Origin of the sequence: Fontibacter flavus (assembly GCF_042432905.1) — a bacterium.
Lineage (GTDB): Bacteria > Bacteroidota > Bacteroidia > Cytophagales > Cyclobacteriaceae > Fontibacter > Fontibacter flavus.
In genome coordinates this window covers 1-40,858 of sequence record NZ_JBHLWI010000049.1, presented here as the reverse complement: position 1 = coordinate 40,858, position 40,858 = coordinate 1, and the positions used below count along the sequence as shown (strand labels likewise).

Below are 40,858 nucleotides of genomic sequence, written 5' to 3'. Positions count from 1 at the left end.
CAATGGTTTCTTGTCGTTTCGTATCCATCACTTCAAAGAACTTTTACCATCTCTCCAGACAGTATCGCTGACCATAAGGCCATCATCTTTTTTTCCCGTTCCTTCCGAACAGGAGTGCAAAGGTAATAAGCTTTTTGCTTTTCGCAAGACTTAATTATCAGGAAAATTTGATTTATTTCTTTTTTGTAGCTAACAGACTGAAAACCTGTTGTTTTATTTTTTGTGCTACAATCTTTCTCTATTTTAAACGTTAAATTAGGGAGAAAAGATTAAGAATTTCAAATAAACTTATCATCTCTTCAGGTGATAAGTTGTGATAGCGCCAAGCTTCAAATACCTCAAATAGACACAATCTCTGCGACTATCTTGTACGTAATCAAAACCTGGTATTGGAAATCTTACCGATGCAAGATTAAGTAAGTGACCTCGTCAGGATTCAAACCTGAAACCTCCTGAGCCGTAATCAGGTGCTCTATTCAGTTGAGCTACGAGGCCAATTGGGTTTGCAAAAGTAGTGAGCTTTTTGAAATAAACAAAAATCAATTCCGGAGTTTTTGTCAATTTAATTGATGTATCTGAATTTCAATTAAGAATAATTAAGAGAAAAAGAACAGCAAATCACATTGGATTTTATAATTTAGCCGAAATTTTAAAATCAATATACTCTTTCATGAAAAGAATAACACTTGTCTTCTTCATTAACTTTATCGCCACCGCTTTACTATTTGCTCAAGAAAAGGAAAGAACTCCAATCGGAGGAAGACCCGATATCAAAGGCGATCTATTTATAGATTTTGGGTTCAACACACTCAATAATAGACCCAATGAGTTGAATACCCAATTTTTCTCTTCCAGAACTTTCAACATCTATTACCAGACTGAAATAAAAATCGGAGAAGCTTCTGGGCTAACCTTTAATCCTGGTATTGGGGTAGGTACTGACAAATATGCATTCACTGATGACAGAACCTTATTCAACAACCCAAATAGGGGAACTGAGTCAAGCGAATTACTTGAAATCAAAGATGTTTACGGTAACAATATCAGCATAGATAAAAACAATGTCTCCACAAACTACCTTGAGATACCTTTGGAATTCAGGTACCATTTCAACAGAAGAAATTACAGTAAAAGTATGAGGATTGCATTTGGTGGTAAAATCGGATACCTCATGAGCGCACATACCAAAATCCAATATACAGACGACAGCGGCCTTACTAGGAGGATAAAAGACAGACAATCTTACGGATTCAGTCCTCTTAGATATGGGGTATACACCAGAATGGGGTTCCCTGGATTCAATATTTGGGGCTACTATAGCTTAAACCAAGCTTTCCAAAAGGATATGGGTCCCTTTGCAACTGAAGCAAATCAGGTAAATTTTGGTGTATCTTTTGCCTTGTTTTAATTCACAAAACACCCCTCTTAAAGCCGGTTCATCCGGCTTTTTTTATGTCCAAAAATAAAATGCACCAAAACAAACACCGAAACCTAAAAAGAATCCCAGATAAACTTCAAGGGGATTATGTGAATTTAAATACAGTCTTGAAGAAGCTACCCCTCCTGCTACCAAGATGCTTAAAAGCAAGAATTCAATATATTCATTGGATGGGTTTTTGATCAATACAGCTGCAATGATTGCCAACAAGCCTGCAATTCCTGTCATATGCGCACTGATTTTCAGAAAAAAGGTAATGCTGGTCAGAAGAATCACACTTATCGTAATCACTGCCAAAGCCAGGACCAGAATCGGGTCAATTTTGAACTTGAGATAAAACAAATAGGTGGTCAACATATAGAACAGGCTAATCATAGAAAATGGAAAAACCCTTTCTTCCTTATCCGTCATATGAAACGAGGAGATGTTCTTGGTCAATCGCATCATGACCATACTCAAAACCGGAATGATAAAGGTGGTCAAAAAGACCATTAATAAAATAAAACCCTTATTATAAAGATTCATCGTCACTAACTCCGGAGTGCCGTAAATTAAAAAAGCAAATACCAGTGTAGGCATTAGCAAAGGTTGAAAAAAGTAAGAGACGAATAATGCTAATTTTCTGGTCACTTAAAGTTCCTTTCTTAATCTTGCTACTGGTATCTGCAATTGCTCACGGTATTTTGCCACAGTTCTTCTTGCGATATTATAGCCTTTATCGTTGAGCATCTTCACCAGTTTATCATCAGATAAGGGCTTGCGCTTATTTTCCCCATCTACTAAAGTCTGTAACACACTTTTCACCTCTTTGTTACTGACATCTTCACCTGAATCTGTAGCAATCCCTTCTGAGAAAAAGTATTTTAATGGGAAAATCCCAAACTCTGTCTGAATAGATTTACTATTTGCAACCCTGGAAACAGTTGAAATATCCATTTCTATTTTTTCAGCAATATCTTTAAGGATCATCGGCTTCAATTTGGTCTCATCACCTTCGATAAAAAATTCATCCTGATACTCCAATATCGCCTGCATGGTTTTCAGGAGTGTTTGCTGTCTTTGCTTGATGGCGTCAATGAACCACTTTGCAGCATCCAACTTTTGCTTGACAAAAGTGACGGTATCCTTAAGTTTCTTATCCTTTTTATCACTTTTTTCATAAGCGTCAAACATCTCAGAATATGACTTACTGACCCGCAATTCCGGTGCATTTTTGGAATTAAGCGAAATCTCAAGTTTCCCCTCAGTGTTGGTCAGAATAAAATCCGGAATTATGTATTGAGTCTTCACCAGACCATCTGAAATACCTCCCGGCTTAGGGTTAAGACGAGTAATCATATTGACTGCTTCTTTTAGGTCTTCATCTCCCATATCCAATTTTTTCTGAATTTTTGGATAATGCTTTTTTGTGAATTCATCAAAGCAATCATTGATTATTCGGATAGCATTCTGAACAGTAGGATCATCGTGATGCTCTTTCCTTTCCAATTGGATCAAAAGGCACTCCTGAAGGTTCCTGGCTGCTATACCCGCTGGATCAAAGCCTTGTATTTTTCTAAGTATTTCCTCCAACTCATCAATATCAGTCTCAATATTCTGACTAAATGCAAGGTCATTGATGATAGCTTCCAAATCTCTTCTGATATAGCCATCGCTCTCAATACTGCCAATTAGCTGTTTCCCTATTGTTCTTTGCCTTTCATCAAGTTTTAAAAATCCCAATTGGCTGATAAGCTGCTCATGTAGAGAAATACCGCTTGAAATAGGGATTTCTCTCTCTTCTTCATCAGGAGAGTAATTGCCATCACCCTGCATTTTATACCCCCCATAATCATCATTGAGATAGTCTTCAAGATTTACATCTTTATCATCATACCCCAAATCCTCTTCATAGTTATCCTCAAAATCATCTTCGGACTCCTTCTTTTCTTCCTCTTTACCTTCTTCCAATGCAGGATTAATTTCCAGCTCCTCTTCAACACGGGCTTCCAGCTCAGCTGTAGGGACCTGGAGCAGTTTGATAAACTGGATCTGCTGAGGAGAAAGCTTCTGAGATAAAACCTGACTTAAATGTAATTTTTGCATAGAGTTATGAAATTCGAATAAAGATACAGATTGGACAGTCCACTTACATCTTTCCTCGTGCCCAAATTTAGGAAATTAGAACAATTTTTTGATAAAAAGCTTATTATATCGTTTTTTTGCATTCCCTTTAAGAAGCCAATTAAGAAGAGGCTCTTTAACTTTCATCTATTCAACAAATCATATGGCTTTTAACAAACGTGTAAAAATAAAGGAACTTCTTGAAAAAGATTATATCGGTCAAGAAGTCACCTTGATGGGCTGGGTAAGGACAAAAAGGAGCAATAAAAATGTTTCTTTTATCGCTTTGAACGATGGCTCTTCAATCACCAATTTTCAGATAGTGGCCGATCCGAATATTATTAATGAAGAATTATTAAAGAGAGCAACGACTGGCGCTTGTTTGAAAATTAAGGGGAAAATTGTAGCCTCTCAGGGCGCTGGTCAGCAGGCAGAACTGAATGCTGAAACCATCGAAGTTCTTGGAGACGCAGACCCAGAGAAATATCCATTGCAGCCCAAAAAACATTCTTTAGAATTCTTAAGGGAGATAGCCCACCTCAGAATGAGAACAAACACCTTCGGTGCTGTTTTCAGGGTTAGGCATGCATTGGCCTTTGCCGTACACAAATACTTTAACGACAAAGGTTTCTTTTATATCCATACGCCGATCATTACCGCTTCTGATGCGGAGGGAGCAGGCGAAACATTTAAGGTCACAACGCTTGATTTGAAAAAGCCACCTTTGAATGAAGATGGAAGCATCAACTTCAAAGAAGATTTCTTCGAAAGAGAAACCAATTTAACTGTTTCCGGACAGCTTGAAGGTGAGTTGGCAGCTATGGGATTAGCTGACATCTATACTTTCGGGCCAACATTCAGGGCAGAAAACTCCAATACTGCCCGCCATTTGGCGGAATTTTGGATGATAGAACCTGAAATGGCTTTCTATGATGCTGAGGACAACCAAAACTTGGCAGAAGATTTCCTGAAGTATGTCATCAACTATGCTTTGGAAAACTGCAAAGATGATCTGGAGTTTTTGGATAAGAGAGCAGCAGAAGAAGAAAATGCGAAAAAAGCAGATCAAAGAAGCGAGCTAGGTCTTTTGGAAAGATTGCGTTTTGTGGTTGAAAATGAATTCCAGAGATTGACCTATACTGAAGCCATTGACATTCTTAAAAACTCCAACCATAACAAGAAGAAAAAATTCCAGTATTTGGTGGAAAACTGGGGGGTTGATCTTCAGTCAGAACACGAACGTTACCTAGTGGAAAAGCATTTTAAAAAGCCGGTCATCCTTACCGATTATCCTAAAGAGATCAAAGCTTTCTACATGCGTCAAAATGATGATGGCAAAACTGTAGCGGCTATGGACATCCTTTTCCCTGGCATTGGGGAAATCGTAGGTGGTTCCCAAAGAGAAGAGAGATTGGAAAAATTGACCCAAAGAATGGAAGAAATGCATATCCCTACAGAAGAAATGTGGTGGTATTTAGACACCAGGAGATTCGGAAGTACCCCGCATGCCGGTTTTGGATTGGGCTTTGAGAGATTGGTCCTTTTTGTAACAGGCATGGGCAATATCAGGGATGTGATTGCTTTCCCTAGAACGCCCGGTCATGCGGAATTTTAAAAAATAATTTTAATGTTTTGAAAGCCTGAGGCCTTAACTTCAGGCTTTTATTTTTTCTTCTAAACGCACATTTTCTGACACTACTTCCATTGAAGCTGTCCCTTCAATATCCACTACTTTGATCCTCCTGATCAGGGGAATACAAAGCAAACTAAACACAATGGCTATATAGCCCACTACATTGTAGTTAACCAATTCACCATTGAGGTTTTCTGCCAAAATCAAGCCCGCTACAAAGGATGCAAATCCGGCAGCCAACTGTTGAACAGCTGAGTTGAAACTCAAAAAGCTTCCTCTGTTTTCAGGCTTGGCAGTACCGGTAATCAAAGCGGAGGCTGGCACCATTCTACCATTAGAAGTAACAAAAAACATGGTTGAAATCAACAGCACATAGGGAATTGGGGTTACACCCAAGTGGGTGATCACTCCAATAGGAATAACATTCAAAGCCATGAAAATGGTGAAAATTTTTACTTTCCCATATTGGTCAGTCAGGCGGCCAACCCAAGGAGAAGTGAATATAGTGAAAGCACCACCCGCTATATAGATATAGGTCAGCTGCATTTCACTGAATCCAACATTAGCTACCATAAAGGGACTCAAAAATGGGATAATCATAAATTGCCCAAGCATCATCATGATTGTCAGGGTAATTGCCCTCATTTGGTTATTGTTACCAGTTACCCTTTTAACTACTTGAATCGGAGTAGGCTTGTGCTGCTTTGACACAATATGTCCGGTAATAGATGGCACAAATCTATAGATCATCCAAAAGATAAGCCCTGACATACCTGCCAAAAACAAAAAAGGCGCATGCCAATTGGATAAACTGGCGATAAACAGACCAAAAGGCACTCCAAATACAGATGCTACCGAAAATGCTGCCATCACCAAGCCCATGGCCCTTCCCCTTCTATTATCCGGAATTACATCGCCTATCACTGCTAAAATCAAAGCTGAGGTCAATCCTCCAAACAGTCCGGATACGATCCTGGCCACTAACAGTACAAAATAATTAGGAGAAAAAGCACAGGCCAATGTACCTAAGAAAAAACCGAAAAACACCCATAACATTATGGTGCGACGATCATACTTATCCAGGACAAAAGCCCCCATAAAACTACTAAAACCCGCTGCAAAGGTGTAAGATGAAACCAGAAGTCCAAATTCCCTTGGACTGATCTCAAAAATCCTCATCAATTGAGGTCCAAGCGGCATCAAAATCATAAAATCCACAATATGTGTGAAATTGATCGCCGCCAGAGTCCAAAGTAATATCTTTTCTTTATTCATCGATTAAATCCAATGTTGGTTAAACCGAGATGGGTTAGTTTAAGTTCTGAAATAGCTTGATAATTTCAGGCAATTCCCAATTTTAAAAAACTTGCAGGAATACTTTCAATAATATCACCGGCTATGGTTCCCCGTAACCTTGTTTCAGATGCTAATTCACCCGCCAAACCGTGATGATAAACAGCACATAGAGCAGCATTCAACGGCGGATAACCCTGTCCCAGAAAAGAAGTGACCATGCCAGTCAAAACATCGCCTGAGCCAGCGGTGGCCATATATTGGTTGCCCGAAGAATTGAAGAATTGTCTGCCATCCGGACAGGTAATGGAAGTAAACTGCCCTTTCAGGACAAGATAGACGTTGTGTTTTTCTGAAAAATCTCTTGCCTTCTGTAGCCTATCCAGGTGATGATCAACCTTCCCTGTCATCCTTTCAAATTCTTTTATATGCGGAGTCAAAATACTTCCATTTGGCACAAGCTCTATTAATCTCGGATGCGCAGACAAAAGATTAAGTCCATCAGCATCAATCACTAAGGGTTTGTGATAACGCTTCAATAAACTTTCATAAAAGGAAATATCGATTTCCTGCCCCCAACCTGGACCTACTCCAAGTGCATCAAAAATCTGTAAGCCTTTAATCTCATCCTGATTTGCCAATATCACTTCTGGTGCACCAATCTGCAAAATGAGTCTTTCATCTTCTGGAACTAATGCGAAAACAAGTCCACTTCCTGTTCTTAATGCTGCTTTAGAAGCAAGCAAAACAGCACCGACTTTCCCCTTACTCCCCCCTATCAATAAAACCTTACCGTAATCTCCTTTGTGACTGAACCTATTAAAGGTTAAATGTAGACTTTTCAAATCATCCCCTGTTAGGAAATATCGATTTTCACCAAACTGTTCTAGAAAATGATCTGGTATTCCTATGTCTGCCACCTCAATCACACCACTATATTCAGCATGTTCAGGAAATAATAGTGCCAATTTTGGAAACTGGAAAGTGAAAGTATAATCAGCCTTAAATGCAATACCTATAAGGAGGCTATCTGAAGGTATTCCTGAAGGAATATCAATTGCGATTTTAATCCCCTTAGCCTCATTCAGTTTCTCTATTACTTCCCTATATTTACCCTCAACAGGCCTATTGATCCCCACTCCGAATATCCCATCAATGATCAAGTCATGATCATTGAAAGCGAAACCGAATTCGTCCCATCTAAAAACCTGTACCTGAGAAGGCAATTTTTCAAAGTTAATCTGATAATCCTTACTACAGTTTTGATTCTGTTCAAAAACGATTAACGAAACCTTCTTTCCTCTTAAACTCAGCAACCTCGCAATGGCTAATCCATCTCCCCCGTTATTTCCGGGCCCAGAAAAAATAAAGACATCATCAGGAACCATTAACAATTTCTCAAAAAGCAAATTACAGAAAGCCGAAGCAGCCCTCTCCATCAAATCCCATGAGCTTATTCCTTCCTCTTTTATATAAGTAGAGTCAAGACTGGAAATTTTATTACCTGGAATAATGCTAAGCATGTTTGGTTTCTATTATTTGAATACTTTGCTTCGGTATTCTAACTAACAAAAGAAAAATCAAACCTACAAGAAAGAAAGACCCCAAAGCGAGAGAACTGTTTCGCATACTTCCGGAAATCTGTTCGATAAAACCATACGAAAACGTTCCAAAAACAATCGCCATTTTTTCCGTCACATCATAAAAACTGAAAAAGGAAGCATGGTCCTGCGTATTGACTGGAATAAGCTTTGAATATGTTGACCTAGATAAAGACTGAATGCCACCCATTACCATACCAACCACAAAAGCCAAAGAATAAAATTGGTATTCATTTTCCACATAATAGGCAGCCCCACAGATCAGAATCCAAACAAAAACCATGATTACCAGTGAGCTTTTATTCCCAAATAATTTTGAAAGGTAAGCGAATAGATAACTTCCTCCGATTGCAACCAACTGAATTATCAAAATTGTTATGATCAATTTATCACCAGGTAAACCCAACTCTTTATCACCAAAGGAAGCCGCAAGATACAGAACTGTCTGTACACCCATACTGTAAAATAAAAAGGCCAACAAAAACTTTGTCAAAATTTTGTCACTTTTGACATACTTAAAAATCTTAATGACTTCATTATACCCTCTTTTCAACAAATCTTTTTTAACTTTTTTGTTGTAAGGATTTTTTGGCAGAAACTTAAAGGGGATTTGAGCAAATCCAGCCCACCACAACCCAGTGATTAAAAAAGACCAACGTGCCGCCTGTCCACCGTCTGATATTCCGAAAAAACCCGGCATTTCTATCATGATTAAATTTAGTACCAACAAAATAACACTTCCTATATATCCCAAAGAAAATCCCCTTGCACTCAAAAAATCAAATTCCTCTTCTGTGGCTATTTCTGGAAGAAAAGCGTTATAGAAAACTATGCTACCCGCAAATCCAATACTTGCCAAAACAGCACAAATAATTCCATATTCAAGATTATCGCCATTAAAAAAAAACAATCCAATACAGGCGGCCGAACCCAAATAAGCAAAGATTTTCATAAACGTAAGTTTCTTTCCACTGTAATCAGCAATACCGGAAAGTAAAGGGGATAAAAAGACAATAATCAAAAAAGAAAAAGAAATAGAATAGGAATACAGAACAGTATTCACAACATCAATCCCAAAAAAAGACACTACATCACCCTTATTCTCAGAGGAAGTAACACTGTTAAAATATATGGGGAAAATCGTGGATGTAATCACCAAGCTATAAACAGAATTAGCCCAATCATACATTGCCCAAGCATTTTGGACCTTTTTCTTATTTTCAAGTTTCTTCAGGATCATATTTCTTCGAAACAAAAAAAGCTATTCCTTACGGAATAGCTTTAATACATGTATTAATTTAAAGATTAATTTTGAACCTTTCCAACAGCAGAATAAAGTAGTTTTCTGGCGTCTGCCTCCCTCAATTCAAACTGAATATCAGAGATTGGACCCATTTTAACATCTCTATCACCCTTCATGGAAATAGTAATCTGATCTCTTTCCGCTTCAGACAACTTATCTTTCTCTTGGTTAACCCACAAAATGATGTCTTTCGTGTTGATCAAAACATCATTGGCCTGTACTCTTGGTTCTGTACCATACAAACTTGTGTTTTTTGGTTTACCTACATAGAGATAAGAAATCAAAGTTTTCTTTTCCAATTTCTGCAATTGCGTTGCTTGAGGGATTTTTTGTTCAACTAAGATGTCACTTTCTCTTAACACAGTCGTAACCATGAAGAAGAAAAGGAGCATGAAGATAATATCCGGCAATGCAGAAGTAGGGATATTTTCTGAGGTTTTGGTTTTTTTCTTAAACTTACCCATATCAATTTCCTCCTATTTTATCTGGTTCCGCAATTGAGATCGCCATTGGAATTCCTTCCTTACCTCTATCAAGTAGCTCTTTTTCAGCCGGTGTTTTACCGGTAAGTTGTCTATACTGATCGGAAGTTAATCCTACCCTTTCAGCATAAATTTCAAAATAAGCTCTTTTTACTTGGTCAAGAACCTCCAAATATCGCTCATAACTAGTTCCTCTGTTTGTCTTAATAGACACTACAGCACCACCAGTCATTGGATGATCAGAAGATCCAGGATCTCTCTTGGCTCTTGCTCTTAGAGAAGCTGGCAAACTATTGAATAGTGCGATTGATTCTTCATCAGGTGACCCAAAGTTCAAAATGAAATCTTTAATATCCTCAGATAATCGATCGGTGTTATCCAAATATTCACCCTCTACAAGAAGTTGATCATTGGCATTTACCAGAATATTGAAAATATTCCTTTCATTCAATTTGATTTCTGGCGGTGGCTGATTTGGATCTTGCTTCGGAGGCAATACGTTAAGTATACCTTTGTCTGAAGCAATCGTCGTGGTCACCAGGAAGAAAATAAGCAACAGGAAAGCGATATCCGCCATGGAACCTGCGTTTACCTCCTGACTGACTCTGCCTTTTTTCCTTGCCATTATTTTATTGCTTTATTAAGTTCTGTAACAACAATTCCTACTATAGCAATGATGAACAATGCGTATGTAGTAAGAAGTGAACCTCCCACGAACTTAGAAAGTCCTGGAGTCAAATTAAACGGCTCAGCAGCATATTTAGGCAATACTTCACTATCTGAAATAGAATAGGCAATGAAGAATACTACTGCAAGTGCTAAGACCGAAAGTCCTGTTTTGACCAAACTGGAAGGATCTCCAAGCGATTTGATTAATGGCATCACAACCGCAAGAACTGAACCACCAATGATCAATCCATATGACAAGAACATGAAGATATCTATAGTATCCATTTCTGTTTATTTTCGATTAAAAGATAATTTGAGCTGAGCAATACTCAACCAAGAATTACTTGGTCAATTTATGCTTCACTAGGATATCCACCAAAGTAATGGAAGCATCCTCCATGTCGTTAACCAAAGAATCGATTTTGGCTACGCAATAGTTGTAGAACAACTGAAGAATAATCGCAACGATCAAACCTGCAACAGTTGTCAAAAGGGCGATTTTAATACCACCTGCTACCAGAGAAGGAGAGATATCACCAGCTGCTTCGATTGCATCGAATGCACCGATCATACCGATTACCGTACCCATGAAACCCAACATCGGAGCTAGGGAGATGAATAGGGAAATCCAAACCAATCCTTTTTCCAAACGGCCCATTTCAACAGAACCATAAGCGATGATCGATTTTTCCACCATTTCGATACCTTCAGAGTATCTCATCAACCCTTGTGTAAAGATGGAAGCAACTGGACCTTTAGTGTTTTTGGTCACATCTTTTGCTGCTTCGATACCACCTTGTTCAAGTGCTTCTTCAACTTTAGCTAAAAGTTTTTTGGTGTTTGTAGTAGAAAGGTTCAAAGTGATGATTCTTTCCAAAGCTACAGCAAGACCTAAGATCAAACAGATCAATACTGGAGACATGAAAGTTGGATCACCTTCGATAAACTTTTCTTTGATGACTTGATGGAAGCCTTTTTCCTCTTCGATGATTTCATCATCTACGACTGTAGGAGTTGCTTGCACAACTTCTTCAACGACTTCTGTAGTTTCTTCTGCAGCAACTTGTTCTTCTGCATCCTGAGCTTTCGTAATTACCGGGAACATCAAGATTCCGGAAAGCATGAACAAAGCGATTAACTTTTTCATAATGTAGATTTTAAATAGACTTTAAATAAAGGTTAAACGGTTTCTAACGTAATTAATGAGATTTTAAAGTTATCATTTTTTCGCTTCAAATTGCAAAGGAAATAATCATAATTTTTTTATAAAGTTTATTTCTCACCTATTAAATTGAATTTTCTGCAAGCTAAAAGAAGGAATATGAAGCCATTAGGTAATTTATACGAAAGGGAAAACAAACAACTTAAGTGGAATGATTTTGGGTTTAAAAAGTAGTCTGCCAACAAATCGGCAACAAACTAATCTGTTTAAATTAAAATCAATGTCCAAAAATCCATTATTATAATTCACGTTAATATTTTCAAAACCACATGACAATATAGAATACAGCATGTCCTATATCCTATTTATTTTTATCAGAAGCCAATAGCAACGTTTTTGATGGAGGCGGATATGAAAAAAAATACAGTGTATATAAGTGCAATTTTAACTGATTCTGCTATTAGTATGTACATTTTTAATAAAAAATTCCCCAAGGCAGAACCTCGGGGAATTGAGCAATTTTTCGTTATTTGACAATCTCCACATTCACGATCTCTATTTTCATAGGACCATTTTCAAACGGCCAGTCCAATACATCTCCTACCCTTCTTCCCATTAATGCCAATGCAATATCGGACAATATGGAATACCTTCCTTTACTTACCTTTCTATGGTCATCAGCAACGAAGTGATAGTTTTTCTGGCTGCCATCTTCATTATTCTTTACGGTAACAATCCTATCGACTGTAACTACATCCACAGGCAATTCGCGTCTTAAGACTTGCTTTGCATTTTTCAACTCTTCCAAAAGCAGCGATTCTTGTTCCTTGGAAACCCGTTTTCTATGAATTTGATTTTTGATCAGGTCATACATACCTGTTGTTACTATAATTGGTTCAGACATGATAATAATTTTTCGGATCACTTTAACTGATACCATTAACCCACACAGGAACACAGGCATCACCCTGAATTCACTGCATGGAATCAGTTAATACTAACCTTGTTGGATTTGAGTAAGAATAAACCGGAAACTTCCCCTGCCCTGGGTCTGGACAGGGATTACTTAATAAATTCCTTGGAGGATTTTAAAAATATATCATCAAGCAGATAGCGCAAAGGCACCATATCGAATGCCGAAAGTGGATTTATATGTAAATAGAAAAACACCATTTTGCTTGATTTTCAATCACAAATTTACCCCTTATTCCACTCATCTCCAAAATACTGAAAGGAATAAACTTGATTAGCAAACAAATTGCTCTGTGGGCATACAATGTAAGGTGTCATGATTGATATAAATGAAAAATAAAAAAGCCAACTCTACTCCTAAAGTTGGCTTTGGCAGAGAGGAAGGGATTCGAACCCTCGATACCCTTTAGGGGTATACACGCTTTCCAGGCGTGCTCCTTCAACCACTCGGACACCTCTCTGTATGGCTGATTTCTCAATCGGAGTGCAAAGAAATGAATTATTCAATGCGTATCCAACATCTTTTAGAAAAAATTACGCAATTCCAGTCAAGGACATTTCTCCCGACATTGGCGTCACCAGTTTTCTCCTGATCTCTGCATCTGAAGTCTCATTGCCCAACAGAAACATCATCTTGGTGATTGCTGCTTCTGTGGTAATATCTCCTCCACTCAATACCCCTATTCTCAGCAAATCCTTGCTCGTCTGATACCTGCCCTGTATCACCCTGCCTCCATTACATTGTGATACATTCAAAACGATAATACCCTTTTTCACAGCCCTCTCAAGGGAATCCAAAAACCAAGATTCACTTGGACTGTTACCGGAGCCATAGGTCTCCAGCACCACTCCCCTCAACCCTTTGATATTGAAACAGGAATCCAAAACTTTGGCAGTAATCCCAGGAAAAAGTTTGAGGACCATCACATTGTTGTCCAAACGATTGAAATATTTCAACCGGCTTCCTTCCTCATACGGTTTGATGGCAGCATAATTGTAATCTATGATAATGCCCGACTCTGCCAAAGCGGGGTAATTCTCGGATTCGAAGGCGTCAAAATGAACACTCTGCACCTTTTTGGAACGGTTCCCCCTCAACAGCATATGGTTGAAAAATATACACACTTCCGGCACTATGGGCTTACCATTTGCTTTAGCCGCTGCTATCTCCAACGATGTCATGAGGTTTTCCCTGGCATCCGAACGCATGGCAGAAATGGGCAATTGAGCTCCTGTAAAGATCACCGGTTTACTCAACCCCTGAAGCATATAACTCAGCATGGAAGCAGAATAGGCCATGGTGTCAGTACCATGCAATACCACAAAGCCATCATAGCTATCGTAATTTTCATAGATGATGTAAGCCATATCCACCCAATGATGCATATTCACATTAGAAGAATCTATCGGCTCTGGAAATGAAATCACGGTGATGGCCACATTCATATTGGTCAGATTGGGGATTTTCTCCAAAATCTGACCAAAATTAAAAGGAACCAGAGCCCCGGATTCATCATAGGCCATACCAAGTGTACCTCCGGTATATATGATCAGGACAGAAGAGGTAATTTCGCTCTTTGCCGCCGTATTGAGTCTTACAATCTTATAGTTCATGACTGAAAATGATGAAAAACTTGATTTGAATTTTCCGTGGTCACCTTTGACACCTGATCCACTGTAGAGGCTGTCAAATCTCCTACCCGCTCCGCAATAATCGGAATATACTCCGGAGAATTCCTCTTGCCCCTGTGGGGTACTGGAGCCAAATAGGGCCCATCCGTCTCCAAAACCAGGTGATCAAGACCTATTTCAGGAAGTACCTTATCCAGCCCCCCGTTTTTGTAGGTGGATACACCCCCTATCCCTAAAAGAAATCCCAATTCTATAATTTCTTTTGCCTGATCAAGACTTCCGGAAAAACAATGGAAAATCCCTTTCAAATCTTCTGTTTTTTCTTCCTTGATGATGGCAATGGTCTCATCCATAGATTCCCTGCAATGCAGAATAATCGGCCATTTTTTCTCCTTGGCCCATCGGATCTGAATCCTTAGCGCTTCCTTTTGCTGTTCAAAAAAAGTTTTATCCCAATAAAGATCCAGGCCTGTTTCCCCAATCCCCGCAAACTCTCTTTTACCAATCCAGTCCTCCATCACATAAAGTTCCTTTTCAAAATCCTTTTTAACGTCACAGGGATGTAGTCCCATCATGGGTATACAAACCCCTGGATATCTCAGCTCGGCTTCCAACATAGCGTCGATTGACGCTACATCAATATTGGGCATATATAACTTATTCACCCCGTTTTCCAAGGTCCTTCTGATCACCTCATCCCTGTCTTCGTTATATTTTGGGGAATAAATATGAACATGTGTATCTATGTAATTCACCGATCTAATAGATTTGATTAAAATATTATTCTTCTTTTCCGCAATCTGACTTCAACCTTTCGATATCAATACTTCCTTCCTTTCCAGTCTGTTTTGGACGGCCAAAAATAATAAACTATTGTAGACCAACTGGTAATCAAATAATATATTTCGTAGAGAATCAAATCCCAACTTTTCAATCTTTCTCCTGATTTTAACGCAAAACTGTAAATAAAAACACTTTGTGTTACCACTTTAAACAGCCAAATCAACAATCCTTCAAAAGGATATAAAAAACAGAAATATAGCATGGCAGGAAAAAACACAACCTGAAGTCCAAGTACAATCCTCCAAATACCCGGCAATGCCATGGCTCCGGCCATCCAACGCTTCCTTTGCATCAATAAATCCGAAAAATTCTTCTGCCCTTTTGTCTCGATCAAATTTTCGGAACTTACTACATGTACCCCTTTGAATCCTTTTTTCTGAATTTGCCTACCTATCTCAAAATCCTCGGTCAGAGAAAATGGAATCCCCTCATATCCCCCCACTGCATGATATGCCTCTTTTGAGATCAACATATTATTGCCCATTGAAGTCAGTGAAATATCCAAGTCATCCATCACTTTGACCATTCCCAAGGTCAGCCACCAGTCAATCGACTGCATTTTTTCAAAAAAAGTCAATCCTTTGACATTGGTGATTCCGGTAACTATTCCAGCTTCAGAGCGCTTCCATACCGCAACCATTTTTTTCACCCAAGTAGCAGGCACCATACAGTCAGCATCTGTAAACAACAAAGCTTCTCCATTGGCTTTTTGAGCCATCTGACTTAAGGCATTTGCTTTTCCGTTCATGGAATGCAATTTGTCAGCTGAAATATTCACGATAAATACCCAAGGTTTGCCCTTTGCCCAATGCTCAAGAATACTTGCTGTCTGATCAGTGCTTTGATCATTTCCCAAGATCACCTGTATCTTCTCCTTCGGATAATCCAACGATTCAAGGGCCCTCAAGCATGCCGGCAAATTTGCCTCTTCATTTCTGGATGGAATCAAAATGCTGATATTCGGCCATTCTTCTTCCATTTTGCCCTTATAGGCCCTGAAATTACTCCTCAGCAGGATCCATAAAAAAAAATCCTGGAGAATTAAAAAGCCGATCAGATATAGTGCCAGTGCTGGAATCATAATAGAGCAGTTTCAAACCCCTTCACTGTCAAATAATCCAAATATGACGGTAAGACCGCTTGGACTATTTGTGAGGTTTTTTGCTGGTCATGAAACACAATAATCGAACCGCTTTGGGTATGCTTTTTGGTTTTTTCCAAACAGACCTCAGCAGATTGCTTTTTATCAAAATCCCCTGAAAGCACATCCCACATCACCACCTGAAATTCGGGCAGTATAGATTTCAGCTGCTTATTGGTCAATTGTCCATAAGGAGGCCGAAACAAACGGGGTTTTATCCCTAAAGTCATGTCAAACTGAGATTGGCACAAACTGACTTCCTTTAGATATTCCTCACAGGAAAGACCAAAGCCTTTCACATGATGCTGTGTATGGTTACCTAAGCCATTTCCTGATTCCAAAACTCTTTGGGCAAGTTCAGGATGCTTCCGGATGTTGTCCCCTACCATAAAAAAAGTAGCCCTCATCCCCCTTTTCCCCAGTTCCTCCACTACAAAGTCTGTAATACCGGGCACTGGACCATCATCAAAGGTTAGGTAAACTTTGGGTGAGTCACGCTCTTTGTGCCAAAGCATATTTGGGAAAATCTTGGGGATAATGGCCGGTATATGATGAAGCCACACCATGATTATTGGAATCTTAAGCTCAATAAGGTGATATCATCCCTTTGATCACCTCCATTGGAAAAATCTTTCAGTTCTTTGAAGAATTGATCATGGAATTTAGATGGGGCAATGCAAAGTCTCTTTCTGACAAATTTCACAAAGCGTTCATCACCATACTCTTCTTCCTCATCATTTAGACTTTCTGTCAAGCCATCTGTATACAGGTGAATGGTGAAACCCTTTAGATGATTCCTTTGTCCAATTTCCAGAAAGGGCAGTTCTTCAAAAGCCCCTAAGATGGTCGTGCCAGCTCCCAATAGTTCACTTCTGTTTTCTGCTTCCCAGCATAACACAGGGGGATTATGGCCGGCATTCACAAAATTTAGCTCTCTGTTTTTATAATTATAGGAGGCAAGAAAAAACGTGATGAATCTTTCTCCCTTGGTATTATCGAAAATGGTATAGTTCAATTGTTCCACCACCATTTTCAAATCAGAGGTGCTTCTTAGCAATGTCCTCAGGGCCGCCTGAAAGTTGGACATCAACAAAGCCGCCGGCATACCTTTACCGGAAACATCCGCAATGCAAAAAAACACTTCGTCCTCAGATTTGATGATCAGATCATAATAATCCCCTCCTACAGTCGAATGCGGGATATAGGTGACTTTGGCTGCAAGTTTTGGGGTATTGGGCAATTCGGCAGGAAACAGCATCCTCTGAACATTGGATGCAATTTCAACTTCCTTTTTGAGCCTTTCCTGCTCCAACTGCCGCTTGGCAAATTTCTTATTTTCTAAGGCCACAACCAATATATTGGCCAAGGCTTGCGTAAAATCAAGGTCAAGCTCATCCAAATCATCTTTCTTTTTCAGAAAAAGTATGGCAAGCATTTTGTCTTTATGATATACCGGCAAATAACTCTCCAGCTCAGAAAATGAGTAAAGCTGGTCCACTTCAATGTTCAGCTCCCCTGTTTTCCTTTCATATTTTACTTTCTCCGCCAAAATCAACTCCGGAACTTTGTTTTTCACGCCATGTGTGATCTTTCGGTCATAATGATCCCCTTCGATCATATAGAGTAATAAAGAGCGGATATTGAGGTGTACCAGGCACGTAAACTTGAAAATATCCAAAAGTACATGGGATGGCTTATTTTCATTAATAGCCTGCGTGATTTCAAGAAGGGCCTTGAGCTCCAATTCTTTTTTTTGATATTTCGCTATTTGTGTTTCCTGTCTCAACTATAGTGCATTATGTTCCATCAAGCCCTTTTTGGTTGCCAGGTAAAAAAGATCTGTTCCGGATTGTGTTAAATCTAATTTTTCGAAAATTTCATCATCAGGACCTTTCAGACACTTAATGAAAGACTTTTCATAGAGTGCCTGTAATGTGGTCAAAAGTCTAGTCTCCCCCCACCCTAAGGTCTCTTTTAAATAGCTAAAATGCTGGACAAAATAAAGCTCGTCCAACAAATCAAATTCATCGTCAGTCATACTTTTTATTTTCGAATCTAAAATTAAGCCATATTGGATGATTTCCTTCCTTTCCATTCAAAATTTCCGAAAATCCCTCCAATTGCACTGACCAAAACATAGAAGGGGTGGACTATTCCTGTCAGGACATAACTCCAAATAGAAAACTTTATTCCATAGGTTTCCAGTACTTTTCCTAAAACTTTTCTCTCTGCAAGAATTTTTGTAGTCCATAAAATCAGAAATAAGATCATCCCTATATGACCTTTCCAAAGCAAGCAAACACTACTGATAAAAATCAACTGAATCAGCACTGGTAAAATGGAGGCTGCCATATGGATAAGAGATAAATGTGATCTCCATTTGGAAGACCAACGGATACGTTGGGAAAATAAAGATCGCCAAGTAGCATGAGGCATGGTCATCACCAGGTTATCTGTTACAAAACGAACTGAACCTACACCAAATCTCTTACTGATTTTCTTCAAAAGAAACTCATCATCACCTGACAATTGATCCAAATTCCCATTGTATCCACCTACTTCCTCAAAAGCTTTCTTTCTATACGCCATGTTAGCCGCACTGCACATCAAAGGAGCCTGCAATTCAAATCCAACTTTGGTGATCAAGATGATACTTGACCATTCAATTTGTTGAAAGACAGAAAAAAAACCTTTTGACTTTTGACTGATCACAGGGCCAGCCACCATCATGACCATGGGATCTGAAAAACCCTTCAACTTATTTTCTACCCAATCATTCGGTAGAAAACAATCTGCATCTGTGGTCAGGATGATATCACCAAATGCTCTTTCTACCCCTGTCCGCACTGCCATTTTTTTTCCAATCCCCTTACTTTTGAGGATTTCAATTTCAATATCTTCACAACCAGGTTTATCGATCAACGCAGTCAAGTACTTTCGACCTTCATCCTCGCTATGGTCATCTATAAATAAAACCTGTAATGGACGGTACTGAAGCGAAAAGATACCATTAAAAATTGCAGGTAGATTTTGGGCTTCATTTCTGAAAGGCACCAAAATACTGACCTGGGGATTTTCCTTCTGGATGAAGTTTCGACCCAGATTCTTTCTACCCTCCCAAAGTTTCCTTAACCTGGAAAACATCCCCCAATAAAGTATCCCAAACAAAAGGTAAAATGTTAGCATGAATTCGTTAAACTTGCAATAATGAGTAAAGAAGTCAAAAAACCTTCAAAGGAAAAAATCATTTTAGGCATTGACCCCGGCACAAATGTAATGGGATACGGGCTTATTTTAGTGGAAGGCAACAAATACAGTCTGATCCAGTTTGGCGTCATCCATCTGAAGAAATACACTGGCCATGAACTAAAGCTAAAAAAAATCTTTGAAAGGATTACAGGCCTCATTGATGAATTCCATCCTGATGCAGTGGCCTTGGAAGCACCTTTTTATGGTGAAAATGTCCAGTCTATGCTCAAACTTGGCCGAGCTCAGGGAGTAGCCATGGCAGCTGCTCTTGCCAGAGAAATCCCCATCGCGGAGTACTCACCCAAAAAGGTCAAACAATCGGTCACTGGTAATGGCAATGCATCCAAAGAACAAGTGGCTGAAATGCTAAAAACCTTACTGAATATCAAAGAATTACCAAAATTATTGGATGCTACCGATGCACTTGGGGTAGCATTATGTCATCATTTTCATGATGGAAGATTACAGACGAGGGGAAGAACCGCCGGCTGGAAGGCATTTTTGGAAGAAAACCCGGGTAGGGTAAAAGGTTAGAACCTTTTACCCACTGAAACTTTGAATACCCTGTTTTTCACATTCACATCGAAATAATTCAGGCTGGTCAGACCAAGATCATAACTTGCCTGTACATTCCAGTCTTCGAAGATTTCATATCCGACGCCAAAAACCGCTGCAATATCATAACCCCTTACGATTTCTGTGGTTTGGGAGATGGTACCGTTGTTATCATATTTCCTATTAACCAGGACTGAACCTTGGGGTCCAGCAAAAATATTCAGGTCACGGGTTGCCCAATACCGTACTAAAACCGGAATATCAATGTAATTCAGGTTTTCTTTGATATTATCGGAAGAGGATTTGTATCCCTTTTGAGAGAAAAACAAGCCAGGTTCAACCGAGAAAAGATCGTTGTAATCCCATTGATAATATGCTCCCAAGTGCAACCCAATCCTAGAATTAAAATCATAACCATCAAAATTGGCTACATTTGCTCCGGCTCTTACGCCAATTTGGGCAAACACCTCCGTCGAAGCCATCATGATGAGCAATAAGGGAATCAAGATTATTTTTTTCATTGGTCGGTTTTATTAAAGGTTTAACTTTCTCTTAATTCTAACTTTTATTGAATTCCTCAATCATCAAAAGAAAGGCCAAAGTAAAAGAATCATTGACAAACTTGGATCAAATAAATCAAATTTCTTTTGATTTTTACCGACGAAAATAAAGAAAACCAGCATATTGTATTCTTTGGAGGAATTGGTTTATTCTCCTGTCTGCCCTTTTATTTTGACAATCTTTATCCAAGAAAAATTAGCTCCGCTCTCATGAGACTGAAATACGAAACTGAAAACAAGAAGAAAAAGGATATAGCATAATATAATATCCAGTCAAAGTCAATCCTTAATCTTGTTTTTAACAACCACATAGTTGTCTTCCATTAACTTCTCTTTATTGTTATTGAAAAAATAATGGATGCTTTTTGGATCATTAATGAAAGATGCGTCTATTGATTTACCCCCAAAATTTTTCAGATATTCATTGTAGAAGTTCCTGGAAGCCTTTACTTGAATCAAATTACCGTTATTCTGTATTACTGGCGAAAAATCACCTTGGAAACCGTCCAAATCATTGATCATTTCGTCGATGACTTCTACCATACTGCTTCTTTTATCCATCATAACTGTTTTAGCCGCTTTACCCATTTGACTAACAATCATTAGATAATGACTTTTAAGTGGAATAAAAGAAAAAATCATTTCAACCATTTCGTTTTCCATCAGATAGGCATATCGCTCGTATCCCATAAAAAACTCTTTCCTCTTTTCATCCGGAAAATTGTACCTGCCAAAATCAAACTTAAGCTCCCTTTCTCTATTAAGTTGCTCATCAAAAATCACAACTTCATAAGACGTGTCAAGTTTCAAAAGTACATTTTTGTCATAGTTATCATATTGAAATCCATAGACTGAGGCATAATTTAAACCCTCAAAATCTTTTCTGACTTCTTTCAAACCATTTATCGAGCCATTTTTTACGGATACAATGGATTGAAATTCATAAGTTGGTCTATTTCCAAAATAATACAAAAATCCTGACTCATTAATAGAGAAATTATAAGGATGAAAGTCAATTTTCATTTCTTCTACTACCTGTCCGGAGAAATCAAACTTTAAGATTTTTCTTAGACTGCCATCTAAAATATAAATATGTTTATCAAAAACCTGATAATCTTCCATACTTTGATATTCATTTGGCCCCTGACCTTTCGCTTCTATGATATTTTCAAATTGACCAAAAGCATCAAAAATCAATAAATTATTCAATTCTCTGTCACTGACAAGAATCTTATCCGAGTTCATACCAAACTTCCAAACTTTCACAAGCGGAATTGAATCCGGGACATCCAAAAGGCTGTAATCGATATGTTGAAAATAGTCTGATAAATTCATTTTCTTGCTTTCATCCAAGTCAATGAAAACTGTCTGCTCTTGTAAAGTTTTGTTTTGATGACAAGCTGAAACAAAGGTTACAATGAAAGCAATTAGAATAACTCTGATCATAGGTTCTGGTTAAAAATAAAATTCACCATATAGTTTACTGGAAATTATCTAAAACACAAATTTTACTTTCCATTTTTCTCAAAAAACAATCTTAGCATTCTTGGATAAATTTGAAATTTAGTCCTTTAAGAAAAGAAAAAACAAGCCTGAATATTAAAAAACAGGCTTGTTTAATTTATAAATCCTCTATGAATTATTTTCAGAATGTATAACCCATGGATACCATAAACCCTCGGTTAAAAACATCATTATTGCTGTTTTTGAATACTGGGCTCAATCCATAATTATAGGATCCCTGTACATTAAGGCCTTTAGGTAAGTTATAACCCAAGCCTAAGACCATTCCAAAGTCTGTTTCCTGGACTGAATCGGTATCAAAACTTACCGTAGATCCGAAAAGGTCACCTTCAAACTTAGATGAGGTCAAAAATGACGCCTGAGGCCCTCCAAATACATTCAATCCCTCTGTCAGGTGCAATCGCAACAGGACAGGAATATCAATGTAATTCAAAACTGCCCTGGAATTGGCAAAGTCATCGTTTTTTGTTCCTTTGACCGCAAAATAAACACCGGGCTCAATGGCTACAGCGCTTCCTAAATAAAAAGAATTATACAGCCCCGCATGAAAACCTGTACGTTGACTGTAGTCGTCATCGGCAATATCTCCTCCTCCAAAATTAAAGAAGTTGACACCACCACGGATACCAAACCCGCCTCTTTCGGTTGAATTTTGAGCATTACTTTCGACAATAAATAATGCCATCACTGCGAAAATCAAACTTAGCTTTTTCATATAAAATAATAGTTGGTTTTCTACACTTAGACTAATTCCATGCCAAAAAGAGCTCTTGTGGTAATTATCAACTATTTTCATGAAAACAATTCCGGTAATTATTCTATTCTACCAGTTTGTCCACATAGCTAGAATTGAGGATTCCAAGAGCACCCATATATTTCAATCCAAACTTCACGGTATCTCCTACTTTATAGTGTTTGGGATTTTCCCCCAAGTTCAAAATCAACATATCCGAACTTGCCCCCAATATTTCAAACTCCCCATCTTCCGGTATCAGGTATTTAGGATCCACATCCAATAAACCTATATCCAAAATGGCCCTGAAAGAAGACCTTCCATAAAGAGATTCATCAATCTCCGCTACCTCTCCTTGAGGATTAGCAGCCAGGGTCCCTGTGGGTAAAAGAGGCTTTTCCTGCATTTCGATGATTTCAGCATAGAGTTCAAAAACATCCCCATGCATACCATCAATTACTTTTTCTTCAAATAAGTCCACACCAAAAAACAATGTCTCTCCTACCCTGAAATGGTTCACTCCCTTTGGCAGCTGCTTATGAAGCATCAGGGGAATCGTTACAGATGTGCCTGCAGAAACCCATGGTATCTTTTTATTGAATTTCAATTCAATGATCTGCTTGTATAGGGACAGCTGGATCAGCTTATCAGTGGAAGGCATGACCCCGTTCAGACAATTCAGGTTCGTACCCAATCCTATCACCTCTATATTAGGCAGCTCAAAAATCTGGGCATAAAAGTCCACCAAATGATCCCCCATGACACCCTCCCTAAGGTCACCTGTTTCAACCATAATGATAATCTTATGCGTTTTGCCCTGTTTTTGAGCTTCCTCTGAAATCCAACGGATAGTAGTCAACTCACTGTTCAAGCTCACATCTGCATATTTCACCATTTTGGCTATGTTTCTTTTGGAGACCGGCTTGATATAGACCGTTTGGATTTCCGGATTGATTTCCTTGATCTTTGCTAGGTTGCTGATTCTGGAGTCATGGATCTCATGAACGCCCAAATCAATCAGTTCCTTCAGAAATTTCCTGTTTCCACAGAGTAACTTTGAAACAATACCCCAAGAAACGTCATGTTCCTCAAAGAGATTTTTGAGGTAGTTAAAATTATCCTGAAGCTTCTTTCTATGTAGTGTTAAATAGGCCATTTTATTTTTTTAACCTCATTTCCAAATACTTATTGGTAAAACCAAGACTTTCATAGAGCTTTTTAGCAGGATTATCCGGCTCCACATGCAAGGCGATATCTCCATTGGCCAATTCAATGGCCGTTTTCATCAATTTTTTGCCGACACCTTTCCCTCTTTGGCTTGCATCCACAGCAATGTAAACCAATATATTCTCTGGAATATACCCTGACATGCCGGTCTTATTCATGACCACCGCTCCAACTATGTGCCCATTCTCCCTAGCCAAGACTACAAATCCCCCCTTATCAACCGCTTGATCCAAGGCATAATCCAGACACTTCATGATGTGTACATGAGGATCTCCATATTCTTCAAGATGGGTAAAAAGGAAATCAGCCACTTCTTTTTTTTGAAGATAAGTAGCCTGATCTATAGCTGACAAAGTTTCGATCTTAAGCATATTAGTTGATTTTATTTTGATTTTTAATTTTATACACTACACTTACAAGCAAATACATTGCTAAAGAGGTGAAAACTCCGAAAAAATTTGGATCTAAGTCCAAAAACAGCTCCAAATCCATCATGCCAAGCAATGCTGTCACCCCTCCACCTGCGATCATGGCAGTAATGGCAGCTTGAGGATTCCGGTATTTGGTAAACAGACCAAACAAAATAGGCACCAAGAGGCCTGAAACCATAAAGGCATAACTGTACAGCATCAGGTCCAAAACATTGGTCATTTGCAGGGCAAGCATCAACGCAAAGATACCAAGTAGCAAAGTGAACAATTGGCTATAACGGATCTGGGTATTTTCTTTTTTGGGACGCAACCAAGAACCAAAGACATCTGTGCTTAAGTTGCCAGAAGCAGCCATCAAACAGGAATCAGCAGTGGAAAGTACCGCAGAAAAATAGGCTGCCATCATCAGTCCAAGAATTCCCGGCGGTAAAATAGTCCTCAATAAAATGGGCAATCCCATTTCTGGGTCCATCACATCCAGATCAATGATTAAAAGACCTTGCTCAAAAGCCACTTTGGAAAGCAGACCCAAGGAAACACCCATAAAGGCCATGATGGGCCATTCGAAAAATCCAGCAATAAACCAGGCTTTTTTGGCTGACTTCACATCTCTACTGGCAAAAATTCTTTGGTACAAGGTCATCCCAATAAACCAGATCGGTATAATGGTAATACCCCAGTTGGCAAGATCCTGCCACCTTAAATTGGAAAAGGAGAAATAAGAATCCGGAAGTGTGGCTCGGATAGAATCCCAGCCACCAACATGAAAATAAGCTACAGGAAGTCCGATGAGGATAAAACCCAACATCAGAATAATCCATTGTACAGTGTCAGTATAAATGACAGCTTTAAGCCCTCCCAAAACAGTATAGACCACCGCTATAACTCCCATCAAAACCAAGGCTTCCTGTAGTCCCAATGACACAAAAGTCCCAGAAGCAAGCTTAGCACCTGCCAATAACTGGGAAGAGGTAAATCCTAAATAACCTATCAGGGAGATTACAGCCGCCACTAAGGCTACATGTCGATTGAACAAATGATTAAAAATCTGCGGGAAGGTATAAAAATCAGCAAAGGCAGGATCACTTTTAACACGAGGAATTAATACTACTGCAGCAAGCCAAGCACCCAAAAGTCCTGTAAACAACATCCAGCTTCCGGAGAGCCCCATTACAAAGCCTAAACCTCCCAATCCTACCGAAAATCCTCCTCCAACATCGGTAGCCACCACGGAGAGTCCGATATGCCAACTCCCAATATCTCTACCTCCTACATAATAATCGTCCTGGTTTTTATTTTGACGCATAAAGTAGTATCCTACTCCAAGCATCAGTAACATGTACCCGACAAAAATGCCGAGGTCAATGTAATGCATGAACTCCCTTCCTTTTAAATCTGATGAAATTTTTAAATAATATGAATTTTCAAAGATACTAATATTTAATTTAGCCTAAAAACAAGAAAAGATCTAATTTGAACGTTATAAGGATTTTGAAAATATTTATTTAAATAGTAACAAAAAAAGCCGGACAAGTCCGGCTTTTTGTTTTTAAAGTAACTATTACTGTATTAAACATTCTCACTGCTGACTACAGCTGTAAAATATTCTCTGTTCATTCTCGCAATATTGGAGATGCTAATTCCTTTAGGACATTCCGCTTCGCAGGCACCGGTATTGGTACAGGCACCGAAACCTTCTGCATCCATTTGGGCTACCATCTTTTCTGCTCTTCTCTTTCTTTCCACCTGACCCTGTGGCAATAAAGCCAACTGGGAAATCTTAGCAGAAGTAAATAGCATTGCTGACGCATTCTTACATGCAGCTACACATGCTCCACATCCAATACACTGAGCAGCATCCATTGCCTGATCTGCAACTGTCTTTGGAATTGGAATCTCATTTGCATCAGGCACACCTCCTGTATTCACAGAGACATAACCTCCTGCCTGTATGATTCTATCAAAAGCAGAACGGTCTACTACTAGATCTTTCAGCACAGGGAAAGCTGAGGCTCTCCATGGCTCGATGGTGATGGTCTCACCGTCATTAAAAGATCTCATGTGCAACTGACATGTTGTGGTCTGTTGAGGACCATGAGGCTTTCCATTGATATAAAGAGAGCACATACCACAGATACCTTCACGACAGTCATGGTCGAAGTGTACCGGATCTTCTCCTTTTTCAGAAAGCTGCTCATTCAACACATCAAGCATTTCCAAGAACGACATGTCCTTGGAAACATCGGCAACTTTATATTCTTTAAAACCTCCTTTGTCGGAGTTGTTTGTCTGTCTCCAGATTTTCAAAGTTAAATTCATGGCTCTTACGAGTTTAATGCTTGTAAATTACTTATAACTTCTTTGGGTCAACTTCACGTTTTCAAACACAAGCGGTTCCTTGTGCAAAACTTCTTCCTGCCCATCACCCATATACTGCCAGGCAGCAACGTATGCGAAGTTTTCATCATCTCTCAAGGCCTCGCCTTCAGGAGTCTGGTATTCCTCCCTAAAGTGACCACCACAAGATTCATTTCTATTCAATGCGTCATCAACCATCAATTCACCCAACTCTAGAAAATCCGCTACCCTATGTGCTTTTTCCAAAGACTGGTTCAATTCTTCATTCGCACCTAAAACATTCACATTAGACCAGAATTCCTTTTTCAATTCCTTGATCATGCCTTTGGCCTTGGTCAAACCCTCAGCGGTTCTTGCCATACCACAATAATCCCACATGATCTTACCTAATTTCTTATGGAAATAATCTACTGTCTTTTCACCTGGAATATCCAGAAGTTTTTGAATTCTGGCTTTTACTTCAGCCTCGGCTTTCTGGAATTCAGGATGGTCTGTAGGTATTTTGGCATAAGGGGTTTGTGCCAAATAATCACCGACAGTGTAAGGAATTACAAAATACCCATCCGCAAGTCCTTGCATCAATGCAGAAGCACCTAACCTATTGGCTCCATGGTCAGAGAAATTCGCTTCACCCAAAGCATATAAGCCAGGCACATTGGTCATTAGGTTATAATCTACCCAAAGACCACCCATGGTGTAATGCACAGCAGGATAGATCATCATTGGAACTTTATATGGATCTTCACCAGTGATTTGCTGATACATATCAAACAAGTTGCCATACTTCGCTTCAATCACTTCCTTACCGTCTCTGATGATCGCATCCCTAAAATCAAGGAATACCGCTTCGCCGGTTTCATTTACCCCTCGGCCTTCATCACAGACATATTTGGCATTTCTTGAAGCCACGTCTCGAGGTACAAGGTTTCCAAAAGAAGGATACTTTCTTTCTAGGAAGTAGTCTCTGTCTTCTTCTTTGATGTCGTTAGCCTTTATCTGGCCCTTTCTTAATTTTTCAGCCACTTCAGCTGATGCTGGAACCCATACCCTACCATCATTTCTCAAGGATTCAGACATCAAAGTCAGTTTTGACTGATGATCTCCGGAAACAGGAATACAAGTAGGGTGAATCTGCGTATAGCAAGGATTAGCCATCAAAGCGCCTTTTTTATGCGCTCTCCATGCTGCTGTTACATTGGAACCCATCGCGTTTGTGGACAGGAAGAATACGTTACCATATCCTCCTGTACATAACAATACCGCATGTGCACTATGTGATTCAACAGCTCCTGTGATCAAGTTACGGGTAACAATACCTCTGGCTTTTCCATCTACCAAAACCAAATCCATCATTTCAGTTCTTGGGTAAAGCTTTACCTTACCATTTGCCACTTGACGGCTCAATGCAGAATAAGCACCCAACAACAACTGCTGTCCGGTCTGACCTCTAGCATAAAATGTTCGAGATACCTGAGCACCTCCGAATGAACGGTTGGCCAACAATCCCCCGTATTCACGTGCGAAAGGCACGCCTTGGGCCACACACTGATCAATTATATTAACAGAAACTTCTGCTAATCTGTAAACATTGGCTTCCCTGGCTCTGTAGTCACCACCTTTGATGGTGTCATAAAACAATCTGTAAACAGAGTCACCATCGTTCTGATAATTTTTGGCCGCATTAATACCCCCCTGCGCAGCGATGGAGTGCGCTCTTCTTGGGCTATCCTGGAAGCAAAAAGCTTTTACATTATAACCAAGTTCAGCCAAAGATGCTGCAGCTGAAGCACCTGCCAATCCTGTACCCACAACTATAACATCGTACTTACGCTTGTTTGCAGGGTTGACCAGCTTGACATTGAATTTATGTTTTGACCACTTTTCCGCTAAAGGGCCTTCAGGAATTTTTGAATCTAGAATCATACTTGCAATTGTTTAATTCATTGATGAGAAATAGATATACAAAGGCATGCTTGCAAAAAGTGCTGGTACAATTATGCTAAATAACAAGCCAAGTTTCTTTATGGCTGGAGAATACTTGACGTGATTTAAACCAAGCGTCTGAAATGCGCTTTCAAATCCATGAGCAAGGTGAAAACCTAGCATGACCATGGATATTACATACAAAGCCACCAACCATTCGGCCTGAAATGCGAATTGCACTATAGTAAAAAGGTCTTTGTACTGCTCGCCATTATATTCCACCATTGGTACATCTCCCCAATGCATCTGATACCAGAATCCCTGAAGGTGGATTACCAAGAAAATCAAGATAATCGTACCTAAAATCCCCATGTTTCTGGAGTTCCAAGAGGAATTGGTAGCCGCCTTGCTAACGGCGTAACCAACCGGTCTGGCAGATTTGTTTCGTCTGCTTAGGAAGATTGCATAAACCACATGGACCAAAACTGAAATATAGGTCACATAAGATAAGATTTTGACAAATGGATTAGTCGTCATGAATTTGGCATATTCATTAAACGCCTGACCTCCATCATTTTTGAATAATAAAGTGTTTCCTGAAACATGTCCTACAAGGAAAAGAATCAGAAACAATCCCGTTAGGGCCATTAAGAGTTTTTTACCCAGGGTGCTGTTAAAGGTTTTTGATACCCAACTCATATACTTTTGCTTAAGTGTTCGATTGATTTATGGTTCATTTCTATGCCGCCAAATTTACATTTGTAAAGCTTAGTAAACAATGCATGCACAATCGTTTGAACTTATTTTAAAACGTTCTAAATAGTGTGATTTTTGTCACATCTCTTCTTTCTTTACATATTTTCTAACCAACTGTTTATTTTTATTGTTTGAATAAATACAATAATTTCATCCTGATTTAATTACTTTCGTATATAGTCAAAAGCAAAGTCTATAGTTCATGAAATATCTATATTCCTTATTCTTAGTTTTTTGTTTGATTTCTCTCACAGTAAATCCAACTTTTGCTACCCACATTAGGGCTGGGGAAATTACCGCTGAACGAGTCAATACACAAAGCCTCACCTACAGAATTACCGTAGTCGGGTACACAGACACAAGATCCAATGTGATTTTCGGACCTGGGGACATCGATTTTGGAGATGGTAGAGAAGTAAGTTTGAATACGGAAAGTGATGTTGTTGTGGTAGAACCTTTAGGTAATCAAATTGAAAAAAACACTTTCGTGATTACCCATACTTATCAAGGCCCTGGACAGTATGTGATCAGGTTCAGGGAATTTAACAGGAATGACAACACCCTGAACATGGATAATTCGGTTGATACCCCATTTTATATCGAAACGATGATTACCATCGATCCTTTTGTTGGTATCAACAATTCCCCTATTTTAACTATTCCGCCAGTGGACAATGGAGGGGTAAATGTCAGGTATATCCATAATCCAGGTGCCTACGATCCCGACGGGGACAGCTTGGCATATTTTTTTGATGAGCTTACTGTAAGGCCTAAACTTGGATTTCAAAGGTTTGTGAACAATTACAGAAGTCCTGCTTCTGGGGAATTCAGCTTCAATAGAGAAGATGGTTCTCCTAATCCTTTTATTTCCATGGATCCTATTACTGGAGACTTGATCTGGGATGCTCCTGGATTAGCAGGTCAGTACAATATTGCATTTCAGATACAGGAATGGAGAAAAATTGGTGGTGAATATGTCATGATAGGTTATGTGGTCAGGGATATGCAGATCATTATCGAAAACACCAACAACAGAAGACCTGAATTAATCCTCCCCCCTGACCTTTGCGTGGTGGCCGGAACCAGAATTGAAGAAATCATACAAGGCTCTGACCCTGATGGTGACCCTATCAGGATTGAAGTCTTTGGAGACCCTATAGAAATATCTTCTTCTCCAGCTTCTTACTCTCCCGTATCCCTTTTTCAACCAAGTCCCGGCATCATTACTTTCAACTGGCAAACTGTCTGTAACCATGTCAGGGAAAGGGAATATCAAGTGAGAATCAGAATCTCTGATCAGCCTACATCGGGACCATCCCTGGTGGATATAAAAACATGGAATATAAAAGTAGTAGGACCACCTCCTGTGATTGAGGATATCGAACAGGGTCAGAGCAGATCTGCTGTTGTATCATGGGAACCTTATTCATGCGGTTCAACTGCTTCAACCATGCAGGTTTGGAGAAGACTCAATTCAAACCCCTACGAACCAGATTCATGCGAAACCGGTATTAGAGCAGGTTATGAATTGGTGGGAACTACCAATATGGGTGTATTCGAATTTTTGGACACCAATAATGGCGAGGGATTAGCTCCGGGAAATACATATTGTTATAGATTGGTAGCGGCTTACCCTGCTCCAAGACTTGGGGAAAGTATTGTATCGGAGGAAATTTGTATCACAGTTGATGTTGATGTCCCTCTGATCACCAATGTAAGTATTGAGGCAACTGACGTGGATTCGGGTCAGATTTTTGTACGTTGGACACCTCCATATGACATTGACCGTACACAATTCCCTGGGCCGTTTACTTACGAACTTCTACGGAATACAGGATTTACAGGTAGCCAAAACAGGGTATCTGTCATCACTACTTCCGATACAGTATTTACAGATACTGGGCTGAACACAGAAAACCTTGTCTATAATTACAAAGTCATTTTAAAAGAAAATAACACCACAATAGACAGTTCAAGTTCGGCATCTTCAGTGAGGCTTTCACCCACCATTATTAATGAGGCGATCGAACTCAATTGGGACTTTAATGTCCCTTGGAATAATCAAGTATCTGATTTCAAACATGAAGTCTACAGAAACAGAACAGACGCAGAAGCACAGGATTCAGAAAACTTCGTCCTGATCGGAGAAGTTGACCCAACTGTTAATGGCTTCACCTTTTTCGATGATGGCAGCCATAATGGGGTCACTTTAAAAAAGGAAATAGAGTATTGCTATTATGTTATTACCAAAGGAAGGTACAATGTGGATATGATTGAATATCCTTTGGAAAATAAATCACAAATAATCTGTGCAAGACCTGATGATGATAGACTTCCTTGTCCACCGGTCCTAACCTTTGAAGGGCCAGAATGTACCGCCTTCCTTGATGACAAGGTTTGTGGATTCTCTAGTTTTGAACATGAATTAAGTTGGTTGCCTGATTTCTCAGGCAGCTGTGATGATGAACTTAATTTCTTCAGGTTGTATTTTACTCCTGATGGCGAAGATACTCAGTTTAATTTGGTGGGCACTTATTCACCTTTCGAGCTTCAGGCCAGAATTACGAATTTACCTAACTACCGAGGCTGTTATTATATCACAGCAGTAGACAGGTCCGGAAATGAAAGTGAACCAAGCAACATTGTCTGTGTGGACAATTGTCCTAATTATGAATTACCGAATGCCTTCACTCCAAATGGAGACGGTATCAATGATACATTTATGGCTTTTGACAACCCATTTGGAAAATGCCCAAGATTCGTCCTAGGCCTGGAAATTTTCATTGTAAACAGATGGGGTGTTGAGGTATTCTCTTATAATAGTCTTTCAGCAAATGAAAATGACATTTATATCAGATGGGATGGCACCGACAAAAATGGCAATCAATTACCTGCTGGTACATATTTTTATTCGGCTACTGTAAAATTTGATGCACTGGATCCTGCATTAAGGGAAAAGAAACTTAAAGGAACCGTTCAGATTCTGAGGTGAGTATTCTGGAAAAACATGATATTATTCTTTTCGATGGCGTCTGCAACCTATGCAATGGCGCCGTTGATTTTATTATCAAAAGAGATAAAAATGACTGCTTCAAAGTAGCCTCCTTACAAGACGAAACAGTCAAGCCCTTACTCAAAGATTATCAGATAAAAGAAAATTATTTGGACTCTCTGGTTTTAATTAGGGGAAAACATGTTTTTTATAAAAGCAGGGCCGCCTTAGAAATCAGCCGAAAGCTGAACGCCTTTTGGCCACTCTTTTATGGACTTGTCATCATACCTGATTTTATCAGAGATCCTATCTATGATTGGATAGCCCGAAACAGATACAAATGGTTCGGCAAAAAGGAAACCTGTCGCCTACCAAATGAGGAAGAAAAACAAAAATTCCTCAGCCCGAATGACCTTTGATCAGGTAAAAGGGACTTAGTCTATAATCCATTTGCTATTTTTTCACTTTTAACGTATAATTATTAAAACAAAAGGCAAAAAATGGAATTAAGCAAAGTTTTTAAAAACAACGAAGAATGGATTACTGCAAAACTTGAAAAAGATCCAGATTATTTCACGGAACTAGCAAAAGGACAGAATCCTGACATTTTGTACATAGGATGTTCAGATAGTAGAGTTACAGCAGAAGATCTGATGGGTGTTCAGCCTGGTGAAGTATTTGTTCACCGAAACATCGCCAATATGGTCATCAGCATAGATCTCAATTTAATGTCAGTTTTAACTTATGCAGTTGAAAATCTTAAAGTAGACCATGTAGTCATATGCGGTCATTATTTTTGTGGAGGGGTTAAAGCAGCTATGAATTCCGCGGATTTAGGTATCCTAAATCCTTGGTTGAGAAATATCCGCGATGTGTACAGGCTTCATAGAAAAGAATTAAACAATATTGAGGATGAAAATAAAAGGTACAATAGACTTGTTGAATTAAACGTACAGGAACAATGTGTTAATGTACTTAAAACCGCTGTTGTTCAAAAAGCTGTTCGTAATAGGGGTATGAAAATACACGGTTGGGTTTTTGATGTCGCTTCAGGTAAGTTGATAGATCTTAAAATTGATTTCAAAAATATCCTGAAAGACATCACTGAAATCTATGATCTAGGCGGGATGAACATTGACTCACTAGCAATAGATGTTTAATAGAGACAAATTGATATTAGAGGCCTTCCTGAGGGCCTCTTTTTTTGATATATTTGCAACTCACAAATTCTTAAATAATGAAAAAAGCATATGTTTTCCCGGGACAGGGAGCCCAATTCTCCGGAATGGGTAAAGATTTGTACGAAAACAATAGTGAAGCCAGAGATTTGTTTGAAAAAGCAAATGAAATTCTGGGTTTCAGGATATCAGATATTATGTTTGAAGGTTCTGATGAAGAACTCAAACAAACAAAAGTAACCCAACCCGCCATTTTTTTGCATTCCGTCATTTTAGCCAAAACATCTCCGGATTTCAATCCTGATATGGTTGCAGGTCATTCCTTAGGTGAGTTTTCCGCATTGGTAGCTAATAGGACATTAGCTTTTGAAGATGGTTTGAAACTTGTTTATCAAAGGGCATTAGCAATGCAGGAAGCCTGTGAAATCAATCCATCCGGCATGGCTGCCATCCTAGGATTAGATGATGAAAAGGTGGAAGAGATCTGTGCATCAATTTCTGAAGAAATTGTAGTTCCTGCCAATTACAATTGCCCAGGGCAATTAGTGATTTCAGGAACCAATAAAGGAATTGAAATCGCATGCGAAAAAATGAAAGAAGCTGGAGCAAAGAGAGCTCTTCCATTACCTGTTGGAGGAGCATTCCATTCTCCTTTAATGGAGCCGGCAAGAGAAAAACTCCAAAAGGCCATAGAAGGAACAACTTTCCATACCCCTTCTTGTCCTGTTTACCAAAATGTCAGCACTACAGGCGTCAGCGATGTGACAGAAATCAAAAAGAATCTGATTTCCCAGTTAACTGCCCCAGTGAAGTGGACACAATCCGTACAGCAAATGGTAGCTGATGGTGCAGGTCAATTTATTGAATGCGGACCTGGAAAAGTTCTTCAAGGTTTAGTGAAAAAAATTCACAAAGAGGCTGAAGTCTCCAGTATATAATGTAGAAGCCTGGATTATTCCGGGCTTTTTTCATAGACATAAACCTGAGATTCATCTGTGCTGTCAAGCAGGAGTTCAGCATTGGTCATTTTGAGTAATGGGTGAATGAAATCAGGCAAAACCTCAGCTAAAGGTTCCAATACAAATCTCCTTTTAGAAATGAAAGGATGGGGAATCTGAATTTCAGGAAAATTAATCACCAAGTCTCCATAATAGAGGATATCAATATCCATGGTCCTATCACCCCATTTCACTTCACGATGTCTCCCTAATAAGTTCTCAACTTTCTGGGTCTTCTTCAAAACCTCCATTGGTTCTAAATCAGTTCTGAACACCAACACTTGGTTTAGATATGCCCCTTTGGACTTTCCTCCCCATGCTTCTGTCTCATACACTTTTGATTTCAGCTCAGGACTTCCGAAATTTTCAATAAGCAAATTATTGGCTTGAGACAACAACAACTCCCTTTTTCCAAGATTCCCACCAATAATCAAAACTAATTTTTCCATTTCTCAGTTAAATGAATCATGTCAAACTTAAATAAAAAAGGATTATTTTAGCCAAATAAATAAAAAAAGAATATGCGATTTCTTGGAAATGTTTTAGCAGTAATAGTCGGCCTTTTGGTCTTTTCAGTGATGAGTTTTTTCATTTTTGCTGGAATTATAGCCGTAATTTCATCATCAGAAGATGAAGTCAAAATCAAAGAAAATACAGTCTTGGTCATGAACTTGGAAGGAAGGGTTCTGGTGGAAAGAAGTAATGATGATGAGCCTGACTTTTCTTCACTGAATGTTTTTGGAGGCACTTCTACTGTCGGGCTGACAAGCTTGAAAAATGCCATCAGAATCGCCAAAGAAAAAGATGAAGTAAAAGGAATTTTCCTTAAAGCTGGGACTTTCATTGCCGGTCAAGCAGGCATGAAAGAATTGAGAGATGAACTGATAGACTTTAAGGAATCAGGAAAATTCATCATTAGTTATGGAGAATACTACACTGAAAATGGATATTACCTGAGTTCTGCTGCTGATGAAATATATGTCAATCCATCAGGGTTGATGGAATTCAATGGCCTGGCTTCGGAAATAGTTTTCTTCAAAGGTTTGTTCCAAAAATTGGAAATCCAACCTGAAGTTTTTAGGGTTGGAGAGTTTAAAAGTGCTGTGGAGCCTTTTTTATTGGATAAAATGAGCGATGAAAACAGGCTACAAACAGAATCCTTTCTCAACGACTTAAACAATTACGCACTTCAAGAAATTGCAGAAAGCAGAGGCATTGAACTTGATAAAATCAAGGAAATCAGTTCCCAAATGCTCGTGAGACGCCTAGATGATGCTGTGGAATTGAATATGATTGATGACCGGTGGTATGAAGATCAGGTCATTGATCTAATGAAACAAAAACTTGGTTTGGAGGAAGATGATAAAATCAATACCATCAATGTGAGCAGAATCAATAAAGTGATTTCCTCTAAAAAGAAATCTTCAAAAAACAGGGTTGCAGTTATCATAGCCGAAGGAGAAATCATGAGCGGAAATGCTGAAGGTATCATCGCTTCTGAAAGATTTCAGGAAGAAATCAAAAAGGCTAGAAATAACGAAAATGTAAAGGCTATCGTCCTCAGGATAAATTCACCTGGAGGATCAGCCTTAGCTTCAGAGGTTATCTGGAGAGAACTGGAGAAAACCAGAAAAGAAAAACCTGTTATTGCCTCCATGGGTGAAGTTGCTGCTTCAGGTGGGTATTACATCGCAGCTGCATCAGATACAATCGTTGCCCAACCAAATACCATAACAGGCTCTATTGGGATTTTCGCCCTTTGGTTCAATGCCCAAGGATTGCTCAATAACAAACTTGGCATTACTACTGATGTAGTCAAAACTGGTGAGTTTTCGGACTTCCTTACCCCTACCCGGAAAATTTCTGAAATGGAGAGAAGTATTTTCCAGAACCAAATAGAAGAAGGTTATGATATTTTCCTGACCCGGGTAGCAGATGGCCGTCATATGGAAAAAGAAGAGGTAATGAAAGTTGCTTCAGGAAGGGTTTGGACAGGTAGTCAGGCTTTGGAAAACGGCCTGGTTGATGTATTGGGAGGCTTGGATGATGCCATAAATATTGCTGCCGAAAAAGCAGGAATTGCCGATGATTATAGAGTGGTTTATTATCCTGAAATCAGGCCTTGGTTTGAAAGATTCATGAGTCAGTTGACCAATGAAGTTCAAACCTTTTATCAAAGACAAAAGCTGGGATCTTTCTATCCTATCTATCAACAGCTGGAAAATGTTAAAAAATATGAAGGCATGATGGTAAGGATGCCTTATGATCTTCATATCCAATAAATCAAACTCTGGCATCAAGTATACTTGCCGCCTTGTAGAAAAAAGAGTCCGTCACTATCATGTAACGGACTCTTTTCCTTTAAAAGAAGCAAATGAAGTCTCTCTTTTTTTTGAATAGGATTGTTTGATCAAGTCAACGGTTAAGCTTGAAGTAGTATTTTCCAGGCAGTTTCCACATTGCCTTGTTCGAGTATTTCCTTGGCATATTCATGAAGGTGAAAAACAAAACTTTCTGGATCATGGATAAAGCGCTGTTTCATTTCAACAATTCTTGGGTCATTTCCGAAATCAGCAATTTCCTCTTGGGTAGGGAGGCTCTCTACGTTACCCAATCTCCCAAGGTTATTTCCGGAAAGAACAGAGCTAAATCGGATTGCCTCAGGAATACTGTCCACTCCGATTCCTTTGTTACGGATTGGCTTGACTATTTCAAAGAGAGAATTACCATTTGCCCGGCAATACCAATCTCCTCCCATTCTGGCGACTGCATCCAATTTAAATGGATCTATTTGCCCATTTTCTCCTAGGATAGCATCATTTATATAAATCATGACTACCTCACAGATAACAAGGTTAGCTGAACCACCTCCATCACCTACAGGAATAACTTCCCTGACCTTACATTCAAATGCCACCGGCGATTCTTTGACTCTTGGAGGGGTCACTGTCAAAGAGGGAGCTTCGGTAAAACCTGATTTGACAAATTCATTGACGCCTTTTTCATATTCTGTACTGGCCAAAGACATTTGCTCAACCATTGCATAATTGACAATATTGATCACAACTTCGGGAATTTCTTTGACATTATCCAAACTATGTTTAGTAGTATTATCTCTTACCCTCCTGGATGGAGAAAAGACCAAAATAGGCGGATTGGATCCAAACACATTGAAAAAGCTGAAAGGGCTCAGATTAACATTTCCTTTACTATCTATGGTGCTTGCAAAAGCTATTGGTCTAGGTGCTATGGCTCCTAAGAGATAACTGTGTAATTGTGCTGTGCTGACTTCCTTTGGGTCTATAGTCTTCATGTAATTTTTATATTGATAACAATACCTTTATCCAAACGGTTGGGAATCCTTGTTTCTATTTTGCTAAATTAAACAACTCAAAAGACTATCAAGCATGAAGAAATTTAAATTTACCGTATTGTTTTTCATTATCTTAATTTTATTAAGCCTACCAGTAATAAATATTGCATCAGCACAGAATTTACAGGTGGCCACATATAATATTCGGTTTGACAATCCGAATGATCATGGAAACTTATGGAAAGACCGGTCAGTACATTTGATCAATCAAATCAAATTCCATCAAATGGATATCATAGGCACCCAAGAAGGCCTCTATCATCAACTGGAAGAAATGAAAGCCAATTTAGGTTTTCCTTATATTGGTGTGGGAAGGGATAAAGGGGGCAAAGAAGGAGAGTTTTCTGCTGTATTGTATAACCCTGAAAAATTAGAGGTTTTAGAGGAAGGAACATTTTGGCTTTCGGAAACCCCTGATGCACCTTCCAAAGGATGGGATGCTGCCTTGAACCGTGTATGTACATGGGGTAAATTCAGGACTAAAAAAGGAAAAAAACAATTTTATGTCTTTAATGTCCATTATGACCACATAGGTCAAGAGGCCAGAGAGCAAAGCAGTTTATTGGTTTTGCAAAAAATCAAAAGCATCAATAAAGCCGGGCTTCCTGTAATTTTCATGGGTGACTTCAATGTCACACCGGATAACCCTGCTTATTTGACGGTCATTAAGAATTCGGATTTTAAAGATAGCAGGCTAATCAGTCAGATACCAAGCATCGGCAATCAGGGCACATTCAATGCTTACAATTGGGGAAAACTTCCTGAAGGCATTATTGATCATATTTTTGTAAGCCCAAAAATCAAAGTAGTCCGTCATGGAATATTAACAGATAATTATGGTATGAAATACCCTTCTGATCATTTCCCCGTAATGGCTGAAATTATTTGGTGACAAATACTTTCCGCCTGGGCGGACAAGTTGAAACAATGTACCATGTACAATGTACCAAGAACAGTAACGTTCAAAATCAAAAATTCCTTGGTTAGGATTGCGGGTTTTAATTCTGAGAGTCTTGTATCCTACCTGAAGGCAGGTAAGCTTTTGTCCATGTCCTGTCCTGAAATTACTTGACACTTTTTTCCATTGTTTTTCTTTTGTTTTCAATCCTCTTAAATGCCCTTTAGCCCAAGTAAGGAGACCTGTCAAGGCCGGCGCGTAGCGACGTTCATATAGCCTTGACAGGTTTCTGTCTTGGGCTATCTTTGCGTTTGAGAGATGAAAACACTGATAAATTCTTATGAACTTTATCTGGCACCTCCATTTCTAAAGACATATGCGGTCGTTTTTCATTATAAGCCCATACCACATGCTTTACAGCTCCATATGCTTCTTGTAAGCTACCAAAGCATCTATTTAAGAGGTATTCGTTCTTTAGAATCCCGTTAACTCTCTCTGCCATTGCATTATCATAGCAGTTCCCTGCTTCGCCCATACTTGATTTAATCCCTGACTTTTTCAGGAGTTCTGTGTAGGATTTACTGCAATATTGGAAGCCCCTGTCTGAATGATGAATAAGACCTCTGGATTCAACACATTGACCAATAGCCATTTTAAGTGCTTCAATAGCCCATTTTGATTCCAATGTGTTTCCTAAATGCCAGCCAACTATTTTTCTGCTGTATGCATCTGTTATCAGAAACAGGTATCTAAACGAGTCACCTACTCGAATATACGTAATATCAGCAACCCAGGCTTGATCAACACCGCTCCATTGTTTGCCATTGAACAGGTCTTCATACTGGCTATACCGCACAAATGACTGTGTAGTAACAACATATTTACGGCTTTGCTTAACCAGTAATCCCTCTGAACGCAGTAGTGAAAAGAGCTTGTCCCTACCCATCTTAATACCTAACCTATCCAAGTCAGGCCCGATTATCCTGTAAAGCTTCTTCACACCAATCCTAGGGTGAATAACTCTGTGCTCTCGAACCAAGTCCAACACAAAACCATACTCAACTTCCTCCCTGTGCATCCTTTTTGACCAGTCATAATACGCCGACCTGCTGTATCCAAAATAAGAGCAGCATGACACCAAACTCAACCCTTTTTTCCTCTGGGAGACAGACCGTTGCCAAAGTTTTTTTTTTAAATCCGTTTTATACTCTTCATTGGCAACTTTGATCAGTGTTTCCAACATATGGTTTGCTACAACAGAATCAGCTAAAGCCGATTTAAGCCTTTTGTTTTCTTCTTCAAGTTCCTTAAGTCTTCTCTTTTCGTCCACTGTTTCTATCCTGACTGTTTTATTCAACAAATGATCCCTACCAAAGGAACGAACCCATTTCTGGATCGTCTCAGCTCCTCTGATATCATACTTCTTTTGAAGTTCCGAATAGGAGCTGCCATTTTCCAACTCCTCTACTACATGCCTCTTAAAGCTAATACTGTACCGTTTGATTTCTCGAACACTTTTTGTCATCTTTTTTCCTTTATAGTTTGACTTATTACTGTCAAGCTATTTTAGGACATGACATTCACCTCTTGTTTCTTGTTTCTTGCCTCTTGTTTCTAATCTCTAGTTTCTCCTATAAACACAAAATCCCCAGGATTTCTCCTGAGGATCTTAATAATGTGGCGGCGATCCCGATGCCCGGGACAGTCTACTCTCCCATGCGCCACGGCGCACCGGTACCATCGGCGCTGCAGGGCTTATACGCCACCGCGGATCAGGATGGGAAGAGGTGGGACATCTAGGAAAAGTGATTATTGAAACCTGAACCTTATA

The 40,858-nt window shown here is 39.1% G+C and carries 38 protein-coding genes and 2 tRNA genes; 9 read left to right on the top strand and 31 right to left on the bottom strand.

The window, feature by feature from the left end; translation table 11 throughout:
- Positions 1–421: 421 nt before the first annotated feature.
- Positions 422–495 (bottom strand) — tRNA-Arg (locus ACFFIP_RS16790).
- Between the two features lie 175 nt (positions 496–670).
- On the opposite strand from ACFFIP_RS16790, the gene ACFFIP_RS16785 reads away from it, so the two are divergent.
- Positions 671–1,408: a porin family protein gene (locus ACFFIP_RS16785; protein ID WP_382388885.1), complete on the top strand. Its 738-nt coding sequence runs from the start codon at positions 671–673 to the stop codon at positions 1,406–1,408.
- Positions 1,409–1,450: 42 nt separating this feature from the next.
- Here ACFFIP_RS16785 and ACFFIP_RS16780 read toward each other — a convergent pair whose 3' ends face one another.
- Together ACFFIP_RS16780 and rpoN are read right to left on the bottom strand one after the other, a co-directional pair.
- Positions 1,451–2,017: a phosphatase PAP2 family protein gene (locus tag ACFFIP_RS16780; protein ID WP_382388884.1), complete on the bottom strand. Its 567-nt coding sequence runs from the start codon at positions 2,015–2,017 to the stop codon at positions 1,451–1,453.
- A 51-nt stretch (positions 2,018–2,068) separates the two neighbouring features.
- Positions 2,069–3,523 (bottom strand): RNA polymerase factor sigma-54, encoded by a 1,455-nt coding sequence (gene rpoN, locus ACFFIP_RS16775; protein ID WP_382388883.1) that lies wholly within the window; start codon positions 3,521–3,523, stop codon positions 2,069–2,071.
- Between the two features lie 181 nt (positions 3,524–3,704).
- Here rpoN and asnS point away from each other — a divergent pair, with 181 nt between their 5' ends.
- Positions 3,705–5,156, top strand: a complete 1,452-nt coding sequence (gene asnS, locus ACFFIP_RS16770) for an asparagine--tRNA ligase (protein WP_382388882.1) — start codon at positions 3,705–3,707, stop codon at positions 5,154–5,156.
- Positions 5,157–5,195: 39 nt separating this feature from the next.
- Here the strand turns inward: asnS and ACFFIP_RS16765 are convergent, their stop codons facing one another.
- The 16 genes from ACFFIP_RS16765 to ACFFIP_RS16690 form a co-directional block, all read right to left on the bottom strand.
- Entirely contained in the window at positions 5,196–6,449 is a 1,254-nt protein-coding gene (locus tag ACFFIP_RS16765) for an MFS transporter (protein WP_382388881.1), read from the bottom strand.
- A 65-nt stretch (positions 6,450–6,514) separates the two neighbouring features.
- Positions 6,515–7,990: an NAD(P)H-hydrate dehydratase gene (locus ACFFIP_RS16760; protein WP_382388880.1), complete on the bottom strand. Its 1,476-nt coding sequence runs from the start codon at positions 7,988–7,990 to the stop codon at positions 6,515–6,517.
- Positions 7,983–9,308, bottom strand: coding sequence for an MFS transporter (locus ACFFIP_RS16755; protein WP_382388879.1), 1,326 nt, complete (start codon positions 9,306–9,308; stop codon positions 7,983–7,985). Before ACFFIP_RS16755 ends, ACFFIP_RS16760 begins: the two co-directional genes overlap by 8 nt.
- 65 nt (positions 9,309–9,373) lie before the next feature.
- Positions 9,374–9,835, bottom strand: coding sequence for an ExbD/TolR family protein (locus ACFFIP_RS16750; RefSeq protein ID WP_382388878.1), 462 nt, complete (start codon positions 9,833–9,835; stop codon positions 9,374–9,376).
- A 1-nt stretch (position 9,836) separates the two neighbouring features.
- Entirely contained in the window at positions 9,837–10,478 is a 642-nt protein-coding gene (locus tag ACFFIP_RS16745; protein WP_382388877.1) for an ExbD/TolR family protein, read from the bottom strand.
- On the bottom strand, positions 10,478–10,807 hold the full coding sequence (locus ACFFIP_RS16740) for a hypothetical protein (RefSeq protein ID WP_382388875.1): 330 nt from the start codon (positions 10,805–10,807) through the stop codon (positions 10,478–10,480). The genes ACFFIP_RS16745 and ACFFIP_RS16740 overlap by 1 nt, the downstream gene beginning before the upstream one ends.
- A 55-nt stretch (positions 10,808–10,862) precedes the next feature.
- Positions 10,863–11,669, bottom strand: a complete 807-nt coding sequence (locus ACFFIP_RS16735) for a MotA/TolQ/ExbB proton channel family protein (protein WP_382388873.1) — start codon at positions 11,667–11,669, stop codon at positions 10,863–10,865.
- 541 nt (positions 11,670–12,210) lie between these two features.
- Positions 12,211–12,588, bottom strand: a complete 378-nt coding sequence (locus tag ACFFIP_RS16730) for a GreA/GreB family elongation factor (protein WP_382388872.1) — start codon at positions 12,586–12,588, stop codon at positions 12,211–12,213.
- 438 nt (positions 12,589–13,026) lie between these two features.
- A tRNA-Ser gene (locus tag ACFFIP_RS16725) sits at positions 13,027–13,117 on the bottom strand.
- Between the two features lie 73 nt (positions 13,118–13,190).
- Positions 13,191–14,270, bottom strand: coding sequence for an asparaginase (locus ACFFIP_RS16720; RefSeq protein WP_382388871.1), 1,080 nt, complete (start codon positions 14,268–14,270; stop codon positions 13,191–13,193).
- Complete coding sequence (locus ACFFIP_RS16715) at positions 14,267–15,043, bottom strand: TatD family hydrolase (RefSeq protein ID WP_382388870.1); 777 nt, start codon at positions 15,041–15,043, stop codon at positions 14,267–14,269. The genes ACFFIP_RS16720 and ACFFIP_RS16715 overlap by 4 nt, the downstream gene beginning before the upstream one ends.
- A gap of 65 nt (positions 15,044–15,108) precedes the next feature.
- Complete coding sequence (locus tag ACFFIP_RS16710) at positions 15,109–16,212, bottom strand: glycosyltransferase (RefSeq protein WP_382388869.1); 1,104 nt, start codon at positions 16,210–16,212, stop codon at positions 15,109–15,111.
- The gene (locus ACFFIP_RS16705) at positions 16,209–16,838 is read right to left on the bottom strand and encodes a polysaccharide deacetylase family protein (RefSeq protein ID WP_382388868.1); all 630 of its coding nucleotides are present in this window, start codon (positions 16,836–16,838) and stop codon (positions 16,209–16,211) included. Before ACFFIP_RS16705 ends, ACFFIP_RS16710 begins: the two co-directional genes overlap by 4 nt.
- Before the next feature lie 2 nt (positions 16,839–16,840).
- Complete coding sequence (locus tag ACFFIP_RS16700; protein WP_382388867.1) at positions 16,841–18,058, bottom strand: PP2C family protein-serine/threonine phosphatase; 1,218 nt, start codon at positions 18,056–18,058, stop codon at positions 16,841–16,843.
- Entirely contained in the window at positions 18,059–18,310 is a 252-nt protein-coding gene (locus tag ACFFIP_RS16695; protein ID WP_382388866.1) for a hypothetical protein, read from the bottom strand. It abuts the gene before it with no gap.
- Positions 18,311–18,333: 23 nt separating this feature from the next.
- Positions 18,334–19,458, bottom strand: a complete 1,125-nt coding sequence (locus ACFFIP_RS16690; RefSeq protein ID WP_382388865.1) for a glycosyltransferase — start codon at positions 19,456–19,458, stop codon at positions 18,334–18,336.
- A 21-nt stretch (positions 19,459–19,479) separates the two neighbouring features.
- Between ACFFIP_RS16690 and ruvC the strand changes: the two genes are divergently transcribed.
- Positions 19,480–20,055 (top strand): crossover junction endodeoxyribonuclease RuvC, encoded by a 576-nt coding sequence (gene ruvC / locus ACFFIP_RS16685; protein WP_382388864.1) that lies wholly within the window; start codon positions 19,480–19,482, stop codon positions 20,053–20,055.
- Here the strand turns inward: ruvC and ACFFIP_RS16680 are convergent.
- From ACFFIP_RS16680 to ACFFIP_RS16640, 9 genes are all read right to left on the bottom strand, one after another.
- Positions 20,052–20,597: a porin family protein gene (locus tag ACFFIP_RS16680; RefSeq protein WP_382388863.1), complete on the bottom strand. Its 546-nt coding sequence runs from the start codon at positions 20,595–20,597 to the stop codon at positions 20,052–20,054. The genes ruvC and ACFFIP_RS16680 overlap by 4 nt on opposite strands.
- A gap of 318 nt (positions 20,598–20,915) precedes the next feature.
- Complete coding sequence (locus ACFFIP_RS16675; protein WP_382388861.1) at positions 20,916–22,082, bottom strand: DUF4934 domain-containing protein; 1,167 nt, start codon at positions 22,080–22,082, stop codon at positions 20,916–20,918.
- A 199-nt stretch (positions 22,083–22,281) separates the two neighbouring features.
- A complete protein-coding gene (locus tag ACFFIP_RS16670) occupies positions 22,282–22,875 on the bottom strand; it encodes a porin family protein (RefSeq protein WP_382388860.1) in 594 nt (197 codons plus the stop codon).
- A gap of 103 nt (positions 22,876–22,978) precedes the next feature.
- Positions 22,979–24,049 (bottom strand): alanine racemase, encoded by a 1,071-nt coding sequence (locus ACFFIP_RS16665; RefSeq protein ID WP_382388859.1) that lies wholly within the window; start codon positions 24,047–24,049, stop codon positions 22,979–22,981.
- A 1-nt stretch (position 24,050) separates the two neighbouring features.
- Positions 24,051–24,491: a GNAT family N-acetyltransferase gene (locus ACFFIP_RS16660; RefSeq protein WP_382388857.1), complete on the bottom strand. Its 441-nt coding sequence runs from the start codon at positions 24,489–24,491 to the stop codon at positions 24,051–24,053.
- A 1-nt stretch (position 24,492) separates the two neighbouring features.
- Positions 24,493–25,926, bottom strand: a complete 1,434-nt coding sequence (locus ACFFIP_RS16655; RefSeq protein ID WP_382388855.1) for a sodium:solute symporter family protein — start codon at positions 25,924–25,926, stop codon at positions 24,493–24,495.
- A 194-nt stretch (positions 25,927–26,120) separates the two neighbouring features.
- A complete protein-coding gene (locus ACFFIP_RS16650) occupies positions 26,121–26,870 on the bottom strand; it encodes a succinate dehydrogenase/fumarate reductase iron-sulfur subunit (protein ID WP_382388853.1) in 750 nt (249 codons plus the stop codon).
- A 27-nt stretch (positions 26,871–26,897) separates the two neighbouring features.
- Positions 26,898–28,832 carry a fumarate reductase/succinate dehydrogenase flavoprotein subunit gene (locus ACFFIP_RS16645; RefSeq protein ID WP_382388851.1) on the bottom strand — a complete coding sequence of 645 codons (1,935 nt, stop codon included), beginning with the start codon at positions 28,830–28,832 and terminating at the stop codon, positions 26,898–26,900.
- 12 nt (positions 28,833–28,844) lie between these two features.
- Positions 28,845–29,531 carry a succinate dehydrogenase cytochrome b subunit gene (locus tag ACFFIP_RS16640; RefSeq protein WP_382388849.1) on the bottom strand — a complete coding sequence of 229 codons (687 nt, stop codon included), beginning with the start codon at positions 29,529–29,531 and terminating at the stop codon, positions 28,845–28,847.
- 259 nt (positions 29,532–29,790) lie between these two features.
- Between ACFFIP_RS16640 and ACFFIP_RS16635 the strand changes: the two genes are divergently transcribed.
- From ACFFIP_RS16635 to fabD, 4 genes are all read left to right on the top strand, one after another.
- The gene (locus tag ACFFIP_RS16635; protein WP_382388848.1) at positions 29,791–32,580 is read left to right on the top strand and encodes a T9SS type B sorting domain-containing protein; all 2,790 of its coding nucleotides are present in this window, start codon (positions 29,791–29,793) and stop codon (positions 32,578–32,580) included.
- On the top strand, positions 32,577–32,999 hold the full coding sequence (locus ACFFIP_RS16630; protein WP_382388847.1) for a thiol-disulfide oxidoreductase DCC family protein: 423 nt from the start codon (positions 32,577–32,579) through the stop codon (positions 32,997–32,999). The genes ACFFIP_RS16635 and ACFFIP_RS16630 overlap by 4 nt, the downstream gene beginning before the upstream one ends.
- 81 nt (positions 33,000–33,080) lie before the next feature.
- Complete coding sequence (locus ACFFIP_RS16625) at positions 33,081–33,740, top strand: carbonic anhydrase (RefSeq protein WP_382388846.1); 660 nt, start codon at positions 33,081–33,083, stop codon at positions 33,738–33,740.
- A gap of 77 nt (positions 33,741–33,817) precedes the next feature.
- Entirely contained in the window at positions 33,818–34,696 is an 879-nt protein-coding gene (gene fabD / locus ACFFIP_RS16620; protein WP_382388845.1) for an ACP S-malonyltransferase, read from the top strand.
- Positions 34,697–34,710: 14 nt separating this feature from the next.
- Here the strand turns inward: fabD and folK are convergent, their stop codons facing one another.
- Positions 34,711–35,205: a 2-amino-4-hydroxy-6-hydroxymethyldihydropteridine diphosphokinase gene (folK, locus tag ACFFIP_RS16615; protein WP_382388843.1), complete on the bottom strand. Its 495-nt coding sequence runs from the start codon at positions 35,203–35,205 to the stop codon at positions 34,711–34,713.
- Between the two features lie 72 nt (positions 35,206–35,277).
- Between folK and sppA the strand changes: the two genes are divergently transcribed.
- Complete coding sequence (gene sppA, locus ACFFIP_RS16610; protein WP_382388842.1) at positions 35,278–37,038, top strand: signal peptide peptidase SppA; 1,761 nt, start codon at positions 35,278–35,280, stop codon at positions 37,036–37,038.
- A 140-nt stretch (positions 37,039–37,178) separates the two neighbouring features.
- Here the strand turns inward: sppA and ACFFIP_RS16605 are convergent, their stop codons facing one another.
- Entirely contained in the window at positions 37,179–38,069 is an 891-nt protein-coding gene (locus ACFFIP_RS16605) for a flavin reductase family protein (protein ID WP_382388841.1), read from the bottom strand.
- Between the two features lie 94 nt (positions 38,070–38,163).
- On the opposite strand from ACFFIP_RS16605, the gene ACFFIP_RS16600 reads away from it, so the two are divergent.
- Positions 38,164–39,021 (top strand): endonuclease/exonuclease/phosphatase family protein, encoded by an 858-nt coding sequence (locus ACFFIP_RS16600; protein ID WP_382388840.1) that lies wholly within the window; start codon positions 38,164–38,166, stop codon positions 39,019–39,021.
- Positions 39,022–39,295: 274 nt separating this feature from the next.
- Here ACFFIP_RS16600 and ACFFIP_RS16595 read toward each other — a convergent pair whose 3' ends face one another.
- Positions 39,296–40,552 carry an IS3 family transposase gene (locus ACFFIP_RS16595; RefSeq protein WP_382388838.1) on the bottom strand — a complete coding sequence of 419 codons (1,257 nt, stop codon included), beginning with the start codon at positions 40,550–40,552 and terminating at the stop codon, positions 39,296–39,298.
- Positions 40,553–40,858: the final 306 nt, after the last annotated feature.

Excerpts from the sequence above, each read along its gene's own strand:
- ACFFIP_RS16785 (WP_382388885.1), top strand. The coding sequence starts at position 671 with ATGAAAAGAATAACACTTGTCTTCTTCATTAACTTTATCGCCACCGCT.
- ACFFIP_RS16780 (WP_382388884.1), bottom strand. The coding sequence starts at position 2,017 with ATGCCTACACTGGTATTTGCTTTTTTAATTTACGGCACTCCGGAGTTA.
- rpoN (WP_382388883.1), bottom strand. The coding sequence starts at position 3,523 with ATGCAAAAATTACATTTAAGTCAGGTTTTATCTCAGAAGCTTTCTCCT.
- asnS (WP_382388882.1), top strand. The coding sequence starts at position 3,705 with ATGGCTTTTAACAAACGTGTAAAAATAAAGGAACTTCTTGAAAAAGAT.
- ACFFIP_RS16765 (WP_382388881.1), bottom strand. The coding sequence starts at position 6,449 with ATGAATAAAGAAAAGATATTACTTTGGACTCTGGCGGCGATCAATTTC.
- ACFFIP_RS16760 (WP_382388880.1), bottom strand. The coding sequence starts at position 7,990 with ATGCTTAGCATTATTCCAGGTAATAAAATTTCCAGTCTTGACTCTACT.
- ACFFIP_RS16755 (WP_382388879.1), bottom strand. The coding sequence starts at position 9,308 with ATGATCCTGAAGAAACTTGAAAATAAGAAAAAGGTCCAAAATGCTTGG.
- ACFFIP_RS16750 (WP_382388878.1), bottom strand. The coding sequence starts at position 9,835 with ATGGGTAAGTTTAAGAAAAAAACCAAAACCTCAGAAAATATCCCTACT.
- ACFFIP_RS16745 (WP_382388877.1), bottom strand. The coding sequence starts at position 10,478 with ATGGCAAGGAAAAAAGGCAGAGTCAGTCAGGAGGTAAACGCAGGTTCC.
- ACFFIP_RS16740 (WP_382388875.1), bottom strand. The coding sequence starts at position 10,807 with ATGGATACTATAGATATCTTCATGTTCTTGTCATATGGATTGATCATT.
- ACFFIP_RS16735 (WP_382388873.1), bottom strand. The coding sequence starts at position 11,669 with ATGAAAAAGTTAATCGCTTTGTTCATGCTTTCCGGAATCTTGATGTTC.
- ACFFIP_RS16730 (WP_382388872.1), bottom strand. The coding sequence starts at position 12,588 with ATGTCTGAACCAATTATAGTAACAACAGGTATGTATGACCTGATCAAA.
- ACFFIP_RS16720 (WP_382388871.1), bottom strand. The coding sequence starts at position 14,270 with ATGAACTATAAGATTGTAAGACTCAATACGGCGGCAAAGAGCGAAATT.
- ACFFIP_RS16710 (WP_382388869.1), bottom strand. The coding sequence starts at position 16,212 with ATGATTCCAGCACTGGCACTATATCTGATCGGCTTTTTAATTCTCCAG.
- ACFFIP_RS16705 (WP_382388868.1), bottom strand. The coding sequence starts at position 16,838 with ATGGTGTGGCTTCATCATATACCGGCCATTATCCCCAAGATTTTCCCA.
- ACFFIP_RS16695 (WP_382388866.1), bottom strand. The coding sequence starts at position 18,310 with ATGACTGACGATGAATTTGATTTGTTGGACGAGCTTTATTTTGTCCAG.
- ACFFIP_RS16690 (WP_382388865.1), bottom strand. The coding sequence starts at position 19,458 with ATGCTAACATTTTACCTTTTGTTTGGGATACTTTATTGGGGGATGTTT.
- ruvC (WP_382388864.1), top strand. The coding sequence starts at position 19,480 with ATGAGTAAAGAAGTCAAAAAACCTTCAAAGGAAAAAATCATTTTAGGC.
- ACFFIP_RS16680 (WP_382388863.1), bottom strand. The coding sequence starts at position 20,597 with ATGAAAAAAATAATCTTGATTCCCTTATTGCTCATCATGATGGCTTCG.
- ACFFIP_RS16675 (WP_382388861.1), bottom strand. The coding sequence starts at position 22,082 with ATGATCAGAGTTATTCTAATTGCTTTCATTGTAACCTTTGTTTCAGCT.
- ACFFIP_RS16670 (WP_382388860.1), bottom strand. The coding sequence starts at position 22,875 with ATGAAAAAGCTAAGTTTGATTTTCGCAGTGATGGCATTATTTATTGTC.
- ACFFIP_RS16665 (WP_382388859.1), bottom strand. The coding sequence starts at position 24,049 with ATGGCCTATTTAACACTACATAGAAAGAAGCTTCAGGATAATTTTAAC.
- ACFFIP_RS16660 (WP_382388857.1), bottom strand. The coding sequence starts at position 24,491 with ATGCTTAAGATCGAAACTTTGTCAGCTATAGATCAGGCTACTTATCTT.
- ACFFIP_RS16655 (WP_382388855.1), bottom strand. The coding sequence starts at position 25,926 with ATGCATTACATTGACCTCGGCATTTTTGTCGGGTACATGTTACTGATG.
- ACFFIP_RS16650 (WP_382388853.1), bottom strand. The coding sequence starts at position 26,870 with ATGAATTTAACTTTGAAAATCTGGAGACAGACAAACAACTCCGACAAA.
- ACFFIP_RS16645 (WP_382388851.1), bottom strand. The coding sequence starts at position 28,832 with ATGATTCTAGATTCAAAAATTCCTGAAGGCCCTTTAGCGGAAAAGTGG.
- ACFFIP_RS16640 (WP_382388849.1), bottom strand. The coding sequence starts at position 29,531 with ATGAGTTGGGTATCAAAAACCTTTAACAGCACCCTGGGTAAAAAACTC.
- ACFFIP_RS16635 (WP_382388848.1), top strand. The coding sequence starts at position 29,791 with ATGAAATATCTATATTCCTTATTCTTAGTTTTTTGTTTGATTTCTCTC.
- ACFFIP_RS16625 (WP_382388846.1), top strand. The coding sequence starts at position 33,081 with ATGGAATTAAGCAAAGTTTTTAAAAACAACGAAGAATGGATTACTGCA.
- fabD (WP_382388845.1), top strand. The coding sequence starts at position 33,818 with ATGAAAAAAGCATATGTTTTCCCGGGACAGGGAGCCCAATTCTCCGGA.
- folK (WP_382388843.1), bottom strand. The coding sequence starts at position 35,205 with ATGGAAAAATTAGTTTTGATTATTGGTGGGAATCTTGGAAAAAGGGAG.
- sppA (WP_382388842.1), top strand. The coding sequence starts at position 35,278 with ATGCGATTTCTTGGAAATGTTTTAGCAGTAATAGTCGGCCTTTTGGTC.
- ACFFIP_RS16605 (WP_382388841.1), bottom strand. The coding sequence starts at position 38,069 with ATGAAGACTATAGACCCAAAGGAAGTCAGCACAGCACAATTACACAGT.
- ACFFIP_RS16600 (WP_382388840.1), top strand. The coding sequence starts at position 38,164 with ATGAAGAAATTTAAATTTACCGTATTGTTTTTCATTATCTTAATTTTA.
- ACFFIP_RS16595 (WP_382388838.1), bottom strand. The coding sequence starts at position 40,552 with ATGACAAAAAGTGTTCGAGAAATCAAACGGTACAGTATTAGCTTTAAG.